Here is a 51,599-nt window from a genome sequence, read left to right on the forward strand (position 1 = left end):
CCTGCATTTTGTTCACTTCTTTCTGTTGTAGGCACTCTTTCTACCTATATACGAAAGCGAGGTTTTTTTCAGGTTGAGAAACTAAAGAATTCTAAGGGTGTAGCTCCAATTGGCAGAGCAGCGGATTCAGCTAATCCCTCAAGACAGCGCGTGTTGGGAGTTCGAATCTCTCCACCCTGCCTTTTTTGTATCTGTGATTTCTGGCTATCAATCCTGTTTGAAAGCAATATATTTTGGGCAATAAAAAGCCCTCATATAAAGATGAGGGCTGATAAATGAAAAGGTTGGTAGTAGAGACTACAGAAGCTGTTTAAGCACTCTGTCAGCCTTTATACGGGTAACTTTTCGTAATAGCTTTTGCACAGGTTCAGGATAGTGTTCAATCTTCTCTATGTGCTTATAGCTACCGATACGTTGGGTATCTTTAAGGATGTTCTCAAACTCTTGTTCAAACTGAGTAGTTAGATAACCATTAGGATCTCTAACCAATAGAGCGTTCTCTAAGTCCAGTTTCCAAGCTCTTGGGTTTAAGTTACTTCCAGTAATCAACATGTTCTTCTTGTCGACCCACATGCCTTTCAGGTGGTAGCTGTTTGCTTGGTCTTTCCATAATAGGATGTCTAGCTTACGACATGCGATATTGGCTTCATTCGCTTTTAAGAAGCGACGTAGGTTCATCTCATATAGATAGGGTAGACCCCCAACAGTTTTAAATTCTTCTTCTGGATCGATAAAGAAATCATTGGCTGTTTTATCGCCGACGATAATCGAAATCTTAACACCGCGTCGTAATGCTTTTTTAAGCTCTCTAGCAACACTTTTTGGGAAGTTGAAGTAAGGTGTACAAATTTGAATTTCTTCTTTGGCATCTTTGATCAGTTGTATGATCGCCATATTAAGAAGGTTTCTGCGTTTGCCTACACCAACAATCGGCGTAATAGCGATTTTATCTGCATCGATCTTCGCGCTTTCAAATTGATAGTTTGTTACCGCCAAACTTGCTCTAAGTTGGCGAATAGCGCCTTTCAATGACTTAGTCGAAGGTCGTTGTTGCTGTGTTAACGAGTTCACTGCAGGATTTTTAACGAGAGCATCTGTAATGTATGTAGCCATAGCATCGGCAATTGCTGGACTATAAATCTGATGGTATCGATCAAAGCGATATCGGTCTTGATGATGAAGGTAGATATTATTGATGCTGGCGCCACTATACAAAATGGTATCGTCGAAGATAAAGCCTTTTAGGTGGAGTACACCAAACACTTCTTTTCCTCGAACAGGTACACCATATACAGGTACAACATGTGAATGGGACTCAGCCATTCTGGTGTACATAGCGGCATTACCATCTGATGATTCTGCACCAATTAAACCGCGCTGGGCTCGATGCCAATCAACACAGATTTGGATATCTAAACCAGGATTAGCTTGCTTTGCTTTGTAGATCTCACCAAAGACCTCTCGCCCAGCTTCATCGTCCTCAAGATATAAGGCTGCGATGTAGATACGCTTTTTGGCTGTTTTAATAAGCTCTAGTAGCTGTGCTTTGAACTCTTTTGCCGAATAAAGTGTTCTAAAGTCTTTTGGATCAACGGGAACTGCTTTTAGTCCATCGATGATATTCTTAGCTAAAACCATTATGAGTATTAGGTCCTATAAAGGGCTGATCTAGCCAACCATTTTATCAAATTTGAAGCTTGACTGCCTAGATGAATTGATAAAACAATTACCAATAAAGCACTTATCCGCAATATTGCATGATAATTAGTGGTTTTCCTGCCTGAGTGTAGCGCAAATATAGCTTTTGTAAGGTTGAAGGTAGCACTTCGAGTTCAATGCATCTAAAACCATGCGCACCATACATTGCTTGCAAATGTTGATAAGCAAAACAGTATACGCTGTCATTAAGGATATCGGTTTTACAGTGTTGTAACAGACGTGATGCAATGCCTTGCTGTCTTGCTTCAGGTATGACCATCATTCCGGTGAGCAACTGCCATTTATCGATAGTTCTAAATCTCACGACTCCCACAATACTAGAATTGATTTCAGCCACGAGAATTTGCTCTCCAGCTTTGATCTTGGTGGAAGGGTAATGGGACTTATAGAGCTTCTTTAAGATAGGGAGTCGTATAGGCTCCAAATGTTTGATGGTAAGACTGTTCATTAATTAACTGCGCAAAGGACCTTGTTCCAGTATTATAAAGGTAAGCGGTCAATATTACCCTTTAGAAACCCTAATTGGGAATGGAACAATTAACACTATGATGCACGTTACCCCTCAAGCTGAACTGTCTTCCTATCATACCTTTTCAATTAAAGCCCACTGTGACTTTCTTGTAGAAGCAACTTCGCTAGACGATCTTATCCAAATATACACTCACTCAGAATGGAAGAACTTGCCTAAGTTACCTCTTGGTACGGGCAGCAATATGCTATTTACCGAACATTTCGCCGGTGTAGCTATTCTAAATCGATTGAAGGGCAGAGAGATAAAAGAGGATGAGCAACATTTTCTACTGGAAGTTGCTGCAGGCGAAGACTGGCCAAGCTTAGTGGAGTGGGCTGTTGATAAAGGTATGTTTGGTTTAGAGAATCTCGCCTTGATCCCAGGATGTGCAGGAACAGCCCCTATTCAAAATATTGGCGCTTATGGTATTGAGTTTAAAGATGTTTGTGATTTTGTTGAATATCTTGATTTAGAGTCATTAACCCTAAAACGCTTATCTTGTAATGAGTGTTACTTTGCTTATCGAGACTCTATCTTTAAACAGCAGTTATCTGGCAAGGCGTTGATCACTAAGGTAGGGCTTAAGCTCTCTAAAGTATGGACACCAAAAACCGCCTATGGCGCTCTACAGCAACTCATAGAAGGTGAGCCTTCTGCAAGAAAGATCTTTGACGCAGTTTGCCAAGTTCGTCGCTCTAAGCTCCCTGACCCTAAGGTTATGGGTAATGCGGGGAGCTTTTTCAAAAACCCGGTTATTCCGACTGCACAGTTTACCGAACTGCAGAAGCGCTATCCTAATATCGTAGGTTATCCAGCAGGAGAGCAAATGAAGGTCGCTGCAGGTTGGCTCATCGATAATGCAGGATTGAAGGGTTATACCCATGGCGGGGCACGTGTGCATGCTCAGCAAGCTTTAGTCATCGTTAATTTCAATCAGGCAGTCGCGACGGATGTGTTGGCGGTAGCGTGGCATGTAAGAGAAACCATTCTGCAGAAATACCAAATTGAGTTAGAACACGAAGTACGCTTTATGGGAAGTAAGCAAGAAACCAACTTAGTTAGCCTATTTCAAGGTGCAAGCAATGAAAGACTTTAGCTTTAAACTCAAGCTAATCGATGAGCTGAGTTCCGGTATGTTCCTCTCTGGTGAACAATTGGGTGAGAAGTTTGGTGTATCAAGAGCGGCGATAGCGCGACATATAAAAGCCATTCAAGATTTAGGTATTGATGTATATAGCGTGAAAGGTAAAGGCTATCGATTGGAGCAGCCTCTAGATTTACTCGATCAACAAGCATTACAGCATCGGCTAAGTTCGCCTATTGAGGTGATCTCGGTCATTGATTCCACTAATCAACGCATGTTGGGTCAAGCAGATCTACAGTCGGGCAGTGTATGTGTTGCAGAATATCAAACGCAGGGGCGCGGGCGCAGAGGACGTGAATGGGTTTCTCCGTTTGGCTCTAATATCTATTACTCAATGTATTGGCGTCTTGAAGCCGGTTTACCCGCCGCTATGGGTATCAGTTTAGTGATTGGATTGGCTTTGGTGGATGCTCTAGAGCAATTGGGTATCGATGGTCTAAAGCTAAAGTGGCCAAATGATGTGTATCACAACAATAAAAAATTAGCAGGGATTCTCGTTGAACTGTCAGGGCAGGCAGGAGATGCGGCAAACTTAGTGATTGGTATTGGCTTGAATGTGTCTATGCCTGAGCATGTCCAAGGTATCGATCAACCTTGGACTAGCCTTAAAGAAATCTCAACCACACAGCCGATTGCGCGTAATGACATTGTAGTCACCATGACTGAGACTTTACGTAATGCTATTTCTATCTATGAGCAAAAAGGATTGAAGCCCTTTTTAAGTCAGTGGAATCGCTATGATAATTTCCTAGACCAACCTATTAAGTTACTTATGGGCAATAGGCAGGTCATTGGAGTATGTAAAGGAATTAACGAACAAGGCGCTTTGTTACTCGATACAGGTACTGATATCGAATCCTTTATTGGTGGCGAAATATCAGTAAGATCAGCTTCTTAGAAGAATTTGATTCACTTTGTGATCGAGCGCTTTTTTCAGAATAAGGTTCGCTCTCATTTTGGTTGGCAATATGTTTGCAATGAGGTTTTTACCATTAATCTCGCACCAAATAGAGTGAGCCTTAGCCACCGCTTCTTCTTTGGTGAGTTTAGTGTAATGACCAAAGTAAGAGTTAGTCTCTTTAAACGCCCCATAACGGAACTTGAGAAAGCGATTAATATACCACTCTTCAATTAATGAACTATCCGCGTCGACATAAATAGAAAAGTCGAGAAAGTCTGACACAAACACTCGATGTGACTGATCAGGATAATCCATTCCCGACTGCAGTACGTTTAAACCCTCTAAAATGAGAATGTCAGGTCTATCTACTACTTCAACTTCATCGGTAATATCGTAAGTAAGATGAGAGTATATCGGCGCTTTAACCTTCGCTTTTCCGGCTTTTACGTCAGAAACAAAATCAACTAGGCGCTGGATATCATAGGATTCAGGAAATCCCTTGCGATCCATAATGCCTTTCTCTTGCAAAACTTTATTTGGATATAAAAAACCATCCGTCGTAATCAACGCCACTTTCGGATGATCGCCCCAACGAGAGAGTAGGGCTTGCATAACACGCGCCGTGGTACTTTTGCCCACAGCAACACTACCGGCAATGCCTACAATAAATGGGTTATGACTATCCTCTCGATGCAGAAAAGTATCTAACACCCTTTGGCGCCGCTGTTGTGAGCCAGCATGGAGGTTAATTAATCGAGATAAAGGAAGGTAGATCTCTTCCACTTCAGTCGTATCAAGGTTCTCATTGATACCACGTAGCTCTTCGATATCAGAATCATTTAACACCATAGGTACAGAAGCTTTTAGCTTAGACCATTGCTGTCGATTGAATTTCATATGTGGAGTCATCGGGATCCTTCCTTTTGTGCGTCGCATCAACATACATGAAGAGATAAATATTTCAATTGTGACGAGGAAAAGGAGTGATGATTTAGCGGAAACATGATGAAAAATCAGTCTTGGCTCAATGTAAAAGCAAAAAGTATCATATTTTTGCATTTTCTTATTGCAAGGTTCGAAATCATCCCATAGAATGCGCTCCACTTATGTGCCGACTTAGCTCAGTAGGTAGAGCAACTGACTTGTAATCAGTAGGTCACCAGTTCGATTCCGGTAGTCGGCACCACTTTCTTTATGAAAGCAAAATTTGGTGGGGTTCCCGAGTGGCCAAAGGGATCAGACTGTAAATCTGACGGCACTGCCTTCGATGGTTCGAATCCATCTCCCACCACCATTTTCTTAAGGAAATAGCTCACAGAGTTACGTGTTGCGGGCATCGTATAATGGCTATTACCTCAGCCTTCCAAGCTGATGATGCGGGTTCGATTCCCGCTGCCCGCTCCAACCTATTCGTGTGCTGATATAGCTCAGTTGGTAGAGCGCACCCTTGGTAAGGGTGAGGTCGGCGGTTCAAATCCGCCTATCAGCACCAGCTCTCAAGCAATTATTTCCTTTTGATATATACTTTACATCCAATTTATTTGGTTGCGTGGTCTACAAAGCCACTTTATAAACCGTACCTAGAGGAACACGCTCGTGTCTAAAGAAAAATTTGAACGTACGAAACCGCACGTAAACGTTGGTACTATCGGCCACGTTGACCACGGTAAAACAACTCTAACTGCTGCTATCTGTACTACTTTGTCAAAAGTATACGGTGGTGAAGCTAAAGATTTCGCATCTATCGATAACGCTCCTGAAGAGCGTGAGCGCGGTATCACAATCGCTACTTCTCACGTAGAGTACGATACTCCTGAACGTCACTACGCACACGTAGACTGTCCTGGACACGCCGATTATGTTAAAAACATGATCACTGGTGCTGCTCAAATGGACGGCGGTATCCTAGTTGTTGCTGCTACAGATGGCCCTATGCCACAAACTCGTGAGCACATCCTACTTGGTCGTCAGGTTGGTATCCCTTACATCATCGTATTCATGAACAAATGTGACATGGTTGATGACGAAGAGCTACTTGAACTAGTAGAAATGGAAGTTCGTGAACTTCTTTCTGAGTACGAATACCCAGGAGATGATCTTCCAGTAATCCAAGGTTCTGCACTTGGCGCACTAAACGGCGAGAAGCAGTGGGAAGACAAGATCGTTGAGCTTGCAGAAGCACTAGATTCTTACATCCCACTTCCAGAGCGTGCTGTTGACCAACCGTTCCTACTACCAATTGAAGATGTATTCTCAATTCAAGGTCGTGGTACTGTTGTTACTGGTCGTATCGAGCGCGGTATCCTACGCGTAGGTGACGAAGTAGAAATCGTTGGTATCAAAGAAACGACTCTTACTACTTGTACTGGTGTTGAAATGTTCCGTAAACTGCTTGACGAAGGTCGTGCTGGTGAGAACGTTGGTGCACTACTACGTGGTACTAAGCGTGATGACGTTGAACGTGGCCAAGTACTTGCTGCTAAAGGTTCTATCAACCCACACACTAAATTTGAGTCAGAAGTATACGTTCTTTCTAAAGATGAAGGCGGCCGTCATACTCCTTTCTTCAAAGGTTACCGTCCACAGTTCTACTTCCGTACAACTGACGTAACAGGCGACATCACTCTACCTGAAGGCGTAGAAATGGTAATGCCAGGTGACAACGTTCAAATGACTGTTGAGCTAATCGCTCCAATCGCAATGGACGAAGGTCTACGTTTCGCAATCCGCGAAGGTGGCCGTACCGTTGGTGCTGGTGTTGTTGCTAAGATTTTCGATTAATAATTGACGAAATCTAAACAAAAGGGCATCATTTGATGCCCTTTTTCTGCGCTATTGTTTATGATGGGAAGGTAAATTGCTTTTATTGTCATTAAACAAGCGAAGAATTTTAAGAATTTTGATTTCTATTGTGGGTTTTATAGCCTGTATTAGAAAGAAAGTTCTAAAGGAATGTGCTGATTTACAGCATTAATGAATAGGCCCTGCAACAGCGGGGTTATTGTCGTCTATAGTAAGACTTGTCACAGGTTAGTTTATGAAAGCAAATGCAGAAACTCCTGATAGCTCAAGTGCAGCAGACATCTTCAAGTGGATTGTCGTTTTTGCTCTGCTAGCCGCTGCTGTTGTAGGTAATCATCTATATGGTGAAATGTCTGTAGTGATTCGCGCTGCGAGTGTTGTTGCATTAATTGCAATCGCTCTTGGTGTGGCAGCTACGACCACCAAAGGTAAAACAGCGATCGTCTTTGCTCGCGAATCTCGTATGGAGATCCGCAAGGTTGTTTGGCCAACTCGCCAAGAAACTATGCAAACGACTTTGATCGTATTGGCTGTAAGTATTGTTACGGCTCTAGCGCTTTGGGGCATTGACGGAATTATGGTTCGTCTTGTTTCTCTAGCGACTGGAGTGTGAGGGTTTAATTCATGAGTGAAGCACCAAAGAAACGTTGGTATGTGGTTCAGGCTTTTTCTGGTTTTGAAGGTCGCGTAGCTACTTCCCTTCGTGAACATATCCGAATGCATGATATGGAAGACTTTTTTGGCGATGTACTAGTTCCAACTGAAGAAGTTGTCGAAATGCGTGCAGGTCAACGTCGTAAAAGCGAACGTAAATTCTTCCCAGGCTATGTGCTTGTTCAAATGATCATGAACGATGAATCATGGCACCTTGTGCGTAGCGTTCCACGCGTTATGGGCTTTATTGGTGGCACTTCAGATAAACCTGCACCTATCACTGACAAAGAAGCTGACGCTATCTTGAATCGTCTTGAGAAAGCTAGCGAAGCTCCTCGTCCTCGTACTATGTACGAAGCGGGTGAGGTTGTTCGTGTTAATGACGGTCCTTTTGCTGACTTCAACGGTACTGTTGAAGAAGTAGATTATGAGAAGAGTCGCCTAAAAGTGTCGGTATCGATTTTCGGTCGTGCGACACCAGTAGAACTCGAATTTGGTCAAGTTGAAAAAGTTGACTAAAAAATAGGCTTTAGGGCTTGTTTGAGGCGTGAATTGTATCTATAATTCGCGCCTCTTTACTTCTTTATGTGAAGTAAGGCGTTTTAATACAACGGGGAGCTGGCCGTATGGCAGCGTTACCACCCAAAATTAGGAAATATCATGGCTAAGAAAGTTGAAGCTTATATCAAACTGCAAGTTGCAGCAGGTATGGCGAACCCGTCGCCACCAGTTGGTCCTGCTCTAGGTCAACACGGTGTGAACATCATGGAATTCTGTAAAGCGTTTAACGCAAAAACAGAATCTGTTGAGAAAGGTCTACCAATCCCAGTTGTTATCTCTGTATACAACGACCGTTCTTTCACGTTCGAAACTAAGACTCCACCTGCAGCAGTTCTTCTGCTTAAAGCAGCTGGCATCAAGTCTGGTTCTGGTCGTCCGAACACTGAGAAAGTTGGTACTGTAACTGACGCTCAAGTTCAAGAGATTGCAGAAACTAAAGCTGCAGACATGACTGGCGCTGACATCGAAGCGATGAAGCGTTCTATCGCGGGTACTGCTCGTTCAATGGGCCTAGTGGTAGAGGGTTAAGACAATGGCAAAACTTACTAAGCGTATGCGCGTTATTCGCGAAAAAGTTGACGTTACTAAAGAGTACGAAATCAACGAAGCAGTTGCACTTCTTAAAGAACTAGCAACAGCTAAATTCAATGAAAGTGTTGACGTTGCTGTTAACCTTGGCATTGACGCTCGTAAATCAGACCAAAACGTACGTGGTGCAACTGTACTACCTCACGGTACTGGTCGTGAAATTCGCGTTGCTGTGTTCACTCAAGGTGCAAACGCAGAAGCAGCGAAAGAAGCTGGTGCTGACATCGTTGGTATGGAAGACCTAGCTGAACAAGTTAAGAAAGGCGTAATGGACTTTGACGTTGTTGTTGCTTCTCCAGATGCAATGCGCGTTGTTGGTCAACTAGGTACTATCCTAGGTCCACGCGGTCTTATGCCAAACCCTAAAGTTGGTACTGTAACTCCTAACGTTGCTCAAGCGGTTAAGAACGCTAAAGCAGGTCAGGTTCGTTACCGTAACGACAAAAACGGCATCATCCACACTACTATCGGTAAAGCATCTTTCGAAGCATCTGAGCTTCAAGAGAACTTAGAAGCACTTCTAATTGCTCTTAAGAAAGCTAAGCCGTCTTCAGCGAAGGGTGCCTTCCTGAAGAAAATTAGCATCTCTACTACAATGGGTGCTGGTGTTGCTGTTGATCAGGCTAGCCTGAACACTCAAGCAAGCTAATCTTGCTTAGGCGCGAAATTAGTGTATAATCTCGCGCCTAATATTTGTGGTTGGGGCTAACTCAAACATTTCGATGTAAGAGTGAGTCTCCGTCCAAGACCGTAGGCGTCACAGGCTTTTTTTAGCGATGTGACTTAATAGTAAACCTACGTAGATGGTGCCCGATCTGACAGAAAGCAAACTTGCAAAAGATTGCCTTTCTTCTGGGACTGCACCGTTTTTACTCTCACCAATTTTGGTGAGTGGTGTAACGACAACCAGGAGTAAATCCAAAATGGCTTTAAACCTTCAAGACAAAAAAGCAATTGTTGCTGAAGTCAACGAAGCTGCCAGTGGTGCACTTTCTGCAGTTGTAGCTGATTCTCGTGGCGTTACTGTTGGCGCGATGACTTCTCTACGTAAACAAGCTCGTGAAGCTGGTGTTTACATGAGAGTTGTTCGTAACACTCTAGCACGCCGTGCAGTAGAAGGTACTGATTACGAGTGTCTATCTGACACTTTTACCGGTCCTACTCTAGTTGCATTCTCTAATGAGCACCCAGGTGCTGCAGCGCGTCTTTTCAAAGACTTCGCTAAAGAGAACAAAGATTTCGAGATCAAAGCTGCTGCATTTGAAGGCGCGGTTACTGACGCAGATGTACTAGCGACTCTACCAACTTACGACGAAGCTATCGCACGCCTAATGATGTGCATGAAAGAAGCTTCTGCAGGCAAGCTGGTACGTACTATCGCTGCACTACGCGATCAAAAAGAAGAAGCAGCGGCTTAAGCCTTGCTTTTTACTGGTTGCAAAATAAACTTATTGTTGACTTAAAAGAGAATTGTTATGTCTATTACTAACGAGCAAATCCTAGACGCAGTTGCAGAAATGTCTGTAATGCAAGTTGTTGAGCTTATCGAAGCTATGGAAGAAAAATTCGGCGTATCTGCTGCAGCTGCAGTAGTTGCTGGTGGCGCAGCTGGCGGCGACGCTGCTGAAGAGCAAACTGAATTTGACGTAATCCTAACTGCAGTTGGCGGAAACAAAGTTTCTGTAATCAAAGCAGTACGTGGCGCTACAGGTCTTGGCCTGAAAGAAGCTAAAGGTCTAGTTGATAGTGCTCCTGCACCGCTTAAAGAAGCTGTTTCTAAAGAAGAAGCAGAAGCTCTTAAAGCTACTCTAGAAGAAGCTGGTGCTTCTGTTGAAGTTAAGTAATTATTACTTGATTTCTTAGCCGTATGGCTAATGGCTGGTGGTTTATTAACCACCGGCCTTTTTGCGCTGTAGGGTTCTGGCGTTTTTTCACTGTTTCGTCGCCTTAATCCGAGCAAAACCAATACTCTATTTCTTTTGAGTATTGTTACTTTAAACAGTTGTTAGTCTCTGTCTTTTGTTTTGTGCAAATAATCGACAGTTGGGTCACTTATCAGCGAGCTGAGGAACCCCATGGTTTACTCTTATACCGAGAAAAAGCGCATCCGTAAGGATTTTGGTACTCGTCCACAAGTATTGGACGTTCCATACCTGCTATCGATCCAGCTTGATTCTTTCGATAAATTCATCGAACAGGATCCTGAAGGACAATACGGTCTAGAAGCTGCTTTTCGTTCTGTTTTTCCAATTCAGAGCTACAACGGCAATTCTGAGCTGCAATACGTTAGCTACCGTCTTGGTGAACCAGTATTTGATGTTAAAGAATGTCAAATCCGAGGTGTCACTTATTCAAAACCGCTGCGCGTTAAGCTGCGTCTAGTTGTATTCGACAAAGACGCACCAGCTGGTACTGTAAAAGATATTAAAGAACAAGAAGTCTACATGGGTGAAATTCCACTCATGACTGACAATGGTACCTTCGTGATCAATGGTACCGAGAGGGTTATCGTATCCCAGCTTCACAGAAGCCCTGGTGTATTCTTCGACAGCGATAAGGGTAAGACTCACTCTTCTGGTAAAGTTCTGTATAACGCGCGCGTTATTCCTTACCGTGGTTCATGGTTAGACTTTGAATTCGATCCAAAAGATAGCCTGTTTGTCCGTATCGACCGTCGTCGTAAACTTCCTGCGTCTATTATCCTACGTGCGTTGGGTAAATCGACTGAAGAGATCCTAGATCTGTTCTTCGAAAAAGTGCGTTTTGAAGTTCAAAACCAAACTCTAATGATGGAGTTGGTACCAGAGCGTCTACGTGGCGAAACTGCTTCTTTTGATATTGAAGCAAACGGTAAAACTTACATTGAAGCTGGTCGTCGTGTTACAGCTCGTCATATCCGCAATCTTGAAAAAGATGGCGTTGAGTTCATCGAAGTACCTGTTGAGTACATCGTTGGTAAAGTAGCTTCTAAAGACTACATTGACGAGAACACTGGCGAAATCGTTGTAGGCGCGAACCAAGAGTTCAGCCTAGAAAGCCTAGCGAACCTAGCGCAAGCTGGTCACTCTAAACTAGAAGTACTGTTCACGAACGACCTAGATCACGGTCCATTCATGTCAGATACACTTCGTGGTGATAGTACTACTGACCGTCTATCTGCATTGGTAGAAATCTACCGCATGATGCGCCCTGGCGAGCCACCAACGAAAGAAGCAGCTGAATCTTTATTCGCAAGCTTGTTCTTCTCTGAAGAACGTTACGACCTATCAACGGTAGGCCGTATGAAGTTCAACAGCTCTATCATGCGTGAAGACGCAGGTGAGCAAGGTATTCTTGACGAAACCGATATCATTGAAGTGATGAAGAAACTCATCTCTATCCGTAATGGTAAAGGCGAAGTTGATGATATCGACCACCTTGGTAACCGTCGTATTCGCTCTGTAGGCGAAATGGCAGAAAACCAATTCCGTGTTGGTCTTGTTCGTGTTGAACGTGCTGTTAAAGAACGTTTAAGCCTTGGTGACCTTGATGCAATCATGCCTCAAGATCTAATCAACGCTAAGCCAATTTCTGCGGCAGTGAAAGAGTTCTTTGGCTCTTCACAGTTGTCTCAGTTTATGGATCAGAACAACCCGCTTTCAGAAGTTACTCACAAACGTCGTATCTCAGCGTTAGGTCCTGGCGGTCTAACTCGTGAGCGTGCTGGCTTTGAGGTTCGTGACGTTCACGTTACGCACTACGGTCGTCTATGTCCGATCGAAACTCCTGAAGGTCCAAACATCGGTTTGATTAACTCACTATCTGCGTACGCACGTTGTAATGAGTTTGGTTTCCTTGAAACCCCTTACCGTCGCGTTGTTGACGGTGTAGTAACCGAAGATGTTGATTACCTATCTGCAATCGAAGAAGGTCAATACGTTATCGCTCAGGCGAACACAGTACTGACTGCAGACAACCTATTTGCTGACGAATTGATCACTGCCCGCTTGAAGGGTGAATCAGGTCTGCACCCACGTGAAAACGTGAGTTACATGGATGTCGCGACGAACCAGGTAGTATCTATCGCTGCATCTCTAATCCCATTCCTAGAGCACGATGATGCAAACCGTGCATTGATGGGTGCGAACATGCAACGTCAGGCAGTTCCTACACTTAAGGCTGATAAGCCTCTAGTAGGTACTGGTGTTGAACGCAACATTGCGGTTGACTCTGGTGTTACAGCGGTAGCGAAACGTGGCGGTACAGTTCAGTCTGTAGACGCATCACGTATCGTTGTTAAGGTTAATGAAAATGAATTGGTACCTGGCGAAGCTGGTATCGATATCTACAACCTGACTAAATACACGCGTTCTAACCAGAACACTTGTATTAACCAACGTCCAACCGTGCTACCTGGCGAACCAGTAGCTAAAGGTGACGTTCTAGCAGATGGTCCTTCTACCGACCTTGGCGAATTGGCTCTTGGCCAAAACATGCGTATCGCATTCATGCCTTGGAATGGTTATAACTTTGAGGATTCAATCCTAGTTTCTGAGCGTGTAGTACAAGAAGATCGCTTTACTACTATCCACATCCAAGAGCTTTCTTGTGTGGCGCGTGATACTAAGCTTGGTTCTGAAGAAATCACTGCTGATATTCCAAACGTAGGTGAAGCTGCTCTATCTAAACTAGATGAGTCAGGTATCGTTTACATTGGTGCTGAAGTTAAGGGTGGCGACATCCTAGTTGGTAAAGTGACGCCTAAAGGTGAAACACAGCTAACTCCTGAAGAGAAACTATTACGAGCTATCTTCGGTGAAAAAGCATCTGACGTTAAAGATACTTCACTGCGTGTACCTAACTCTGTTTCAGGTACCATCATTGACGTTCAAGTCTTCACTCGCGATGGCGTAGAGAAAGACAAGCGTGCTCTAGAAATTGAGCAAATGCAGCTAAAAGAAGCGAAGAAAGACCTTACTGAAGAATTCCAGATTCTTGAGGGTGGCCTTCTAAACCGTGTTCGTGCTGTATTGATTGCTGGTGGTTACTCAGAAGCGAAACTGGACACTATTAACCGCAAACAGTGGTTAGAACTAAATCTTGAAGATGACGCACTGCAATCTCAACTTGAGCAACTTGCAGAGCAATACGACGAGCTAAAAGCTGATTTCGATAAGAAATTTGAAACTAAGCGTCGTAAGATCACTCAAGGTGATGATCTAGCACCTGGCGTTCTTAAGATCGTTAAAGTTTACCTAGCGGTTAGACGTCGTATCCAGCCTGGTGACAAGATGGCGGGTCGTCACGGTAACAAGGGTGTAATCTCTAAGATCAACCCTGTTGAAGACATGCCTTACGATGAGAAAGGTCAACCGGTCGATATCGTTCTGAACCCACTAGGTGTACCATCACGTATGAACATCGGTCAGATCCTTGAAGTTCACTTGGGTCTAGCAGCTAAAGGTATCGGTGACAAGATCAACCAAATGGTTAAAGAGCAACAGGAACTGGCTAAGTTCCGTGAGTTCTTACAGAAGGTTTATGATCTTGGTGATACTCGTCAAAACGTAGATATTGCTGAACTATCGGACGATCAAGTTCGTACGCTAGTTAAGAACCTACGTGGCGGTCTACCAATTGCGACTCCAGTATTTGATGGTGCTTCTGAGACGAACATCAAGAAACTACTGAAACTAGGCGATCTACCAGAATCTGGTCAGCTTACCTTGTTTGATGGTCGTACCGGTGATGCGTTTGAGCGTCCTGTAACTGTAGGTTACATGTACATGCTGAAACTGAACCACTTGGTTGATGACAAGATGCACGCACGTTCTACTGGCTCTTACAGCCTAGTAACTCAGCAACCACTTGGTGGTAAAGCTCAGTTCGGTGGTCAGCGTTTCGGTGAGATGGAAGTATGGGCACTAGAAGCATACGGTGCTGCTTACACTCTACAAGAAATGCTAACCGTTAAGTCGGATGACGTGAATGGCCGTACTAAGATGTATAAAAACATCGTAGATGGTAACCACTCGATGGAACCAGGCATGCCGGAATCATTCAACGTATTGTTGAAAGAAATCCGCTCGCTAGGTATTAACATCGAGCTAGAAGACGAAGAGTAATTCTTTTCTTATAAGAGAAAAGTGATTACTTGGTAAGAGGGCGCTCCTCGAGCGCCTTTTAACTCCTTGCAGGAGCTGACAGTGAAAGATTTACTAAACTTTCTTAAAGCACAACACAAGACTGAAGAATTTGATGCAATCAAAATCGGTCTTTCTTCACCGGACATGATTCGTTCATGGTCTTTTGGTGAAGTGAAAAAGCCAGAGACGATCAACTATCGTACGTTCAAACCTGAACGTGATGGTTTGTTCTGTGCGCGTATTTTTGGCCCAGTCAAAGATTACGAATGTCTATGTGGCAAATACAAGCGTCTGAAGCACCGCGGTGTTATCTGTGAGAAGTGTGGCGTAGAAGTTACACAAACTAAAGTTCGTCGTGACCGTATGGGCCACATCGAGCTGGCGTCGCCTGTAGCTCATATTTGGTTCCTAAAATCACTACCGTCTCGTATCGGTCTACTAATGGATATCCCACTGCGTGATATCGAACGTGTTCTTTACTTCGAAATGTACGTAGTAACAGAACCGGGTATGACAGATCTAGAAAAAGGTCAGATGCTTACTGAAGAAGAGTATCTAGACAAGCTAGAAGAGTGGGGTGACGAGTTCACTGCTAAGATGGGTGCAGAAGCGATCAAAGATCTGCTTTCTACCATGGATCTTGTGCAAGAAGCTGAACTAATGCGCGAAGAGTTAGAAACAACTAACTCTGAAACTAAGCGTAAAAAAGTTACGAAGCGCTTGAAGCTAGTTGAAGCATTTGTTTCTTCGGGTAACAACCCAGAATGGATGATTCTGACTGTACTTCCAGTACTTCCACCAGATCTACGTCCACTAGTTCCACTAGATGGCGGTCGTTTTGCGACTTCAGATCTGAACGACCTATACCGTCGTGTTATTAACCGTAACAACCGTTTGAAGCGTCTACTAGAGCTATCAGCTCCGGACATCATCGTACGTAACGAAAAACGTATGTTGCAAGAGTCTGTTGATGCCCTTCTAGATAACGGTCGTCGCGGTCGTGCTATCACAGGTTCTAACAAACGTCCTCTTAAATCTCTTGCTGATATGATCAAGGGTAAACAAGGTCGTTTCCGTCAGAACTTGCTTGGTAAGCGTGTAGACTACTCTGGCCGTTCTGTAATCACAGTAGGTCCATACCTTCGTCTGCACCAATGTGGTCTTCCTAAGAAGATGGCACTTGAGCTATTCAAACCATTCATCTACAGCAAGCTTGAGCTTCGTGGTCTAGCGACAACGATCAAAGCGGCTAAGAAAATGGTAGAGCGCGAAGAAGCGGTTGTTTGGGATATCCTAGACGAAGTTATTCGTGAACACCCAGTACTATTGAACCGTGCACCTACACTTCACCGTCTAGGTATCCAAGCGTTCGAACCAGTACTAATCGAAGGTAAAGCGATTCAGCTTCACCCACTAGTGTGTGCGGCATATAACGCCGACTTCGATGGTGACCAGATGGCGGTACACGTACCTCTAACTCTGGAAGCTCAGTTAGAAGCACGTACACTGATGATGTCGACAAACAACATTCTGTCGCCAGCGTCAGGTGATCCTATCATCGTACCTTCTCAGGACGTTGTATTGGGTCTTTACTACATGACACGTGATAAGATCAACGTGAAAGGTGAAGGCATGTACCTTGCTGGCCCAGAAGAGGCTGAAAAGGCATACCGCACTAAGACCGCTGAACTACACGCACGTGTTAAAGTTCGTCTTACTGAAACCATCAAAGATGATGAAGGTAATCTGACTACCGAAACTAAGCTATTTGATACGACGGTTGGTCGTGCAATGCTTTGGCAGATCGTTCCAGCGGGCCTACCGTTTGAACTAGTAAACCAAAAACTAGGTAAGAAGCAGATTTCTAAACTTCTTGATGAGGCTTACCGTAAGCTTGGCCTGAAAGACACTGTAGTCTTCGCTGACCAAATCATGTACACAGGTTTTGCATACGCTGCACTATCTGGCGTATCTGTTGGTATCGATGACATGGTGGTTCCTCAAGCTAAATACGATGAGATTGAATCAGCTGAAGAAGAAGTACGCGAAATCCAAGAGCAATACCAATCTGGTTTGGTAACTGCGGGTGAGCGTTACAACAAAGTTATCGATATCTGGGCGTCTACCAACGACCGTGTTGCGAAAGCAATGATGGATAACCTATCTTCAGAAACTGTGATTAACCGTGATGGTGAAGAAGAACAACAAGAGTCTTTCAACAGCATCTACATGATGGCCGACTCCGGTGCTCGTGGTTCTGCAGCGCAGATTCGTCAGCTAGCGGGTATGCGTGGTCTGATGGCTCGTCCAGATGGTTCAATCATCGAGACGCCAATCACAGCGAACTTTAAAGAAGGTCTAAACGTACTTCAGTACTTTATCTCAACGCACGGTGCTCGTAAGGGTCTTGCGGATACAGCACTGAAAACAGCGAACTCCGGTTACCTAACGCGTCGTCTAGTAGACGTTGCACAGGACGTTGTAGTTCACGAACACGATTGTGGCACTCATGAAGGTGTTGAAATGATGCCTCATATCGAGGGTGGTGACGTTAAAGTTCCACTTTCTGAATTGGCTCTAGGTCGTGTTGTTGCTGAAGACGTTCTGAAACCAGGTACTGAAGAAGTTCTGATTCCACGTAATACTCTAATTGATGAGAAGTGGTGTCAGGTAATGGACGAGAACTCTGTAGATCGAATGAAAGTTCGCTCAGTAGTTACTTGTGACGCTGACTTTGGTTGTTGTGCATTGTGTTACGGTCGTGACCTAGCACGTGGTCACCTAGTGAACCAAGGTGAAGCAGTTGGTGTTATCGCTGCTCAGTCTATCGGTGAACCTGGTACACAGCTTACAATGCGTACGTTCCACATCGGTGGTGCTGCTTCGACAGCGGCTGCTGAGAACAGCATTCAAACTAAGAACGACGGTACTCCTTTCCTTCATAACGTTAAATTCGTTGTGAACAAAGAAGGCAAACTAGTTGTGACTTCTCGTGCGTCTGAACTAACCATCGTTGATGCGTTAGGTCGTACAAAAGAGAAACACAAACTGCCGTACGGTACAGTTCTTAACATCAAAGAAAGCGATATCGAATCAGCTAAGCTTGAATCTGGTTATGTAATCGCTAACTGGGAAGCGCATACACTGCCAATCATCACTGAAGTGGCAGGTCGCATCCAGTACGTTGATATGATTGATGGCGTAACAGTTGCTCGTCACACTGATGACCTTACAGGTCTATCTTCAAGTGAAGTAACTGACCCAGCAGCACGTCCTGCTGCGGGTAAAGACATGCGTCCAGCTATCAAGCTTGTTGATGACAAAGGTAACGATGTAATGATCCCTGGTACTGATATGCCAGCTCAATACTTCCTACCGGGTAAAGCGATTGTAAACATCGAAGATGGCGCTGAAGTTGGCGTTGGTGACACTCTTGCACGTATCCCTCAGAAATCTGGCGGAAACAAAGATATCACCGGTGGTCTACCACGCGTAGCCGACCTATTCGAAGCACGTAAGCCGAAAGAGCCTGCGATTCTTGCTGAGCACACAGGTACTGTGTCATTCGGTAAAGAAACGAAAGGTAAACGTCGCCTAGTAATCACTCGTGAAGGTGGAGACACTTACGAAGAGATGATTCCTAAGCATCGTCAGCTTAACGTATTCGAAGGTGAGAAGGTTGAACGTGGTGACGTAATCGCTGATGGTCCTGAGACTCCACATGACATCCTACGTTTACGTGGTATTCATGCTATGACTCAGTACATCGCTAACGAAGTACAAGAAGTTTACCGTCTACAAGGCGTTAAGATTAACGATAAGCACATCGAGACTATCGTTCGTCAAATGCTACGTAAGTGTACTATTACGCACACTGGTGACTCTGAGTTCCTACCTGGCGAGCAAGTGGAATACTCACAAGTTAAGATTGCTAACCGTGCCCTAGAAGCAGAAGGCAAAGAGCCAGCTGGCTTTGAGCGTGAGCTACTAGGTATCACTAAAGCATCTCTAGCAACTGAGTCGTTCATCTCTGCGGCATCGTTCCAGGAGACAACTCGCGTACTAACAGAAGCTGCGGTTTCTGGTAAGCGTGATGAGCTACGTGGTCTGAAAGAAAACGTAATCGTGGGTCGTCTGATCCCAGCGGGTACGGGTTTTGCTTACCACCAAGATCGTCAAGCTAAGCGTGAAGATCAAGCGGGTCCATCTGCTGAACAAGCAACGGATAACCTAGCTGCACTATTGAACGCAGGTTTCTCTGACGAGTAATCAGGCTTTCTAGTGAATAGCAAAAAGGCACCTTAGGGTGCCTTTTTTAATGCCTGAAATTCAAAGATTATAGTGTGAGCAAAATGGAGATATAAAGGTACTGTGCTAACAGACAAGTGGTTAATCAATTTCCGATTAGGTGAGGGTATCGAGCTCGTAAGAAAACCTAGGAAGCAGTGGGCATCCTAGGTTTTTTATCAAAGTAGCACTCTAAGCGCCGGGTGGAATCGCTAGACTATCGGCAATTAATTTAATAAGTAGGTCTTCTACTTCAAACCTAAGTTCTAGCACTTCACCAACCTTAGACATATCACTTTCAAAGTCATGTAGGTCGTCATCACTGATTTCTGCATATTTATCAGTAAAGCTCAGCAAAGGTTCGGTTGTGAGTACAATCTTAGCGTAGGTGTGGCTGATTTCCTCAGTGGACTGAAAGCCCGTAGAGCTCCACTTATCCATGACCATGTCATAGATTTTAAAGTGACCTTCAGAGATGTAATCGACGAGATGTTGAGAAAACTCGTGAAGTTCTTCTTTGGATGGCAAGGTGACCACATTAGATGCAACCGAAGCTGGCTGTAATGCGGCAAGTTTCACGTATCTCACTAGTAACGCTTGTCGCGTCTCTAGCCAATGGTCAATGACCTCACTTGAGCCACCCCATTCTTCTTGTACTTGTCTGAATTTCTTTAGCATGACCATGTCCTCATGATCCTTTACCGGTCAGGTAAAGCTCTCGAATACAACGAGAGGGTTCCATATTAATATCGAAATTATGTTTTACACCAACAGCTTTCAATCAATTCATTGTGCGACTGGTATAGATTTAGATTGCCAGTAAAATGGTAGAACTGCAAGTAAAGAGATGATGAGATGTTAAAAAAAAGTAAACATCAAATGATGGGTTATTGGCTGGTGGTCAATGGTAGTGACGTCTGGATGCAAGATATGCAAGTGCCTTTTGGTTGCGCCGAGTCACTTGGTCATGGTTTGGGGCAAGCACTTGATGGTGCGATAAAAATAGGGTTCTATGAGGGGCATCCTGTCTATTGGCTGAATGATTGCGATATCGAAGCCGAATTACCAATGGTGTCACTGCGAGCGTTATTAGAATTGCCTGAGCCGTTGTTCCTGTTGGTGAGCAAAGCGGTTCAATATGGACATATGACACAAACTAAGCGCTTTTGTGGGTGTTGTGGTGGTAGAAACAGCTTTAACCACAACCAACTGGCGATGCAGTGTCAGCAATGCCGCACTCTTCATTATCCTCGTATTTTTCCATGCATTATCGTTGCTGTACGCAAAGAGCAACAAATCTTGCTGGCACAACATCCAAGACACAAAGGCAATATGTATACCGTGATTGCCGGTTTTCTCGAAGTGGGAGAGACCTTAGAGCAATGTGTGGCACGAGAAGTGAAAGAAGAAACGGGAATTGAGATACAAAATATTCAATATTTTGGTAGCCAGCCTTGGGCATTTCCTAGCAGCATGATGATGGGCTTTTTAGCTGAGTATCAAAGTGGGGAAATTAAGCCGGATTACAATGAGCTCAGTGACGCAAAATGGTGTGATTACGATGACTTACCTGAGGTGGCTCCAAGTGGCACAATCGCTAAAGCACTGATTGATGCCACGGTAAACGTGATAACCCATAGCAATAGCTAACCTTCAGATTTTAGTACGTATAACTTGATCAACTGCGCAATCCTTAATTACAGCTCATAAGTTAAAAGTGGTAACATAACGCTTTCGTAGTTAGGGACTAAGTAAGGCCTAGAAATGACTGAACTAAAAAATGATCGTTACCTGCGAGCTTTATTGAAGCAGCCGGTTGATTACACGCCAGTATGGATGATGCGTCAAGCAGGTCGTTACCTGCCAGAATATCGAGCAACAAGATCAGTTGCTGGTGATTTCATGTCCCTGTGCAAGAATGCCGAGTTGGCTTCAGAAGTAACATTACAACCTTTACGTCGCTTTCCTTTAGATGCGGCAATTCTGTTTTCAGATATTTTGACCATTCCTGATGCAATGGGCTTAGGTTTGTATTTTGAAACAGGGGAAGGCCCGAAGTTTGAGCGTCCAATTACTTGTAAGGCTGATGTCGACAAGATTGGCTTGCCTGATCCAGAAGGTGAACTGCAATACGTAATGAATGCAGTTCGACAAATTCGCAAAGATCTACAAGGTGAAGTGCCACTTATTGGCTTCTCAGGTAGCCCTTGGACTCTTGCCACTTACATGGTCGAAGGTGGTAGCTCTAAAGCATTCACTAAGATCAAAAAAATGATGTATGCAGAGCCTGCGACACTACACCTATTGCTAGATAAGTTAGCGGATAGTGTCATTGAGTATCTAAACGCACAAATCAAAGCCGGTGCACAATCAGTGATGGTGTTTGATACATGGGGCGGTGTTCTAACTCCTCGTGATTACAATGAGTTCTCACTGCGTTACATGCATAAAATTGTCGATGGTCTTATTCGTGAGAATGAAGGTCGCCGTGTTCCTGTGACGTTATTTACTAAAAATGGCGGTATGTGGTTAGAGTCAATTGCCGCTACAGGTTGTGATGCGGTTGGGCTAGATTGGACGATTAATATTGCAGATGCGAAGAAACGTATCGGTGATAAAGTTGCCCTGCAAGGCAATATGGACCCATCTATCTTATACGCTCAGCCAGAGCGAATTCGTCAGGAAGTGGGTACTATTCTTGAAGGATTTGGTGAAGGCACTGGTCATGTATTTAATCTTGGCCACGGTATTCACTTAGATGTGCCACCTGAAAATGCGGGTGTCTTTGTTGAAGCGGTACACGATTTATCTAAGCCGTATCACAAATAAAAATTACTAGAATAAAATAAGGGTCGGAACTTGTTAGTAGCAGGTTCCGACCCTTTTTGTATCTATCGTTTTTATTACGAATAATTTTTTAAGTAATGGGTCGCTACGACAATGGCCACAACCCACACCCCACAACAAGGCTTATTTGTATAAAAGCCCTCTTGCTTGGCTTTCATCTTTAGGCGTTTTAAAGCGTTTATGTAGCCACATCCATTGTTCTAGCTTACGTAAAATAGTCACTTCTATCGCTTTGTTCATGTAAGCCGCACCAGCTTCTACATCGTCCATAGGGAAGTTTTCGTGGATAGGGTCATCAAAGTACAACTCCCACTTCCCATCGCTGTCACGATAGCCTGTCATGGGAATTATTGCGCAATCTGTAGCTCTGGCAAGGATATTGGCACCGGTTACTGTACAAGCCTCTTTAACCGCAAAGAAGGGCACAAATACCGCCTTCTTACGACCATAGTCATGATCGCCCAAGTAAAAAAGACGTTCGCCAGTTTTTAGGGTGCGGATCATCTCTTTTAAATTCTTACGATCAATCACCTTGTTGCCGTTATGAGTGCGTCCCCAATACTGGATTAAGTTATAGGCAGGATTGGAATGAGGACGATATACACCATGACCGGGGTAGCCCAAAACAGCAAAAGCACGCGCACTAACTTCTAAGTTAAGAGCGTGAGGGTGACAAACCAACACTCCTTTTTTCTGTTTTGCGTACTCGATAATCGCTTCAGCGTTATGCACTTTAATGTGTCGTTTCAGTCGCCAAGTGGGCCAAAACCAAGTAATGCCTGTTTCAAATAAAGCAAAGCCCGTGTTTTTGAAGTTTTCGATAACAATGCGCTCAATTTCACTTTGAGGCATATCAGGAAAGGCTAACTGCAGGTTTCGTCTAGCCACTTTTACGCGGCTTTTAGCAAATGGCATTGCCATTCGGCCTAAAGTTCGTCCTAGAGGAAGCAACAGAGCAAATGGCAGTACATTAACCACTAAGGCCAATAACCCAAAACCGAACCAAACTCCCCAGTACATTGGATGTAGCAATTTCATGCTAAACGTGGGGCTATCGTATTTACTCATAGGATCCTAAATAGAGGTGAGATGCAAGCTGATTAGACTGGCGGGGAGGTCATGTAATGACCGAAAATATAAGTGGCTCTCAGGAAAGAACCACTTATGTTGTGATAGTAGAATCTAGCTTAACACTTTTAGGATATGTAACCGTACAAATAATGTGGAATATCTTACCTAAATGCGACTATTTGTAGCGAATACCTCTAGGTATGCTTTCATCTTGCATGGTTTTGTAACGTTTGTGCACCCACATCCACTGATCAACTTTGCGTAATATGACTTCTTCATAAGCCTTATTCATCAAAATGGCTCCAGCTTCCACATCGTCTTTGGGAAATTGCTGGTGGATGGAGTCAGCAAGATTTAACTCATATTGACCTTTTTCATAGCGGAAACCTGTCACTGGAATCATGGCACAATCAGTGGCATTAAACAGCAGGTTAGCTCCGGTAGTCGTACAAGCATCTTGCACCGCAAAGAAAGGCACAAACACAGCTTTGTTGCGGCCGTAATCATGGTCTCCTAAGTAAAATAGGCGTTCGCCACGCTTGAGAGTGCGAATCATCTCTTTTACATTTTTACGGTCGATCAGCTTGTTACCATTATGGGTTCGCCCCCAGTACTGCACCAAATCGTAAGCAGGGTTATTATTCGGGCGATAAACACCACTGCCGGGATAACCGAGTGCGGCAAAAGCTCTAGCGCTAATTTCTAGATTAAGAGTATGAGGGTGGCAGAGCAGAACGCCTTTACCTTCATTTTCAAAATCAATTGCTTGCTGTAAGTTTACCGTACGGATATGACGTTTTAGACGCCACGTAGGCCAAAACCAAGTCATGCCCATTTCCATAAAGGCAAGGCCAGTATTTTTTATGTTTTCTTCTACTAAAAGGGTGATCTCTTCAGCGGATTTTTCTGGAAAGGCGAGCTCTAAATTGCGTTTAGCCACTTTCACTCGGCTCTTTGCCAGTTTCATGCCTAATTTACCTAAACCGTGACCTGCCTTAAGCAATACAAAATAAGGCATTAGGTTTACAAACAAAGCAAGAACACCAAAACTAAACCAAACTACCCAATATCTAGGATGCAGTAGCTTGATTGAAAACTTAGGTGGGGCGTATTTATCCATATTCTTTCCAACAGATTAAGCTAGTTGCTGATTTAACATGCTCCAATATTCATCAAAATCAGCGGATGGTTTGATAACAAAGTCACTACGAACAAAGCGGTTTAAGCGACCCTCTACATAGCTTAGTACAATTGATGCCAGTACTTTCTCATCAGTGGCAAAACCTTTACCTTCGCGAAGCACTCGCTCACGTAAAATTTGCTTTATCTGACTTTCAATTTTGCTAAACAGTTGATTGATACGATCTCTAAGTCGTTCATTCTCAAACATTAGAGCATGACCAGAAAGGATGCGAGAAAGCCCTTTGTTATGCTCTGTAAATAACAAAATAAAGCGAAGCACTTCATGCAAACGAACCATGGTATCTTTTTCTTGATCCATGATTTGGTTGATGCGAGAGAGAACGGATTGCTCAATGAACTCAATCAAACCTTCAAACATGCGGGCTTTACTAGGGAAGTGGCGATAAAGAGCAGCCTCTGAGACACCCACTTGTTGAGCTAATTTAGCCGTAGTAATTCTGGACGTTCCATCACTAGATTCCAGCATCAAAGCAAGAGCTTGCAAAATCTCATCACGACGATTTGAACTACGTTTGCCTGTCATTTATTACGTCCTTTTTTGTTTGTTCTTTGACTGTAGAAATTGGTTTCAGTTAGTTTTTACCGGAGTGACCAAAACCACCTTCACCTCGTTCAGAGGCATTAAAATCATCCACAAGGTTGAACTTAGCTTGTACGACAGGCACAAACACTAATTGTGCAATACGATCGCCCGGCTCAATAGTGAAGGTATCTTGTCCACGGTTCCATACTGAAACCATCAACTGTCCTTGGTAGTCCGAGTCAATAAGACCGACTAGGTTACCTAGTACAATGCCGTGCTTGTGTCCAAGACCTGAGCGAGGAAGAATCGTAGCGGCTAAGCTAGTATCTCCAATGTGGATCGCAAGACCAGTTGGTACTAAGTGGGTTTGTCCAGGGGTGACAATTAATGCTTCATCTAGGCAAGCTCGAAGATCTAAGCCAGCAGAGCCTTCAGTCGCATACTGAGGTAATGGGAATTGCTTACCAATACGTGAATCTAGGATTTTTAAATCAATTTCTTTCATGACGTTATGCTTATTGGGTGAGTTCATTAATTTGTTCTAAGATGCCTTTAGCCAGTATTTGCTTACTGGCTAGAGAAAAGTGTTGCTGCCCGTTCGCCCAGTAAAGGCTGAGGACATTATCGTTAGAATTAAAGCCAATACCAGTTTGCGAAACATCGTTTGCACAGATTAGATCTAGATTTTTTCTTGCAAGCTTATCCATCGCGTACTTTTCTACATCTTGTGTTTCGGCAGCAAAACCAACAGTAAAAGGTCTGTTTTCAGGCAAGCTTGCTACGGTGGCAATAATATCTGGGTTTTTTACCATGCGGATCACCAACTCATCAGTGCCGGCAACTTTTTTCATTTTCTGTTCAGCAACTTCTGCCGCGCGGTAATCAGCAACGGCGGCACAACCGATAAAAATATCGTGCTCGGTAGCGTGTTGAACTGCGGCTTGATGCATTTGCTGAGCACTTAGCACATCAATGCGTTTGACATTGCTTGGCGTAGGTAAGTTAACCGGGCCACTAATTAGCGTGACTTCAGCGCCTAGTTTTGCCGCTTGTTCGGCTAAAGCAAAGCCCATTTTCCCTGAGCTATGGTTTGAGATAAATCGAACTGGGTCAATAGCTTCTTGGGTTGGACCAGCGGTGATGGCAATTTTTTTACCTTGCAGAATTTTGGGTTGAAACTGAGCAATACATAAATCAACTAGCTGCATCGGTTCTAACATTCGGCCTGCGCCGACATCGCCACACGCTTGCTCACCAGAAGCTGGGCCCCAAATTATCATTCCACGACGGCGTAAAGTGGCGATATTCTCTTGAGTCGCAAGGTTGCTGTACATCTGCTGATTCATTGCCGGAGACACCGCAACAGGCGCGTCAGTGGCAAGTACAAAGGTACTTAAAAGGTCGTTACCCATACCCGCGGCCATACGTGCGATAAGGTCGGCAGTTGCGGGAGCAAGTAGCACTAGGTCGGCCCATTTGGCAATTTCGATATGCCCCATAGAGGCTTCTGCTGCAGGGTCTAATAAGCTTTCAGCAACAGGATGTCCTGATACTGCTTGCATGGTTAATGGGGTAATAAATTCCTTAGCTGCTTTCGTCATTACAACTTTGACTTGAGCGCCTCGTTCAGATAAGCGTCGAGTCAATTCAGCACATTTATACGCCGCGATACCACCACTGATACCGAGAACTATTTTTTTACCTTCAAGAGGTTGCATGCTCATTTTCTCAATTAAATTAATAAGGTAACCATACCATATATTGTACTGGAGTTAGAGTTTGACAAGTAGACGTATGGGCTGCGACTTAGATGCCAAATTTGTACTCTATATAGGTCGGTATGTTCATTCTGCGTCAATACTACATTTTTGCAGATGATCAGCAAGGAGTAGTGATGACATTAAAAGATTTGCCTAAGGAATCTCTTCCCCGAGAAAAACTCATAAATCAAGGACCGAACTCGTTAACTGATGCTGAGTTGTTGGCGATTTTTTTGCGTACCGGTTGCCAAGGAATGAATGTTTTAGAGTTGGCTGATTACCTATTGAAATCGTTTGGTTCACTGCGGCATTTGTTGACGGCGTCAGAAGAGAAATTTTGTCAGCATAAAGGGTTAGGGCAAGCCAAATACGTACAACTGCAAGCGTTTATAGAGATGACACAACGCTATTTAGCCGAGACTTTAGAGAAAGGCGATGCCTTAACAAGCCCTCAGCAGACTAAGTTATTTTTATTGAGTTTATTGCGAGATAAACAAAGGGAAGTGTTTTACGTGCTGTTTTTAGACAATCAACATCGGGTGATTGATCATGAGTCGCTGTTTGAAGGGACTATCGATGCCGCCAATGTCTACCCTAGAGAAGTGGTGAAACGTTCATTACAGCATAATGCTTGCGCGATTATTTTAGCTCACAACCACCCTTCAGGAGTAGCAGAGCCAAGCCAAGCTGACCGGCGCATTACGCGACGTCTTATTGATGCATTAGCGCTGGTGGATATCCGAATATTAGATCATTTTGTGGTTGGCGATGGTGAAGTGGTGTCGTTTGCTGAACGAGGTTGGATGTAAGTAATTACTATGCTTGGTGCAGTAGAGTAGATGTAAGCAATTACTTACGTTGCATCTCTGCCCACCAACTTGGGTCAGCAATAATTTCCCCAGCATCATCTAAGGGTGGATATGGTAAGTTTTTACGTTTAGCCACTTTGGCCAATACCGGATGACCGCGCTCAAAAAGTGTTTTGTGAATCACTTGCTCAGGCAGTTTTAGTGGTGGGTTGCTGTACATATCTTTGTTGTGACGCTGACGTTGCGCTTCAAACAAAATTAAAGCACTAGCCACAGAAACGTTTAGAGATTGCACCATTCCTACCATAGGAATGACAATATCTTGGTCGGCCATTTCTATCGCAATATCACTGGTGCCGTGCTTCTCGCCACCTAATACAATTGCTGTGGGTTTGGTGTAATCCACTTCTCGAAAATCGACCGCGCTATCAGAGAGGTTAGTGACCAGTATTTGCATACCTTGCGCTTTTAAACTCTGATAAGCCTCTTGAGTGCTACGGTGAGTTTCAACTTCTACCCAGTTTCTTGCACCTGCTGAGGTGTGACCTAAGGTTTGCATTTTTTCATCCGGCCACACCGCATGAATTTTGTGCAAACCTGCCGCATCTGCAGTGCGAACCACTGCAGATACGTTATTAGGCTTGTGGACTTGTTCTAAACAAAGAGTCAGATCAACCTGACGTGAATTTAGAACAGCAACGATTTTTTGATAACGCTCTGGACTCATTTTTACCTACGGCGACGACGAACTCTTAATACCTGTGGCATGACACGAATCTTCTTCATGATGCCCGCAAGATCAACCCTGTTCTTGGTTGTTAAAGAGAGAGTGACCATGTATAAACGGCCGTCTTTTTCTTCTGTTGAGATGCCGTGGATATTTGACCCAGTGCGAGAAATAACATTGGTTAATCCTGCTAGTGCACCTTGGGTGTTTTGCATATCAATTTGCAGAGCGGTGATAAACTCTTGCTCGTGGCTGTCTGCCCATTCAACCGCCATGTATTTATCAGGTTCTTTCTGATAACCACGGATGTTTGGACAGGCTTCTCTATGAATAACCAGACCTCGACCCGGAGAAACGTGCGCTAAAATGTGATCCCCTGGAATTGGGTGACAACAGTTCGCGTAAGTCAGAAGAATACCGTCAGCACCTTTGATAGAGAGTTTCTTCTCAGAGCGAGGCTCTACAGAACTGGTCTCTGTGAGAGAGTCTGCATCACCAAGCAATCGACGTGCCGCGATAATACTCATTAGCTCACCAAGACCAATAGCCGCTAACATATCGTCAACGCTATCTAGTTTAAGATCGCTAAGGACTTGAGTGACGTTTTCTGGGTAAATAGTTTCAATTGAGTGACGACCCAAAGCGTGATTAAGCAGTCTGCGGCCCAAGGCGACAGAGTCTTCTCGGCGCATGGTTTTAAGAACCTGACGGATCTTAGTGCGCGCGCGTGAAGTGACTACATAGTTCAACCAAGCGGCGTTAGGTCTGGCACCCGGCGCACTAATGATTTCTATGGTTTGTCCACTCTTCAGAGCTTTACTTAAAGGATATGGATTTCTGTCAACACGAGTACCGACACAGGTATTACCAACATCAGTATGCACCGCGTAGGCAAAATCAACCGCAGTTGCGCCAACAGGAAGCTCTACGATACGACCTTTTGGTGTAAATACGTAGATTTCATCAGGGAACAGATCGGATTTAACATTTTCGATAAATTCGAATGAGTTACCTGCGCTTTGTTGTAGTTCAAGTAAACTTTGCATCCAACGTTGCGCTTTGACTTGTGCTGTTGTACCAGAGCGTTGACCGTTGCTCTTATAAGACCAATGCGCCGCGACACCCTTGTCTGCCATTTGGTCCATGTCTTCAGTACGAATTTGTACTTCAACAGGAACGCCATGTGGGCCAACCATAGAGGTGTGCAGTGACTGATAGCCATTGGCTTTTGGTACTGCAATGTAGTCTTTCATCTTGCCAGGGCGTGGTTTGTACAAGCTGTGTGCTTGACCCAATACGCGATAGCAAGTATCGACATTATCAACAATGACTCGGAACGCGTAAATATCCATAATGGTATGGAAACGCTGTTCTTTGGTCTTCATTTTGTTGTAGATGGAATAGAGGTTTTTCTCGCGACCTAAAACCCTAAACTTGATACCGCACTCTTCCATACGTCCCTCAATTTCTGAGTGGATACGTTGGATCATCTCTTTACGGTTACCACGAGCGGTTTTCACCACTTCTTTTAATACGCGATAACGGTTTGGATAGAGGGCTTCAAAGCCAAGCTCTTCGAGCTCAGTTTTAATGTTATGGATACCCAGACGGTGAGCAAGAGGTGAGTAGATCTCTAGAGTTTCTCGAGCAATGCGACGACGTTTATCAGGACGAAGTGCTCCCAGAGTGCGCATGTTGTGCGTACGGTCAGAGAGTTTAATCAAGATAACGCGAATATCCTGAACCATAGCCAGCACCATTTTACGGAAGTTTTCCGCTTGGGCTTCTTTACGGTCTCGGAATTTCAGCTTGTCGAGTTTAGAAACGCCATCCACTAGCTCAGCAACAGCAGTACCAAAGAGGTTTTCAAGTTCTTCTTTGGTAACTTCTGTATCTTCAATGACATCATGAAGTAGAGCAGCTTGTAGGGTTTCAAGATCAAGGCGCATTTCAGCGAGGATTCTTGCAACAGCCACAGGGTGGATGATGTAAGGTTCACCGCTAGAGCGAGTCTGCCCTTCGTGGGCATCTTTTGCTACCGAGTAAGAATGTCGTAGAGCCTCAATTTGAGGCTCTGATAGATATTCTTTGGCAACATCTTTAAGGCTATCAAATAGATACAAATTACGGGCCTAAAAGGTTACGAAATGTTGTGCAGATTAGCGAGTGTGAGCGATGCTGCTTACGGCTGCTAGTTCTGCTGCTTCCTGCTCTTGTTGTTCTTGACGATCTTTAGCGTCCAAGATTTCCTTAGTAATCAAACCTTCTTCGATTTCACGAAGAGCGATTACTGTTTGCTTATCGTTCTCTTCTGGCACTAGGGCATCTTTGCCGCCGGTTTGCATTTGACGTGCGCGACGAGCAGAAATTAGAACAAGGTCGAAACGGTTACCAACTTTTTCAACAGCATCTTGTACAGTTACGCGTGCCATGAGGACTCCAATTACTAAATTACATTTTAAATGACGGGAAATTATACAGCTTTCTAGATTACTCTGCTAGTAAAGCTGATAGCATTCCACTGTATTTTGCTGTTTGTTTGTCTTGTTTAAGGCGTTCTGCACGCAGAATAGCCCTAAAATCCATCAAAGCAGCATCAAAATCATCATTAACTATGATGTAGTCATATTCATCATAGTGTGACATTTCTGATTTCGCCTCACTCATTCGTTTGGCGATAATTTCTGAGCTATCTTGACCACGTACATTTAGGCGACGTTCCAACTCACCATTTGATGGTGGCAGAATGAAAACGCTCTTAGCGTGTGGCATTTGTGTGCGAATCTGGCGTGCCCCTTGCCAATCAATATCTAAGAATACATCAATACCGCGTTTTAGATTCTCTTCAATCCAAATACGAGATGTACCATAGTAATTGCCAAAGACTTCAGCATGTTCTAAGAAAACACCATCTTCGATTAAGGTTTCAAATTCATTTCGCTCTACAAAATGATAATGAATGCCATCTTCCTCACCCGGGCGCATAGTACGCGTAGTATGAGACACAGAAACCTTCATTGCGTATACCGGATTTTTTTCCAGCATAGCTGATATCAGGCTAGATTTTCCCGCTCCGCTAGGTGCAGAAACGATATAAAGGGTGCCTTTTCCCATTCGTAGAGCTCCGAGATAGTGATTAACAATGTTATTGCGCAAGAGACAATAATGATAGCACTAGGATTGATATAGAAATAACCCTAGAAAAATGGTTGCGAAGGATAGCATGGAAATGAGCTAGGATATAGGGGGTCAGGTCTTGAAATTTGCAGGCTAGATAAAATCTAGCCTGCAAATTTCAAGACCTGACCCCGCAACAGCGATTAGAGGTTGCGGACAGCTCGAACGTAGTTTTTGATGCGGATGACGTCGCCTTGCGGGCCAAAACCGTTTGGATAATCTTTAGCGTCGCCTTGTTTTGATTCAGCTCGTTGAGCACCTGCGCCATGCACATCGAGCAACTTTCTTTGGCTAGAGTTTGGTCGTTTCATGTATCCAAGACACTCGCCAAAGCAAAAATATGCGGCTTGTGATTGAGCTTTACGACCGGTTTTTTGGTGAGTGGTGCTGCTCCAAAAAGCAGGGTAGTTGTCATTGCCTTGCTCATCTTTGATGGTCGAGATGGCAAATACGGGGTCAATGGCCGCAGAGTCCGTCGCTTTAGGGGAGCGATCATAATCTACGATGGTTTGCAGCTCTTTAATATTAGGTAAACGCCAATCGTTATAACCTAAATATTTGTCTTTATTTAGCTTAGCGACCCATTGTTTTGCATCATCCCAATCCAATCCCATTTGGCTGTCTTGTTTCGACCACATCAACTGAGTGGCTGAATCGCTAATGGTGCCGTTATTGTTATCTGTAAAATGGTTTTTGCTGTAGTCAGTGTTGCCTCGCACTAAGCGCACAGTAAATTGGTTGTCTTCTTTAGTGCGCGGTTGCACTAATGGGTAGCCTTTAATGCGTCCATCGGCAAAGTTAACCCCAAATACGGCTCTGTCTTTACCCATAACTTTACCTGAGTAAATAGAGGTCGACAGGTATTGTGAATCAATCACGCGTTTGCCATTAGTACCGTAGGCAAAATCAAATACGTCAGTATCAATGAAAGGTTTTGAGCCATTAGGAACCTTATACATATCGCGATTACTAGCATCAACCCCGGTAAATAAAATCAGTGAATACAGTTCTTTGATATTCGGTACGCGCCAGTCGTTATGTCCACCGATCTTTGCTGATTTAGCGTATTTTATCGCTTCATCAAAGCTCATCACTTGATAGTCTTTTTGCCACATTAAGCCTGTGGTTTTATCGGTGACGGTATTGTCATTGTTATCCTGATATTGCCCTTGTTCTATCGATACTACGGGATAGTTAGGTGTTGTGGCATTGGCAACAGATAGCATTGCAGAACAACAGGTGATGGTAACGGCGATATTTCGAAGTAGGTAAGACATAAGAATCCTTATTGCTTAAAATCTTATTATGAGTTTCTATTTCTTTTGCGCTGTATTGGCGCACTCTAAAGGCATAAGGTCAGTGCTAAAAATGACTTCACCTTGGTATTTTTTATTGATGATCTCTAAGCTGGCTTTTTCATTTATCTGACCACGCTTAAAGTGGGTATATACAAGTTTATCGACATTGGCTTGAGCGGCGATTTGGCTCGACTCTCTGATGTTTAAATGCGCGTGAGTTTTTGATTTGCCCGATGTTCTTTTCGGGGCTTTTTTATTCTTACCGTTGTTCATGATCATGCCGCCAGAATCCATAATTAAGCAGTTTGCATCTTTGGCAAATTCTGCAAACCCAGGGCCTGAGCTTAGGTCACCACTGATCACGACGGACTGGCTTTTATAATCAAAACGAAAGGCTAGGGTTTCTATGGTATGAGGTACCGAAAGGGTGGATATTTTAATGCCATTAAACGTAAAAGAATCACCGCCTTTTAGTTCATTGACCGTAAGGTGTTTTTCTCGTTGTTTTAATGTGCGATTGGTTTTACCAAGGCGATAGTTTAGGTCTTCCGCATATAGGCTTAGATTGCTATCGACATAAGCTTTGGTCTGCTTCGGGCCTGCAATCAGAGTTTCCCCTCGCCCGAGCAATACTCGGCTAAACAATACCGAAAAATCCGCATTGTGGTCTAAATGATGATGAGTAAAAAGCAATGCATCTAGCTTACGAGTATTAATGCCAAGCTTGTTGAGATTACGGCTAACACCATCCCCCATATCAACCAAAATTTTAGTATCCCCCTGAGTGATGAGTACCCCGGCACTGACTCGCTCTGGATTGTAGTTAGGAGACCCCGAACCAATAATGGTGGTGTTCATTGTCGATGCTTGCGCATAAGGTACGCTGGCAAAACAGCATGTCGCTACAAGCATTAATTGTTTGCAAGAAAAGGGCATTAACACCTCTAAATCAATCGGTTAAGTTCACTGCGTTAGAGTGACAATAGCAATCGATCTCATTTAACGGTATTAGCTTTACCTGAATTTACAGAACATTGGGGGTCAGGTCTTGAAATTTGCATATCGATTTTTAGAGGTGAGTAAATCGAAGTGGATCAACTGCAAATTTCAAGACCTGACCCCGGGATATGTTTGCTTACATTTGGCTTCGATATAGCCGAAATAAAAACATCAAGGCCAAGGTCTCATTGAGCGAAGGTTGTAAGACTCATTCACTCTAGCTCTTTATATTATTGAGCAAATTAAACAGGTATCTCAATGGACCAAAAACTGCAAAGCAAACTATCTATTGGCTTATTATCGCTACGAATTACTGTCTTTATCGTATTTTTCTTTTGGGGCTTAGATAAGATTATTGTGCCCGAACACGCAGTTAGGGTGATGTCGGGCTTTTATGGTTTGCATGTCTCTATCAATACAATGATTGTGATAGGTATCGCGCAAATGTTGTTTTTAGCGGCATTCTTACTTGGAAAGTGGAAAACAGTTACCTACGGAGCTGTTTTTGTCCTGCATGGTGCTTCTACTTTGTCATCATTAACCAAGTATTTTGACCCATTCAATAACTTATTATTCTTCACCGCATGGCCAATGCTAGCCGCTTGTTTTGTGCTTTTCCTACTACGCGACTACGACACTTACAGTATTGATAAAAAATAAATCCTAGGGGTCAGAAATCCCAGGGGGTCAGGTCTTGAAATTTGCACGCAAGAAGACTTGCGTGCAAATTTCAAGACCTGACCCCCAAATAGCCAAAAGTTGGAATCCAGATCTAACAATATCAAACCTGTAATTATTCCACGCTTCTTACACTGACTAGCAAATCATTGGATTGTGTTGGGTCGGGTATGAGAAAACTGTTTGGCTTATTGGTTGTTTTTTTTCCTATTAGAATATTCAGATAAGTATGCGTATGCTGTTGAAATATCAATCTTAACTGAATGTCAGGGAGCGTTGTCGTGTAACGGTCCAAATGAACCCAATATTCCAGATAATGATGACGACGACGGTAGTAACAATAACGGAGGCGATCTCGATGATGACTCTGGCCCTGATCCTGTTGATGTAGATAGAGAAGCCATTGAGTCGGAAATTTCTGGCATTACCAGCGATACAATCGAGGCTGCTAGTATTGCTGGATTAGAGGCAGACAGAAATGTGGTTGCAACCGATACCCAAACTTCTGATACCCAAAGTGATAATGAACAACAGCAGCAACAAGCTAGTGAAGCGAGCGCAGAAGGGGATGAAAGTGATTGTCCTGTTGAATTGTACTCTGGGTGCAAGATAACGCGCGAGATTGACTATACCCATCCCGTATTTTTTTTAGTTAGACAACATCGTATTAGCCAAGGCTCTGCATGGTCGCTAGGTGCAGGTTGGCATTCCTCTTTAGATAGCCGAATTATTTGGGGTGTGGATGTTGATATGCAGCCCTTAATTGAATTAAACCGAGCTTCAGTCAATCAGTACCAAACGATTATCGATGGCATTGACCAAGGTATTGATGAATTATGCAATTCTTTCAAAGACCGCCTTGCTTACGAGGAAGAACAAATACAGCAGCAATTGTTAGAGGCTATCGCTACACTACAGGCGCAGCGAGCAATTTATATTGCGAGTAGAGATCAGATTCAAACAAAGATTAATGAAATAACAAGTCAGCACCAACAATCTGATTATTATAGAGAACGTAACCGCTACGCAGTAGATACAACTTATCCAGTTGAGTACGAGATTGGGCTACATAAGTTAAAATGGGTCACTCCCAATGGCAGTAGAAAGCTGTTTAGTGTTGAACCTTCCACATCAAATATCACGCCAATTATGGGACACAATACCCACTTAGAAATTGATGAAAATGGGTTCTTTATTGTCTCTACTCCCAAGGGTGTAACCTATCAATACAACTACCAAGGCTTCTTAGTCAAAGTAAATCAAAATGATGGGCGTAGCGTGACTATTTATCGAGATAGTCAGCAACAGCCAATACGTATGGTTGATGAGTTGGGGCGAGCTCTTTCTTTTACTTATACCGATGGTCGCTTAACGGAAATTACCGATCAAGAAGAGCGAACGCATCGCTATACATATCAATCTGGGAAATTGAGTGATGTTGTGGAATTTAATGGCACTAAACATCATTACCAATACGCTTATCAAGACAATCCCTTAGCCCTAACTCTGAAATCCGATGGTGAAGGTAATACAGCATTTTATCTTTATCGCCAGCAAGACAACAAAACGGTGGTTGATACTCAGATAGATCCTTCCGGTAATCAGTTTAACTACGAGTATGATTTCCCAAATCGAACCACCACAGTGATAAACCGAAACAATACCCGCACCCGCTATCAGTACAACGCACACAATCAAATTTCATCTAAAGCATATGAATCTGACGGAAGTGAAATTCATAAGGTGTACGATGATAAAGGTAACTTGATAGTTGAATATGACGAATTGGGGCACGCCACTCTCTACAGTTATGACTTGCACGGCCGCGTAATATCGACAACCGACCCAGTGGGGCGTAGCACAGATATAGAGCGGGATGACGCAGGCAGAATACTGTCAACGATTAATAATATCGGCGATGAAACGCAGTTTGTTTATGACAACATCGGCCGAGTAGAAAGCGTTGAATTAGCGGATGGCTCAGTGGTGGAAGAGCATTGGCTTGATAACGTGTTGATTCGACGCATCGATGAAGTGGGCAATTACACTGAATATCAGTATGACGATTTAGGATACCCAATTCGCATTGAGCAATTTGATCCTCAAACGCCATCAGAGCAAAGATACATTCGAGAAACACAATTTGACAAAATAGGCCGAATATTAAAAGTTGCAGAAGGATCTCGCGCTCTTCCCCAGCAGCAGTGGCGCGTTACACATTATGAATACCACAGTGACGACGGTCGAGATTTAGACTCACCGACACGTATCATTGACCCGTTAGGCCGCGAGTCAATCATGCAGTATGACTCCAACGGTTTACTCACTTACCAACAAGACTTTTCTGGTATTAAAACCTACCTGACTTACACGCCAAGAAATAAAATTGCGACCAAGAAAGTGCTCATGCCTTCTTTAACTGGAGAGACCGAATACTCTACTCAGTATCACTATGATGCAGAAAATAACTTAGTGTCGGTGACGCTTCCGCATGGCGCAGTATGGCAATACCAATATGATTCACGCAATAGGTTAATTCATTCTTCTATTGATGGGACAGAGGTCAGTAAATCATATACCTATGACGCATCAGGTAATCGCACTACGGAAACCGATAGCTTAGGAAGCACCACTCACTTCCAGTATTACCCTGACAGCCAATTGCAATCCACAACTAACCCAATTGGGAATGTGGTTGAGCATTACTATGATGATGTGGGAAGACAATATGCCACTTACGATCATGAGCGGGCGACATATGTAGAGCAATATGGATATAACGAGCTCGGGCACATCATTGAAAGTAACGATGGCAATGGGAATGCTACATATTTTACGCCAAATTCGTTGGGGCTTGCTCTATCAATATCAATGCCGAATAGCACTCAAGACCGCATTCGACATGATTATAATTGGCAAGGCCTCCCAACCTTGTATAGCGACGCCAGTGGTGGTGAATATCTATTTGAATACAACGTGTTCGGTCAGGTTGTTTTAATTACAGACTCTGAGGGAGGTGTTGAGCAATTTCAATATGATGGGTTAGGACGTAAAACTTTACACATCAATAAATCAGGGCTGCAAACTCAGTGGCAATACGATCAGCAAGCGAGTCAGCTGGTGGTCACACAAATTCAATCCGATACAGACAAAAGCATTATGTTGCTTGGTAACCATCGCCAAAGTAACAAAGTCTACGATTTGCTTGGACGTTTAATTGAATACAAGGATGCGGCTGAGCAAAGTTGGCAGTTTGAATACAATCAGCAGGGTTTACTGTCATCCATTATCTATCCAGATAGCAGTCAGGTATTGAGGCATTACAATCTTGCAGGATTGATGACGGCTGAAATAATCACAACCCAAGGACAGCAATCTAGAGAAAGTTACTTTACCTACGATGGTGAAGGACGATTGTTGACTGAGCAACTACCTTATTATCGCCTTGGTAGCGTTAATACATACCGTTATAACGACTTAGGATTATTAAGTTCAATGGCGATGCCTGACGGCGCTTCTTATCAGTTTTATTATGATTTGGCAGGCAGGAAAGTATCCGAAGTGAATCCCCTTGGACATCAACAGTCTTGGGAGTATGACGCTAATGATAATGTAGTGAGTTATACCGATGGTGACGGCTATCGTTGGCATTACACCTATAACGCTGATAACCAAATCGTCCAAGTTATTGACCCCGAAAACGGGCATCACGCATCAACTCAATATGCATACGATGCAATGGGGCGACTCACATCCAGTAGTAACCAACTTGGCCATACTCAGTATAGGTTATTAGATTCATTAGGTCGCTTGATTGGTGCCAAAGATGCGGCTGGCAATATAACTCATATTCGCTTAGACAATGCGGGTAGGCCAATGACTATCTCCAACCGTTTAGGTGAAGAAACTCAGCAACAATATGATGCTTTTGATCAATTGATCTCTCAAACCAATTCGTTAGGTCATACAACCCACTTTGAATACGATGCACTTGGGCGGACATCCCATCAAACAAACGCACTCAATGCCAGTGAGCGTTGGGGATACAATTTCCGTAATCAGGTGACGGATTATTCCAACCAACTCAATCAGACAACCCGTTATCAATACGATGGGTTTGGCAATATCTCTGAGATAGAACAGGCAAATAATAGTGTCACTCGATATGCGTTCAATGCCGCAAATAAGTTAACAAGCATCACCTCGGCAGCAGGGACTCAGCAATCATTTAGCTATGACGATATGGCAAGGCTAACCACCTTTACCAATGAATTGGGTGAGCAGTGGCGTTATGACTATGATTTAGCTGGGCAGGTAACACATGCTTATCAACCGGAACAAAATACCGATATTCAGTTTCAATATGATCAGCGAGGTCATGTTATTGAGCGTCAATACGCCCATCAAGGGCAGTGGCATAGTGAGGTATTAAACTACGATGGACTAGGACGTCTTGCCAATATTGATGGCTCTGAGTTAGCAGAAAATTATCACTATGATCCTGCGGGGCGATTAATTCAGGTTGATAATCACAAGCTGGGGCAAAGTTTTAACTATGAATACAATGCGCTTGGAGAAAGAACCTATAGCCAAGTTAGTAATGATGAAGGTGTTTATTATCATCGTGATGCAGAGGGGAAAATAGTAAGGCTTGAACGTAATACGGCTGACGGCAATCTTGCTTTTGAGCTTAGTTACGATGCAAGCGGTCAACTTCAACAGATCGATTACCCAAACCGAAGTCGCAGAAGCTTAGAATATGATGCAGTTGGTCGAATTGTCAGTATTGTTATCGAACAGCAAGAATATAAAGGTAATCGCTGGCGAGACACTTGGAACACCATTGAGGTGCTTAATTATCAATACGACGGCGTGGGTAATGTCACTGCACAAAATAGGAAGACTGAACACGCTGATAGCGATCAATGGGCCTATTTTGAATACGACCAAGTCAATCGAATCATCAGTGCCGATTATCCCAATCAAGACGACATCGAATTTAGCTGGGATGATGTAGGGAACCTTACGCAAAAACAGACCAAAACAACCACGTATACATACAGTTATAACCAAGCCAATCAACTCGTAGAGATGCAAGGGCATAGACTACCGGGTTTCTCTTGTGACGATAATAGCTGTGAAAATGATGACTCAAGCGACTCTCATAACTTTGTTTATCAATACGATGCCAACGGCAACCTAGCGAGTGTTAGTAATGGCAATGAAGTGCAGAGCTATCAGCATGATCCACTAAACCGAATGACTGAAGTGATAAACCCCGATGGTTCAAGCGTTCAGTATGGATATGATGCAAGATCCCGCCGAGTGAAGACGGTGCGCACGGCCCAAACTGCCATCAAACAAAATGGTAACTCTAATCAGTCAGCTCAACTCAATCAAACCACTTTATATAGTCATTATGATGGCCGCCAAGAGCAAGGCCAGTGGCAAGATAACGGTGTAGGGTTTATGCCATTTAGATCTTTGACTCTATTACCTGATTCAAATCTCCCCTATGGCAAAGTGCTGCATCAATCCCTATATGATTCAACATCAAGCATAGTGCAAGCGAGTGGCACTAAGGGGGCAGATGCCAGTCATCTTTATAATCATCATGATCGCTTAGATAGCACTATTCACGTGTTAGATGACACTGGCACTTCAGCTATGCGACTAGGCTATAGTCCATTCGGTCAAACCTATCGTAAGCACAATGATAAAACCTTTTGGAAAGCCAATGCGGGTGTTAATGCGAATAAGCAGTTAGGTCAACTCATGCCATATCAATACACAGGCAAGTACACCGAAAGCAGCACAGGACTAGTCAACCTAGACGCCCGTTGGTACAACCCGCACAGCAGTCGTTTTATCCAGCCAGACTACTGGAGCTTAAAGAACACATATCTACCCACCGAAATTCAACATGAGCTGATAAAAGCAACCAGCCTTAATACCGACATGCTGCTACGTGATCCTAACCAACAAATGTCCTATGGTTATGTGAGTGGCAATCCGTTTTTCTGGGTGGATCCGTTTGGGTTGGCGGCTTATCAAACTTATGTGGAGGCAAAAGAATCTAACTATAGTTACGGGACGTCTGAGGAATATCAGAGTAAAAGTTTTGAAATGACGGAGGAAGAAGCAAGAAAGTTGAAAGAGTATTATAGTATAGCTTCAAAAACTCTTACGACGTTAGGGATTGTTAGTTTAACAACCCCTCCGACTAGTGTGCTTTCTGGACCATTGTTGGTCGGGGGTGCAATTACAGGGAGCGTAGAGGCTCTTTTTGAACAGAAAAAACTTGAAGCAATAGCTTATGAAATTGCCTCTAGTATTGGTCCAAACAAACTATTAGAACCTATCTCAACCATAGTGAAAGGGAGTGAAGTTTTTGGGCGTAAGTATAATAACTACATAGATGGAATTACGGAGATCGCAAAAGAGTTCCTTGGTGAAGTCGTGACTTCTTTCAGAGGGGGGTGTTGAACTAATGAAGTTGACAGTAATTTATTTAACTAAGAAAAAGCTAATTGGCATGCGAACAATTCTAGTTTTTATCATGTTTATTGTTAGTTATATGCTATATAAGTTAATTATTACAGGTGAAACGCTAGGCAGGTATAAATATAAGGCTTGGGAGATGTCTTATACAGCATCTTTCATTCAATATATAACGTACATTGTGGTAATTTTTTATTTTTTATTTTTTGGTTTTAAGAGAAAGTAGTCATACTTATCTAAACTTATAATATATTTAAAATGACGCATCATGAAAATAATAAACTTGTTGAAAACATACCTTCTGTATTTAACCAATGAAATGGTTGAAGAATACTTTTGTTTAGCATGAATGATATAGCGTACTATTGATTAATAAGGTCTCTAATCGTTAATATCATATTCATTATAATCTTAAATAAGTATGACTAATTTTAATAAAGGATAGTTTTATAAAAATGAAGTTCACTGTTATTTATTTGAGTTCTAATAAGTTGCTATTGGTAAGGTTGATCCTCTTATTAGGCCTTTTATTCTTTAGTTATCAATTATATAACTCAATAGTTACGGGGATTACACCTAATAGAGATAAGTATGAAGCATGGAGCTTAGGGTATATAGGTTTTGTATTTAAATACTCTTCGTTTGTTTTTGTTTCTTGCTATTTTTTAATTTTTGGATTTAGGTCTAAATAGATGTTTTATTAAAAGGATATTTTATATGAAGATAAAGAAGCTTTATTTGACGCCTAAAGCCGCCTTCATACAGAGAGCATTTTTTATTGGGCTTATAGTCTGGAGTTTGTATACCACTGCAGATCTATGGATAAATGACTTTGAACAACCTCAAATTGTTAGAGGTAGAGTTGAGATTGATTTCTACAGCTATATTTCGAGGTATATATGTTTAGCTGTAGTTGGTGTTTATATGCTCTTGTTTGTTATTCGTGTCAAGAAGTAACATATAATTTATTTGTAATGTTTAGTAAATCTGTAGGATCTTCAGTATGTTGTTAAACAGGTTTTTATTTATACTCTTGTTATTTGGATTTTCAGGGAACGGACAAACTGATGACTCAATAGACAAATATATCAATGGCCAAATGAATAACTTTGTTGGAGTTCCTCTACTCCAAGCCAGTGAAAAGGTTTTTGGAAGTGCACCCCCTGAATTTAATCAATACATAAAAGGTCTAGAGGATACTTTTGGCAGGTATGAAGAACACAGCATTTTATTGGTTAAAAAGATATCTAATCGCTCAAACTACATATATATTGAAATGAACTTAGAGAAAGGTGCAGCGTATTTAAAACTACTGCTTTATAAAGATAAGAATGCTCAATGGAGGATTAACTTGGCAACAGTAGATAAAATTCCTGAAAATGTAATTTATGATCTTGATTTATTGAATTGTGAATGATTTTCCTATTATTACTAAAGGTTATTTTTAAGACATGAAGCTTACTGTAATATATGTATCAGCTAATAAATTGGTATTCATTCGAGTATTGTTAGTTTTAATAATATTCCTTACTGCTTCTCAGTTATATGAGTTAATTGTTACTGGTGAAACATTAGGTCGAGGAAAATATAAAGCTTGGGGTGTGGGATATATAGCTTATTTTTTTCAATATATAGTCTTTATTATCATGAGTTGTTATTTTTTGTTTTATGGTTATAAGCGTAAGTTATGATGCTTCTATTTTATCGTATTGCACATATGAAATCCCTTAAAATATTTAAATGAACAAGCAGTAAATGTATTAATCGTCATAGGTTTATAAGCAACTAATTATTGAAAAGGTACAGGTTTTACTCTTCGCTTTGTGGACACTATTTAGTATAAGAAAAAAGTAAATATTACTTCGTTAGATTAAATATAGGATTAATATGTTATTAAGAGTAATTACATTATTGTTCATCATAAATTTTTCGCCTTTCACCCTCGCTTCTGATTCTGTAAAAGAATTAGTGAATGATAAAGTGAGTTATTACTTCACTCATTCAGCTGAAAAGACAGCTAAGTATTGGTCTCCATTCAGCGATGCACCGGCACCTGTTATTGATGCTCTGAAACGCTATGAATCACGATACGGAAAGCCAATCTCTTACGATACGATAGCAATAGAGGAGGTAACTCCTAGAGTTTCTATTGCCTTTGTGGCGGTTAATTATGAGAAAGGAGTGACTTTTCTTCGGCTACAAGTATACCTAGATAACAATAATAAGTGGTCTTTGATGTTTGTCAGTCTAAACCCTGAACCGTTTGGGTTAGTTCCAAACATTATTACTTTTAGTAAGAGATTTGATGAGAATAAGCCTACTAATTAGGAAGTATTGCGATGACTTATTGTTAGATGAATTCAGTAGTTCAGCCTATAAAGAGGGAGTTGATAGAGTGCCATCAAATATCATTGATGATCTTTCATTGCTGAGTGATAAATAAAGAGTGAAATCAGATAATAAGGTCTAGCCATCTAAATAAGAGTGCAACTTGTACTAATTAAAATCTAATTCTATTTTTACTCACAAGTCACCGTAAACGTAGATCGTACCGTATGCTGCCCTGCAGGATAGTGATGCTTTGGCATCTTCATATTGGCATAAAACTTTAGTTCACCCGCCTGAACGTTTTCAAAGGTACCATTGTGGTTTTGCTCTGGATACTCGGGGCCGTGTTCCGGAATTAACTTGATACGCAAGTGCCCCTTGGCATTCAAAATTCCGGTATCGCTGGTGTATTCGAGGGTGGCGTTATTTTCTCCGGCATTATTGACCAAAATCGCGATGGCAGGGACATCGGTATATTCTTCGTCATACCCAAGGACACCCGATTGAATCCCTTGTCCCTCCCAACCACACATTGGAGATACTGAGCCATTAAAGATGACATAACTGCTACTTTTTGCGGCTGCAGCGCCAAAAGAAAACAGCATCAATACACTTAAAGATACTAATTTATTTTTCATTTTTGCTCTTTCTAACGTTTAAAAACACAATCAATTATTTGCAATTGATGGACCACTTCATTCTTATTTCATGGTTGCCAGCAGTAATTTTGGAAACCGGTAAATCAACTCGAACTTTTAAATCTATCTCGCGATTCGCGTTCAACTCAGAGGCGTTTAACTCAATCCCTCTTCTCCAGTAATTGGCATTCCCTTCATAACGGTCAGGAGTATCCAATTGCAAACGAATCAAATGTAATCCCTTGTCTACACTAAGGTCGGCAACTTGAATATCATCGAGTTTAAGTTCTACTCTTTGATAGTTTTCGCTCATTTGAATTTTAAGCCGCACAGCATTACCTTGATAAGATTCAGCAAAAGAAATCTCTCCGTTGTTCTCTAATGTTTGAAGTTCACACTCAGGTATAATCTGAGTGGCTTTTGGGCTTATTGGTTCTCGATTTTCAGCAAAAACGGTCGATGAACATGATACTGCCAGTGCTAGAAATACAGCATTTCTGAATTGTCTCTTGATCACTTAGTTCACCATGACTCTAACCATAAAATCTGTTACGGCTTGCTTGGTAATATCGGTATTTGAAACCGTTTTTTCTTTGTGAATCAAAACCTGAAAAGAGGTATTTAGCGATATATCTTTGTCATCATAGTGATAATTAATCACTTGATCGCACGTAATCACTTGGTCATGGTTTTCATCAAGAATTGTGGCTGTGTAATTAAGTCTGCTCGATGTACCTTCAAGCTGAATTTTGCTCCAATCGATATAATCAGAACTAGACAATGCATCAAAAACACGGCGCTCATGATATTCCGCACCTTGGTAGCAGAATTGCTCTAAGTGCTGGGCATGATCTTTCTCCATCCCTTGTTCTGCAAAAGATGGAACTGCTAACAATGAAAGGGTGCTCACAAAAAGCACTCGACATAAGTTGTTCACTATAATCTCCAGAATAAGGGAGGCGATATTACTACCGCCTCTAAAACCAACTAGTTACAAGTTACGGTAAATGTAGTTTTAACCATGTGGTCGCCCGCGCTATAAGTGGTTGCGGGTTGAGTGGTGCGAGCGAAAAATTCTAGCTCGCCCGCCGGTACATTATTAAAAACGCCATTGTGGTCCATTTCATTGTGTAGACTATCCTTTGAGTCTTTTAGCTGGAATTTAAGGTCAGCTAAAGGAATAGCGACACCGGAACTACCTTGTAACTCCGTGGTTGTAGACATCTGAAGCGCAGCCTTGTCTGCAACGCTAACATTGTTGACTAGCGTAGCCTTAGCGGGTGAATCATCACGGTAATCTACAAAACCAAGAGTACCTGGCTGGTGATCAGTCACATCCCAACCACAAGCTGGCTCGACATTACCGTTCCAAATAACCTCACCACTGTTATTTGTAGCACTTGCAAGGGCAGGCGTTAGGGCAGCTGCTGTTGCGACAGCTAGCATTTGTTTCTTCATTATTGTTTCCTTCTTTACTAAATATAATGAAAGAAAAAAGCCGTTTGTGAATATCAATATCTATTCAGAAAAAGTCGTGCTTTCTTGTTTCATTTTTAAGAGACGGTATTTCTCCGCCTCAACTTGCAGGAGTTTGAGCTCGTGCTCTGCTTGAGCCAATTGCTCTTCCCTGTTGCGTTGACGAAGTTCAAACTCATAAAGCTTGGTGCAATCCACTCGGTCTTCACCGCCAAACTGTATTGTTACGGCAGCATAAATCCCTGCCTCGTCTTGGTTTTGCTCGTAATAGTTGTTGTAGTAATTGTCGCTATCTTCGTTTCCCATCGCGCCGTAGGTGCCAACCTGAAAGGTTTTACCCGTTGAAACCGCTTGCTCACAGCTAGCTCCATCCGTTGTTCTTATACGATCAGTACCCGATGGATTTGAAATACTTGGAATTGGGTTTGCCAATAACACCGGACTCCACAGGCAGGTTAATAAATAGAATTTTTTCATCCTCAATACCTTTTGAATGTCAGCTTGGTACAGGTTTCGTAGTCGTTCTCTTCGCCTGTGATCATCAATGTACAAACATGCTTTACTGAAGTGATACCTGGGGGAGTATCAAAAGTGATGTCCAATTCAATCTCCTGATCTGGAGATAACATCAATTTATTCGGGAATTTTTTGTCATCTATACGGACGTAAAAAGGCGCTGTTTTGCTGAATTTATTAATTAGCTTGAACTTAACATGTGTCTTGTCTGAATACGTTTGGTATTCAGTCTCTTTCCACTGATGGATGTTCGCTTGTGCTACACCACTTGCCATTAGTAGCGCTATCACAGCCCATTGTTTTGCCCAATTAACCATAATTACTCCAACACAAATCAAATACCGCACACGTCTCATAGACTGACGAATCGCGAATCATACACAGACTGCTACAGATAAAATTGCCATTTCGCGCCACGTTCAGAAAGTATGTTTTTGAGAGGTGCTAGCTTACTCAATCTAGCGATTTTGAATAATGAAACACATTGATAACTGATATGCCTCACATGCATATTTTTATGCTCACTAGACAGGTTGGTAATAAGGGGAAGGCTGCTCAGGAATTAACAGGGGATGGAATAAGTAACCAAGGAATATTTGAAGGTTTTTTTTGCAGTTTCGTTGTGGAAGCTTAAAAACCTAGCTTGGTTAGACTGTGAAATATCGGAGCTCTGTAATATGCAGTGAGATTAGATTCGCTTCTTCGATTACAACCTGGTGTAATAAATCAAAATATCGAGATAGAAGTAACGCATGCAACAGATTGGCATTTATGAACAACTCATTACTCAATTGATAGAAAATAGAGTAGATCGTGAACGTTATTATGTTGGTGAACGCGCGTTAGATGGAGCAGAGGCATCGGTTTGGCTTTCGCGTTTTTTATCGCAAATTATTGAATATGCGATTGATGCAGTACCTGCTAGCGATGACAGATTACACCATCAAATAGCACTTTCTAATCAACTGCTTTTATGGCTAAAAGAGCAGATCCAAGACAAAGATCTAATAGAAGATAACTTACTCAATAGTCAGGGAAAAATCTTAACGGCTCTGTATGAACTAGAGAACCCTGTTTCTGCGGATCTAAAGAACTACATTGACGATATATTCCCTTTGACTGGGCTAACTCAAAGTGAGCTTTTCTGTGGGAGTAATGCGGGTTTATCTCTAGAGTCTGAGATAAAAAGAGAAATCTTGTCTGCGAATAAAGTTTATTGGTTGGTTTCATTTATCAAATGGACAGGGATACGCATTTTTCGCAAAGAGTTGGAAGCCTTTACCAATAGTGGTGGTGAACTTAAAATTATCACTACTTCGTACATGGGGGCAACAGATGCCAAAGCGGTAGAGTATTTGGCGAACCTACCTAATACCGAGGTTAAGCTCAGCTACAATACCACTCGCGAACGTTTACATGCGAAAAGCTATTTATTTTTGCGCGATACGGGTTATCACACTGGCTATATAGGCTCTTCCAATTTATCCCATTCGGCTTTAACCAATGGATTAGAATGGAACTTAAAAATAACATCACAAGAGATACCTCATATCATTCAAAAGTCTTTAAGTACCTTTGAAACGTACTGGGCATCCCATGATTTTGAAGTTTTTACGGGTGATACGGTCAGTGTTGAAAAACTCAAGCACGCTCTAAAACAGGAGAAAGGCGAAACCCATAAAGAAGTCTCTCATTTTTTTGATATTACCCCCTTTCCCCATCAAAACGACATATTAGAACAGTTAACTGTTGAACGAAGCATTCATAAACGGTTTAGAAACCTTGTCGTGGCGGCTACAGGGACAGGAAAAACCTTAATCTCAGCATTTGATTTCGCTCGTTTTAGAAAACAAAACCCCAATGCGACTTTTTTGTTTATTGCACATAGAGAAGAGATTCTAAAGCAAGCTTGCTCTGCCTATCGTGGTGTATTGAGAAACAGTGATTTTGGTGAGCTTTGGGTTGGTAATTACAAACCTGAACACTACCGTCAGTTATTTGTGTCAGTACAAACATTAAATCGAAATATTGAACAGCTAAACCTGACATCTGATTACTATGACTACATAGTTGTCGATGAAGTGCACCACATCGCTGCTCGTAGTTATCGAGCCATCTTAAAGCTCTTTCAACCGCATATTTTACTTGGGTTAACTGCCACTCCTGAGCGCCATGATGGAGGAGATATCTTAAGTGATTTTAGTGGTGTGATAGCCGCTGAATTACGCTTGCCCGAAGCCATAAATCAACGTCACCTTTGTCCATTTCAATACTTTGGGATCGATGACGATACAGATTTAAGGACAATCCCTTGGAGTCGTGGCCGCTACGATATTGCACAACTTACCAATGTCTATACTCACAATCAAAGTCGCTTTAATAAGATATTACTGAGCCTACAAGAGATCATTACAGACTTAAGCGGTATGAGAGCATTGGCTTTCTGTGCGAGCCGTAAGCATGCTCAATATATGACTCAGCAATTCCTATTGAAGGGAATTAAAGCCGATATCTTAACAAGCGATAATAGTGATGAGCGCCAACAAAAGCAGCAAAGTCTACGTATTGGTGACATTAATGTGCTTTGCGTTGTCGATATATTTAATGAAGGTGTCGATATTCCAGAAGTGGATACTTTGCTTTTTTTAAGACCTACCGAGAGTTTGACTATATTTTTGCAACAGCTTGGTCGAGGTTTGAGACTAGCAGAAGGAAAAGAGTGTTGTACGGTTTTAGATTTTGTGGGTAATTCTCGTCCTGAATATGATTTTGCCAATAAATTTAGAGCTCTCGTAGGAAAAAGTAAACGAGCAATTACTGATGAGATTAAGCAAGGATTTCCCGATGCACCTCTGGGCTGTCGTATCGAGTTGACTAAACAAACTCAAGCTATGGTGTTGCGAAATATTCGGCAAGCATCCATGACGCTAGCTCGTTTGGTGAGCATGATAAGGCAGTATCCGCAACACTCAGAGTTACCTTTGACTCTATCTAACTTTTTAATCCAACACCCTCATGTTGATTTGAACGATATGTATAAAAAGGGTTGTTGGGAGGAGTTAGTTGAGAGATCGCAAGATAAAGTGAGTGAGTCATCATCAAATAACCTACATTGGAAGATGTTCCAAAAAGCGGTTTTTAATCGTATTTTAGCTTGTGATGATCATGATTATTTGAGCTTTTTAAAACATCTCTGTCTTACCAATTTTGAGTTAGCTGAAAGTAATAATCGGCAGGCACTTATGTGCCACTACGATTTCTGGCAAAACACAGGGCCTACTGTAGGGTTTGATTCATTAGCCGAGAGCTTCTCTTCTTTGCGAAGGCTAGATATCACATCTGAGCTTGCGAGTGTTTTAGATTGGTTGTTGAACAAAACCAAATATCAACAATTAACTATTTCTGATTTACTAAGTGTGCCTTTGAAGTTGCATGCTCGGTATGCGCGCGACCAAATTTTGGTAGCTTTTGGGGCGATAACGTTTGAACGAAAACCTCCGGCAAGAGAGGGTGTGCTTGTTCTTCAAGATCAAAATATTGAATTGCTATTTGTGACGTTGGAAAAAGATGGAAAGCAGTTTTCACCTACAACTATGTATCATGATTATGCGATTAATGAGCACTTATTCCACTGGCAATCTCAAAATAGTGCCCGCCCGGATCGTGGTAAAGGGTTAAGCTATATACAGCACAGACAGAATAAAAAACGCTTGTTCTTATTCGTGCGTGAGCAAACAAAAGATCAGTACGGTCGTACCATGGGCTTCGTGAATTATGGGGAAGTTGACTATGTCAGTCACACAGGTTCACAACCTATGAGTATCACATGGAAATTAAGGCATGCCATGCCAAACTTCATGTGGCAACAAGCTGCAAAATTAGCGGTGGGATAATTTAAAAATAAAAAGCGGGGTCAGGTCTTGAAATTTGCATCTGCAAATTTCAAGACCTGACCCCGCTTTTAGCTATTAATTCAATTATTCAATATTCTGAATCTGCTCACGCATCTGCTCAATCAATACCTTCAATTCAACGCCAGAAGCGGTGATATCTGTGCTAATCGATTTAGATGCTAGCGTGTTCGACTCACGGTTGAATTCTTGCATCATGAAGTCTAGACGGCGGCCTACTGCGCCACCTTTTTTCATAATGCTGGTGGTTTCTTTTACGTGAGAGTCTAGGCGGTCTAGTTCTTCTGCTACGTCAGATTTTTGTGCTAGAACGATAAGTTCTTGCTCAACGCGAGATGAGTCTAGTTCGATAGAGGCTTCTTCAAATTTGTTTAGTAGACGGTCACGTTGCCATTGTAGGATTTCTGGCATGCGAGCGCGCACTTTAACCACTTCGTCGGTGATGGCGGCTAAGCGTTGGTCGATTAACGCTTTCATGTTTTCGCCTTCACTTGCACGAGCGTCAAGGAAGTCAGCGATGGCACCTTCAAAGCCCGCTAACAAATCTTTGTTTACGCTGTCCATGTCTTGCTCTGGTGTTTCCATCACGCCTTGCCATTGCATCACTTGGAATGGGTTAATGCGGTTGGCTTCACCGGTCATTTCCATTACTTGTTTAGCGGCATTGATGACTTGTTGTGCTAGGTCTTCATTGATGCTTAGCTCACCTTTAGCGCTTGGGTTTGCTTCGAAGCGTAGGTGACATTCCACCTTACCGCGAGCTAAACGCTTACGAAAGCGGTCGCGAAGGATAGGCTCAAGGCCACGGAACTGCTCAGGTAAACGGAAATAGGTTTCTAAATAACGTTGGTTCACAGAGCGGATTTCCCATACTGCGTTACCCCAATCGCCTTTCACTTCTTTACGCGCGTAAGCGGTCATGCTGTAGATCATTGAATTACCTTTATTCATCACATCGGTGTGCGTCTATATTGCGGGCAATCTTAGCACAAAACCGAGCGACTCCCTAAAGTCGCATCCTGTTTCATGATGCTATATAATCTCGATCAATTTCATACCCAATAATTTAGGTGACTTTCAATGCGTCCAAACGATCGTGCAGTAGATCAGGTTCGTCCTATTAAAATGACTCGCAACTACACCGCTTATGCAGAAGGTTCTGTATTGGTGGAGTTTGGCAATACCAAGGTATTGTGTAATGCCTCTGTTGAAGAGAATGTACCTCGTTGGTTGAAAGGCAAAGGTAAAGGTTGGGTAACTGCGGAATACGGCATGTTACCTCGCGCGACTCACACTCGTAACCGTCGTGAAGCAGCCAGTGGCAAGCAAGGCGGCCGTACTATGGAAATCCAACGTCTGATCGCTCGCAGCCTACGTGCTGTGGTTGATCTAGAAGCGATGGGCGAAATCATGGTCACCGTAGATTGTGATGTAATCCAAGCCGATGGCGGTACACGCACTGCGTCTATCTCTGGAGCTAGCGTAGCAATGGCAGATGCGTTCCAAAAATTGGTTGCAGCAGGCAAGCTAAAAGCGAACCCTATGAAAGGCCATGTATCAGCGGTATCTGTGGGTATTGTTGAAGGTGAAGGGCGTTGTGACCTTGAGTATGTTGAAGATTCAGCAGCTGACACTGATATGAACGTCGTTATGACCGAAGAAGGTAAAATGATTGAAGTTCAAGGCACAGCCGAAGGCGAACCGTTCTCGCATGAAGAATTGATGGAATTATTGGCTCTGGCTCAAAAGGGCATTGCGGATATCATCGAAGTGCAAAAAGCGGCACTGGCAGAATAGTTTTTGAAATAGCTCCTAGCGGGGCTATTTTTTTATACCAATCACACT

The 51,599-nt window shown here is 42.7% G+C and carries 42 protein-coding genes and 5 tRNA genes; 25 read left to right on the top strand and 22 right to left on the bottom strand.

The window, feature by feature from the left end; translation table 11 throughout:
- Nucleotides 1-93: 93 nt before the first annotated feature.
- A tRNA-OTHER gene (locus VHA01S_RS11680) sits at nt 94-177 on the top strand.
- Between the two features lie 120 nt (nt 178-297).
- Here VHA01S_RS11680 and pssA read toward each other — a convergent pair.
- Entirely contained in the window at nt 298-1,638 is a 1,341-nt protein-coding gene (gene pssA, locus VHA01S_RS11685) for a CDP-diacylglycerol--serine O-phosphatidyltransferase (protein WP_023404585.1), read from the bottom strand.
- Nucleotides 1,639-1,741: 103 nt separating this feature from the next.
- Nucleotides 1,742-2,167 (bottom strand): GNAT family N-acetyltransferase, encoded by a 426-nt coding sequence (locus tag VHA01S_RS11690; protein WP_039970797.1) that lies wholly within the window; start codon nt 2,165-2,167, stop codon nt 1,742-1,744.
- Nucleotides 2,168-2,264: 97 nt separating this feature from the next.
- Between VHA01S_RS11690 and murB the strand changes: the two genes are divergently transcribed.
- Entirely contained in the window at nt 2,265-3,326 is a 1,062-nt protein-coding gene (gene murB, locus VHA01S_RS11695; protein WP_023404587.1) for a UDP-N-acetylmuramate dehydrogenase, read from the top strand.
- Entirely contained in the window at nt 3,313-4,272 is a 960-nt protein-coding gene (gene birA, locus VHA01S_RS11700; RefSeq protein WP_023404588.1) for a bifunctional biotin--[acetyl-CoA-carboxylase] ligase/biotin operon repressor BirA, read from the top strand. The genes murB and birA overlap by 14 nt, the downstream gene beginning before the upstream one ends.
- Here birA and coaA read toward each other — a convergent pair.
- Nucleotides 4,261-5,184: a type I pantothenate kinase gene (gene coaA / locus VHA01S_RS11705; RefSeq protein WP_023404589.1), complete on the bottom strand. Its 924-nt coding sequence runs from the start codon at nt 5,182-5,184 to the stop codon at nt 4,261-4,263. The genes birA and coaA overlap by 12 nt on opposite strands.
- A gap of 201 nt (nt 5,185-5,385) precedes the next feature.
- Between coaA and VHA01S_RS11710 the strand changes: the two genes are divergently transcribed.
- From VHA01S_RS11710 to rpoC, 13 genes are all read left to right on the top strand, one after another.
- A tRNA-Thr gene (locus tag VHA01S_RS11710) sits at nt 5,386-5,461 on the top strand.
- Between the two features lie 23 nt (nt 5,462-5,484).
- A tRNA-Tyr gene (locus tag VHA01S_RS11715) sits at nt 5,485-5,569 on the top strand.
- Between the two features lie 35 nt (nt 5,570-5,604).
- Nucleotides 5,605-5,679, top strand: a tRNA-Gly gene (locus VHA01S_RS11720).
- A gap of 12 nt (nt 5,680-5,691) precedes the next feature.
- Nucleotides 5,692-5,767: transfer RNA gene (locus tag VHA01S_RS11725), tRNA-Thr, on the top strand.
- A gap of 104 nt (nt 5,768-5,871) precedes the next feature.
- Complete coding sequence (tuf, locus tag VHA01S_RS11730; protein WP_023404590.1) at nt 5,872-7,056, top strand: elongation factor Tu; 1,185 nt, start codon at nt 5,872-5,874, stop codon at nt 7,054-7,056.
- Nucleotides 7,057-7,312: 256 nt separating this feature from the next.
- On the top strand, nt 7,313-7,690 hold the full coding sequence (secE, locus tag VHA01S_RS11735; protein ID WP_023404591.1) for a preprotein translocase subunit SecE: 378 nt from the start codon (nt 7,313-7,315) through the stop codon (nt 7,688-7,690).
- 11 nt (nt 7,691-7,701) lie between these two features.
- Nucleotides 7,702-8,250, top strand: a complete 549-nt coding sequence (gene nusG, locus VHA01S_RS11740; RefSeq protein WP_023404592.1) for a transcription termination/antitermination protein NusG — start codon at nt 7,702-7,704, stop codon at nt 8,248-8,250.
- A 141-nt stretch (nt 8,251-8,391) separates the two neighbouring features.
- Nucleotides 8,392-8,820: a 50S ribosomal protein L11 gene (rplK, locus tag VHA01S_RS11745; protein ID WP_021714674.1), complete on the top strand. Its 429-nt coding sequence runs from the start codon at nt 8,392-8,394 to the stop codon at nt 8,818-8,820.
- Nucleotides 8,821-8,824: 4 nt separating this feature from the next.
- Complete coding sequence (gene rplA / locus VHA01S_RS11750) at nt 8,825-9,529, top strand: 50S ribosomal protein L1 (protein ID WP_023404593.1); 705 nt, start codon at nt 8,825-8,827, stop codon at nt 9,527-9,529.
- 274 nt (nt 9,530-9,803) lie between these two features.
- Nucleotides 9,804-10,298 (top strand): 50S ribosomal protein L10, encoded by a 495-nt coding sequence (gene rplJ, locus VHA01S_RS11755; RefSeq protein WP_021714676.1) that lies wholly within the window; start codon nt 9,804-9,806, stop codon nt 10,296-10,298.
- Between the two features lie 57 nt (nt 10,299-10,355).
- Nucleotides 10,356-10,724 (top strand): 50S ribosomal protein L7/L12, encoded by a 369-nt coding sequence (rplL, locus tag VHA01S_RS11760; protein ID WP_023404594.1) that lies wholly within the window; start codon nt 10,356-10,358, stop codon nt 10,722-10,724.
- 231 nt (nt 10,725-10,955) lie between these two features.
- The gene (rpoB, locus tag VHA01S_RS11765; protein ID WP_023404595.1) at nt 10,956-14,984 is read left to right on the top strand and encodes a DNA-directed RNA polymerase subunit beta; all 4,029 of its coding nucleotides are present in this window, start codon (nt 10,956-10,958) and stop codon (nt 14,982-14,984) included.
- Between the two features lie 81 nt (nt 14,985-15,065).
- Nucleotides 15,066-19,274: a DNA-directed RNA polymerase subunit beta' gene (rpoC, locus tag VHA01S_RS11770; RefSeq protein WP_023404596.1), complete on the top strand. Its 4,209-nt coding sequence runs from the start codon at nt 15,066-15,068 to the stop codon at nt 19,272-19,274.
- A gap of 210 nt (nt 19,275-19,484) precedes the next feature.
- Here the strand turns inward: rpoC and VHA01S_RS11775 are convergent, their stop codons facing one another.
- Nucleotides 19,485-19,976 carry an Rsd/AlgQ family anti-sigma factor gene (locus VHA01S_RS11775; protein WP_023404597.1) on the bottom strand — a complete coding sequence of 164 codons (492 nt, stop codon included), beginning with the start codon at nt 19,974-19,976 and terminating at the stop codon, nt 19,485-19,487.
- A 171-nt stretch (nt 19,977-20,147) separates the two neighbouring features.
- On the opposite strand from VHA01S_RS11775, the gene nudC reads away from it, so the two are divergent.
- Together nudC and hemE are read left to right on the top strand one after the other, a co-directional pair.
- Nucleotides 20,148-20,942, top strand: coding sequence for an NAD(+) diphosphatase (nudC, locus tag VHA01S_RS11780; RefSeq protein WP_023404598.1), 795 nt, complete (start codon nt 20,148-20,150; stop codon nt 20,940-20,942).
- A 114-nt stretch (nt 20,943-21,056) separates the two neighbouring features.
- Complete coding sequence (gene hemE, locus VHA01S_RS11785; protein ID WP_021714669.1) at nt 21,057-22,121, top strand: uroporphyrinogen decarboxylase; 1,065 nt, start codon at nt 21,057-21,059, stop codon at nt 22,119-22,121.
- 141 nt (nt 22,122-22,262) lie between these two features.
- On the opposite strand, the gene lpxL (VHA01S_RS11790) is transcribed toward hemE, so the two are convergent.
- The 5 genes from lpxL (VHA01S_RS11790) to coaBC all read right to left on the bottom strand — a co-directional run bounded on the left by lpxL (VHA01S_RS11790) (nt 22,263) and on the right by coaBC (nt 26,654).
- The gene (lpxL, locus tag VHA01S_RS11790) at nt 22,263-23,207 is read right to left on the bottom strand and encodes an LpxL/LpxP family Kdo(2)-lipid IV(A) lauroyl/palmitoleoyl acyltransferase (protein WP_023404599.1); all 945 of its coding nucleotides are present in this window, start codon (nt 23,205-23,207) and stop codon (nt 22,263-22,265) included.
- A 178-nt stretch (nt 23,208-23,385) separates the two neighbouring features.
- The gene (lpxL, locus tag VHA01S_RS11795; protein ID WP_023404600.1) at nt 23,386-24,330 is read right to left on the bottom strand and encodes an LpxL/LpxP family Kdo(2)-lipid IV(A) lauroyl/palmitoleoyl acyltransferase; all 945 of its coding nucleotides are present in this window, start codon (nt 24,328-24,330) and stop codon (nt 23,386-23,388) included.
- Between the two features lie 15 nt (nt 24,331-24,345).
- Nucleotides 24,346-24,936: a nucleoid occlusion factor SlmA gene (slmA, locus tag VHA01S_RS11800; protein WP_023404601.1), complete on the bottom strand. Its 591-nt coding sequence runs from the start codon at nt 24,934-24,936 to the stop codon at nt 24,346-24,348.
- A gap of 49 nt (nt 24,937-24,985) precedes the next feature.
- Nucleotides 24,986-25,441: a dUTP diphosphatase gene (gene dut / locus VHA01S_RS11805; RefSeq protein WP_023404602.1), complete on the bottom strand. Its 456-nt coding sequence runs from the start codon at nt 25,439-25,441 to the stop codon at nt 24,986-24,988.
- A gap of 10 nt (nt 25,442-25,451) precedes the next feature.
- Nucleotides 25,452-26,654, bottom strand: coding sequence for a bifunctional phosphopantothenoylcysteine decarboxylase/phosphopantothenate--cysteine ligase CoaBC (coaBC, locus tag VHA01S_RS11810; protein WP_039970800.1), 1,203 nt, complete (start codon nt 26,652-26,654; stop codon nt 25,452-25,454).
- A 176-nt stretch (nt 26,655-26,830) separates the two neighbouring features.
- On the opposite strand from coaBC, the gene radC reads away from it, so the two are divergent.
- A complete protein-coding gene (radC, locus tag VHA01S_RS11815) occupies nt 26,831-27,505 on the top strand; it encodes a RadC family protein (RefSeq protein ID WP_023404604.1) in 675 nt (224 codons plus the stop codon).
- A 40-nt stretch (nt 27,506-27,545) separates the two neighbouring features.
- Here the strand turns inward: radC and trmH are convergent, their stop codons facing one another.
- The 6 genes from trmH to VHA01S_RS11845 form a co-directional block, all read right to left on the bottom strand.
- A complete protein-coding gene (trmH, locus tag VHA01S_RS11820; RefSeq protein ID WP_023404605.1) occupies nt 27,546-28,232 on the bottom strand; it encodes a tRNA (guanosine(18)-2'-O)-methyltransferase TrmH in 687 nt (228 codons plus the stop codon).
- Between the two features lie 2 nt (nt 28,233-28,234).
- A complete protein-coding gene (gene spoT / locus VHA01S_RS11825) occupies nt 28,235-30,355 on the bottom strand; it encodes a bifunctional GTP diphosphokinase/guanosine-3',5'-bis pyrophosphate 3'-pyrophosphohydrolase (RefSeq protein WP_023404606.1) in 2,121 nt (706 codons plus the stop codon).
- Nucleotides 30,356-30,391: 36 nt separating this feature from the next.
- Entirely contained in the window at nt 30,392-30,664 is a 273-nt protein-coding gene (gene rpoZ, locus VHA01S_RS11830) for a DNA-directed RNA polymerase subunit omega (protein WP_017027279.1), read from the bottom strand.
- Nucleotides 30,665-30,722: 58 nt separating this feature from the next.
- On the bottom strand, nt 30,723-31,346 hold the full coding sequence (gmk, locus tag VHA01S_RS11835; RefSeq protein ID WP_023404607.1) for a guanylate kinase: 624 nt from the start codon (nt 31,344-31,346) through the stop codon (nt 30,723-30,725).
- A gap of 206 nt (nt 31,347-31,552) precedes the next feature.
- Entirely contained in the window at nt 31,553-32,686 is a 1,134-nt protein-coding gene (locus tag VHA01S_RS11840) for an Lcl C-terminal domain-containing protein (RefSeq protein ID WP_023404608.1), read from the bottom strand.
- 36 nt (nt 32,687-32,722) lie between these two features.
- Nucleotides 32,723-33,619: an MBL fold metallo-hydrolase gene (locus VHA01S_RS11845; RefSeq protein WP_240432788.1), complete on the bottom strand. Its 897-nt coding sequence runs from the start codon at nt 33,617-33,619 to the stop codon at nt 32,723-32,725.
- 345 nt (nt 33,620-33,964) lie between these two features.
- Here VHA01S_RS11845 and VHA01S_RS11850 point away from each other — a divergent pair, with 345 nt between their 5' ends.
- The 4 genes from VHA01S_RS11850 (at nt 33,965) to VHA01S_RS11880 (ending at nt 43,213) form a co-directional block, all read left to right on the top strand.
- Nucleotides 33,965-34,366, top strand: a complete 402-nt coding sequence (locus VHA01S_RS11850; RefSeq protein WP_023404610.1) for a hypothetical protein — start codon at nt 33,965-33,967, stop codon at nt 34,364-34,366.
- Nucleotides 34,367-34,567: 201 nt separating this feature from the next.
- On the top strand, nt 34,568-40,870 hold the full coding sequence (locus VHA01S_RS11855; RefSeq protein WP_023404611.1) for an RHS repeat-associated core domain-containing protein: 6,303 nt from the start codon (nt 34,568-34,570) through the stop codon (nt 40,868-40,870).
- Nucleotides 40,871-41,888: 1,018 nt separating this feature from the next.
- Nucleotides 41,889-42,302 carry a hypothetical protein gene (locus VHA01S_RS11870; protein WP_023404615.1) on the top strand — a complete coding sequence of 138 codons (414 nt, stop codon included), beginning with the start codon at nt 41,889-41,891 and terminating at the stop codon, nt 42,300-42,302.
- A 470-nt stretch (nt 42,303-42,772) separates the two neighbouring features.
- On the top strand, nt 42,773-43,213 hold the full coding sequence (locus VHA01S_RS11880) for a hypothetical protein (protein ID WP_023404617.1): 441 nt from the start codon (nt 42,773-42,775) through the stop codon (nt 43,211-43,213).
- A gap of 191 nt (nt 43,214-43,404) precedes the next feature.
- Here VHA01S_RS11880 and VHA01S_RS11885 read toward each other — a convergent pair whose 3' ends face one another.
- Genes VHA01S_RS11885 through VHA01S_RS11910 form a run of 6 tightly spaced genes read right to left on the bottom strand, consistent with a single transcriptional unit; the run spans nt 43,405 to nt 46,160 of the window.
- On the bottom strand, nt 43,405-43,851 hold the full coding sequence (locus VHA01S_RS11885; protein ID WP_023404618.1) for a hypothetical protein: 447 nt from the start codon (nt 43,849-43,851) through the stop codon (nt 43,405-43,407).
- A 34-nt stretch (nt 43,852-43,885) separates the two neighbouring features.
- A complete protein-coding gene (locus tag VHA01S_RS17900) occupies nt 43,886-44,368 on the bottom strand; it encodes a hypothetical protein (protein ID WP_023404619.1) in 483 nt (160 codons plus the stop codon).
- Nucleotides 44,369-44,788: a hypothetical protein gene (locus VHA01S_RS11895; protein WP_023404620.1), complete on the bottom strand. Its 420-nt coding sequence runs from the start codon at nt 44,786-44,788 to the stop codon at nt 44,369-44,371.
- A gap of 50 nt (nt 44,789-44,838) precedes the next feature.
- A complete protein-coding gene (locus VHA01S_RS11900; RefSeq protein ID WP_023404621.1) occupies nt 44,839-45,309 on the bottom strand; it encodes a hypothetical protein in 471 nt (156 codons plus the stop codon).
- Between the two features lie 60 nt (nt 45,310-45,369).
- The gene (locus tag VHA01S_RS11905) at nt 45,370-45,765 is read right to left on the bottom strand and encodes a hypothetical protein (RefSeq protein ID WP_240432790.1); all 396 of its coding nucleotides are present in this window, start codon (nt 45,763-45,765) and stop codon (nt 45,370-45,372) included.
- A 41-nt stretch (nt 45,766-45,806) separates the two neighbouring features.
- Nucleotides 45,807-46,160, bottom strand: coding sequence for a hypothetical protein (locus VHA01S_RS11910; RefSeq protein WP_023404623.1), 354 nt, complete (start codon nt 46,158-46,160; stop codon nt 45,807-45,809).
- A gap of 435 nt (nt 46,161-46,595) precedes the next feature.
- On the opposite strand from VHA01S_RS11910, the gene VHA01S_RS11915 reads away from it, so the two are divergent.
- Entirely contained in the window at nt 46,596-49,736 is a 3,141-nt protein-coding gene (locus VHA01S_RS11915) for a DEAD/DEAH box helicase (protein WP_023404624.1), read from the top strand.
- 84 nt (nt 49,737-49,820) lie between these two features.
- Here the strand turns inward: VHA01S_RS11915 and VHA01S_RS11920 are convergent, their stop codons facing one another.
- Nucleotides 49,821-50,687, bottom strand: a complete 867-nt coding sequence (locus VHA01S_RS11920; protein ID WP_023404625.1) for a YicC/YloC family endoribonuclease — start codon at nt 50,685-50,687, stop codon at nt 49,821-49,823.
- A 147-nt stretch (nt 50,688-50,834) separates the two neighbouring features.
- Between VHA01S_RS11920 and rph the strand changes: the two genes are divergently transcribed.
- Nucleotides 50,835-51,551: a ribonuclease PH gene (rph, locus tag VHA01S_RS11925; protein ID WP_023404626.1), complete on the top strand. Its 717-nt coding sequence runs from the start codon at nt 50,835-50,837 to the stop codon at nt 51,549-51,551.
- Nucleotides 51,552-51,599 lie beyond the last annotated feature (48 nt).

This window comes from Vibrio halioticoli NBRC 102217, assembly GCF_000496695.1.
In the GTDB taxonomy this organism is placed as follows: Bacteria; Pseudomonadota; Gammaproteobacteria; order Enterobacterales; family Vibrionaceae; genus Vibrio; species Vibrio halioticoli.

What these genes read in the sequence shown, in the direction of transcription:
- murB (WP_023404587.1), top strand. Translation starts at nt 2,265, where the DNA reads ATGATGCACGTTACCCCTCAAGCTGAACTGTCTTCCTATCATACCTTT.
- VHA01S_RS11920 (WP_023404625.1), bottom strand. Translation starts at nt 50,687, where the DNA reads ATGATCTACAGCATGACCGCTTACGCGCGTAAAGAAGTGAAAGGCGAT.
- rph (WP_023404626.1), top strand. Translation starts at nt 50,835, where the DNA reads ATGCGTCCAAACGATCGTGCAGTAGATCAGGTTCGTCCTATTAAAATG.
- coaA (WP_023404589.1), bottom strand. Translation starts at nt 5,184, where the DNA reads ATGACTCCACATATGAAATTCAATCGACAGCAATGGTCTAAGCTAAAA.
- hemE (WP_021714669.1), top strand. Translation starts at nt 21,057, where the DNA reads ATGACTGAACTAAAAAATGATCGTTACCTGCGAGCTTTATTGAAGCAG.
- VHA01S_RS11880 (WP_023404617.1), top strand. Translation starts at nt 42,773, where the DNA reads ATGTTATTAAGAGTAATTACATTATTGTTCATCATAAATTTTTCGCCT.
- VHA01S_RS11840 (WP_023404608.1), bottom strand. Translation starts at nt 32,686, where the DNA reads ATGTCTTACCTACTTCGAAATATCGCCGTTACCATCACCTGTTGTTCT.
- VHA01S_RS11900 (WP_023404621.1), bottom strand. Translation starts at nt 45,309, where the DNA reads ATGAAGAAACAAATGCTAGCTGTCGCAACAGCAGCTGCCCTAACGCCT.
- coaBC (WP_039970800.1), bottom strand. Translation starts at nt 26,654, where the DNA reads ATGCAACCTCTTGAAGGTAAAAAAATAGTTCTCGGTATCAGTGGTGGT.
- gmk (WP_023404607.1), bottom strand. Translation starts at nt 31,346, where the DNA reads ATGGGAAAAGGCACCCTTTATATCGTTTCTGCACCTAGCGGAGCGGGA.
- trmH (WP_023404605.1), bottom strand. Translation starts at nt 28,232, where the DNA reads ATGAGTCCAGAGCGTTATCAAAAAATCGTTGCTGTTCTAAATTCACGT.
- slmA (WP_023404601.1), bottom strand. Translation starts at nt 24,936, where the DNA reads ATGACAGGCAAACGTAGTTCAAATCGTCGTGATGAGATTTTGCAAGCT.
- radC (WP_023404604.1), top strand. Translation starts at nt 26,831, where the DNA reads ATGACATTAAAAGATTTGCCTAAGGAATCTCTTCCCCGAGAAAAACTC.
- rplJ (WP_021714676.1), top strand. Translation starts at nt 9,804, where the DNA reads ATGGCTTTAAACCTTCAAGACAAAAAAGCAATTGTTGCTGAAGTCAAC.
- pssA (WP_023404585.1), bottom strand. Translation starts at nt 1,638, where the DNA reads ATGGTTTTAGCTAAGAATATCATCGATGGACTAAAAGCAGTTCCCGTT.
- dut (WP_023404602.1), bottom strand. Translation starts at nt 25,441, where the DNA reads ATGAAAGAAATTGATTTAAAAATCCTAGATTCACGTATTGGTAAGCAA.
- birA (WP_023404588.1), top strand. Translation starts at nt 3,313, where the DNA reads ATGAAAGACTTTAGCTTTAAACTCAAGCTAATCGATGAGCTGAGTTCC.
- rpoB (WP_023404595.1), top strand. Translation starts at nt 10,956, where the DNA reads ATGGTTTACTCTTATACCGAGAAAAAGCGCATCCGTAAGGATTTTGGT.
- secE (WP_023404591.1), top strand. Translation starts at nt 7,313, where the DNA reads ATGAAAGCAAATGCAGAAACTCCTGATAGCTCAAGTGCAGCAGACATC.
- VHA01S_RS11885 (WP_023404618.1), bottom strand. Translation starts at nt 43,851, where the DNA reads ATGAAAAATAAATTAGTATCTTTAAGTGTATTGATGCTGTTTTCTTTT.
- VHA01S_RS11690 (WP_039970797.1), bottom strand. Translation starts at nt 2,167, where the DNA reads ATGAACAGTCTTACCATCAAACATTTGGAGCCTATACGACTCCCTATC.
- VHA01S_RS11845 (WP_240432788.1), bottom strand. Translation starts at nt 33,619, where the DNA reads ATGCTTGTAGCGACATGCTGTTTTGCCAGCGTACCTTATGCGCAAGCA.
- VHA01S_RS11915 (WP_023404624.1), top strand. Translation starts at nt 46,596, where the DNA reads ATGCAACAGATTGGCATTTATGAACAACTCATTACTCAATTGATAGAA.
- VHA01S_RS11870 (WP_023404615.1), top strand. Translation starts at nt 41,889, where the DNA reads ATGTTGTTAAACAGGTTTTTATTTATACTCTTGTTATTTGGATTTTCA.
- lpxL (WP_023404600.1), bottom strand. Translation starts at nt 24,330, where the DNA reads ATGGATAAATACGCCCCACCTAAGTTTTCAATCAAGCTACTGCATCCT.
- rplK (WP_021714674.1), top strand. Translation starts at nt 8,392, where the DNA reads ATGGCTAAGAAAGTTGAAGCTTATATCAAACTGCAAGTTGCAGCAGGT.
- rplA (WP_023404593.1), top strand. Translation starts at nt 8,825, where the DNA reads ATGGCAAAACTTACTAAGCGTATGCGCGTTATTCGCGAAAAAGTTGAC.
- rplL (WP_023404594.1), top strand. Translation starts at nt 10,356, where the DNA reads ATGTCTATTACTAACGAGCAAATCCTAGACGCAGTTGCAGAAATGTCT.
- VHA01S_RS11775 (WP_023404597.1), bottom strand. Translation starts at nt 19,976, where the DNA reads ATGGTCATGCTAAAGAAATTCAGACAAGTACAAGAAGAATGGGGTGGC.
- VHA01S_RS11910 (WP_023404623.1), bottom strand. Translation starts at nt 46,160, where the DNA reads ATGGTTAATTGGGCAAAACAATGGGCTGTGATAGCGCTACTAATGGCA.
- rpoZ (WP_017027279.1), bottom strand. Translation starts at nt 30,664, where the DNA reads ATGGCACGCGTAACTGTACAAGATGCTGTTGAAAAAGTTGGTAACCGT.
- nusG (WP_023404592.1), top strand. Translation starts at nt 7,702, where the DNA reads ATGAGTGAAGCACCAAAGAAACGTTGGTATGTGGTTCAGGCTTTTTCT.
- nudC (WP_023404598.1), top strand. Translation starts at nt 20,148, where the DNA reads ATGTTAAAAAAAAGTAAACATCAAATGATGGGTTATTGGCTGGTGGTC.
- VHA01S_RS11850 (WP_023404610.1), top strand. Translation starts at nt 33,965, where the DNA reads ATGGACCAAAAACTGCAAAGCAAACTATCTATTGGCTTATTATCGCTA.
- lpxL (WP_023404599.1), bottom strand. Translation starts at nt 23,207, where the DNA reads ATGAGTAAATACGATAGCCCCACGTTTAGCATGAAATTGCTACATCCA.